Annotated in this window: 59 protein-coding genes and 1 pseudogene (1 of these 60 cut by a window edge); 36 read left to right on the top strand and 24 right to left on the bottom strand. The window is 63.2% G+C overall.

The features are described 5' to 3' along the window. Together BH95_RS00290 and BH95_RS00285 are read left to right on the top strand one after the other, a co-directional pair. Positions 1–954, top strand: partial view of a site-specific integrase gene (locus BH95_RS00290; RefSeq protein ID WP_032364181.1) — the 3' portion only. 213 nt of this gene lie to the left of the window's left edge; 954 of the gene's 1,167 nt are visible here — the last part of the coding sequence; its start codon lies beyond the left edge, outside the window; it ends in the stop codon at positions 952–954. Between the two features lie 368 nt (positions 955–1,322). Then, a complete protein-coding gene (locus BH95_RS00285; protein ID WP_230591063.1) occupies positions 1,323–2,066 on the top strand; it encodes a recombinase in 744 nt (247 codons plus the stop codon). A 137-nt stretch (positions 2,067–2,203) separates the two neighbouring features. Here BH95_RS00285 and BH95_RS00280 read toward each other — a convergent pair whose 3' ends face one another. Continuing rightward, positions 2,204–3,232: a helix-turn-helix domain-containing protein gene (locus tag BH95_RS00280; RefSeq protein ID WP_052047647.1), complete on the bottom strand. Its 1,029-nt coding sequence runs from the start codon at positions 3,230–3,232 to the stop codon at positions 2,204–2,206. Positions 3,233–3,341: 109 nt separating this feature from the next. On the opposite strand from BH95_RS00280, the gene BH95_RS00275 reads away from it, so the two are divergent. The 6 genes from BH95_RS00275 (at position 3,342) to BH95_RS00250 (ending at position 9,434) form a co-directional block, all read left to right on the top strand. After that, the gene (locus BH95_RS00275; protein ID WP_024793405.1) at positions 3,342–3,662 is read left to right on the top strand and encodes a 2Fe-2S iron-sulfur cluster-binding protein; all 321 of its coding nucleotides are present in this window, start codon (positions 3,342–3,344) and stop codon (positions 3,660–3,662) included. A 24-nt stretch (positions 3,663–3,686) separates the two neighbouring features. Beyond that, positions 3,687–5,075, top strand: a complete 1,389-nt coding sequence (locus BH95_RS00270; protein ID WP_032364182.1) for a cytochrome P450 — start codon at positions 3,687–3,689, stop codon at positions 5,073–5,075. Beyond that, positions 5,072–6,280 carry an NAD(P)/FAD-dependent oxidoreductase gene (locus tag BH95_RS00265; protein WP_032370840.1) on the top strand — a complete coding sequence of 403 codons (1,209 nt, stop codon included), beginning with the start codon at positions 5,072–5,074 and terminating at the stop codon, positions 6,278–6,280. Before BH95_RS00270 ends, BH95_RS00265 begins: the two co-directional genes overlap by 4 nt. Before the next feature lie 69 nt (positions 6,281–6,349). Next, positions 6,350–7,090, top strand: a complete 741-nt coding sequence (locus tag BH95_RS00260) for a transglutaminase-like domain-containing protein (RefSeq protein WP_032370982.1) — start codon at positions 6,350–6,352, stop codon at positions 7,088–7,090. A gap of 396 nt (positions 7,091–7,486) precedes the next feature. Beyond that, a complete protein-coding gene (locus BH95_RS00255; protein WP_032364247.1) occupies positions 7,487–8,323 on the top strand; it encodes an SDR family oxidoreductase in 837 nt (278 codons plus the stop codon). 46 nt (positions 8,324–8,369) lie between these two features. Beyond that, entirely contained in the window at positions 8,370–9,434 is a 1,065-nt protein-coding gene (locus BH95_RS00250) for a BtrH N-terminal domain-containing protein (protein WP_032382558.1), read from the top strand. Positions 9,435–9,489: 55 nt separating this feature from the next. On the opposite strand, the pseudogene BH95_RS29325 reads toward BH95_RS00250, so the two are convergent. Next, positions 9,490–9,609, bottom strand: a pseudogene (locus BH95_RS29325) (transposase); the annotation flags it as partial. 242 nt (positions 9,610–9,851) lie between these two features. Between BH95_RS29325 and BH95_RS00245 the strand changes: the two are divergent. Continuing rightward, positions 9,852–10,406, top strand: coding sequence for a PaaI family thioesterase (locus BH95_RS00245; RefSeq protein WP_032364186.1), 555 nt, complete (start codon positions 9,852–9,854; stop codon positions 10,404–10,406). A gap of 16 nt (positions 10,407–10,422) precedes the next feature. On the opposite strand, the gene BH95_RS00240 is transcribed toward BH95_RS00245, so the two are convergent. Continuing rightward, positions 10,423–11,898, bottom strand: coding sequence for an MFS transporter (locus BH95_RS00240; RefSeq protein WP_371128951.1), 1,476 nt, complete (start codon positions 11,896–11,898; stop codon positions 10,423–10,425). Positions 11,899–12,101: 203 nt separating this feature from the next. On the opposite strand from BH95_RS00240, the gene BH95_RS00235 reads away from it, so the two are divergent. Next, complete coding sequence (locus BH95_RS00235; RefSeq protein ID WP_032364248.1) at positions 12,102–12,806, top strand: TetR/AcrR family transcriptional regulator; 705 nt, start codon at positions 12,102–12,104, stop codon at positions 12,804–12,806. A gap of 247 nt (positions 12,807–13,053) precedes the next feature. Then, positions 13,054–13,602: a recombinase family protein gene (locus BH95_RS00230; RefSeq protein ID WP_037180493.1), complete on the top strand. Its 549-nt coding sequence runs from the start codon at positions 13,054–13,056 to the stop codon at positions 13,600–13,602. A 49-nt stretch (positions 13,603–13,651) separates the two neighbouring features. Here the strand turns inward: BH95_RS00230 and BH95_RS00225 are convergent, their stop codons facing one another. From BH95_RS00225 to BH95_RS29760, 8 genes are all read right to left on the bottom strand, one after another. After that, positions 13,652–14,359 carry a hypothetical protein gene (locus BH95_RS00225; protein ID WP_157773010.1) on the bottom strand — a complete coding sequence of 236 codons (708 nt, stop codon included), beginning with the start codon at positions 14,357–14,359 and terminating at the stop codon, positions 13,652–13,654. Positions 14,360–14,534: 175 nt separating this feature from the next. Beyond that, complete coding sequence (locus BH95_RS27685; protein WP_052059914.1) at positions 14,535–15,332, bottom strand: adenylate/guanylate cyclase domain-containing protein; 798 nt, start codon at positions 15,330–15,332, stop codon at positions 14,535–14,537. Continuing rightward, positions 15,313–15,990: a hypothetical protein gene (locus BH95_RS00215; protein ID WP_157773008.1), complete on the bottom strand. Its 678-nt coding sequence runs from the start codon at positions 15,988–15,990 to the stop codon at positions 15,313–15,315. The genes BH95_RS27685 and BH95_RS00215 overlap by 20 nt, the downstream gene beginning before the upstream one ends. 930 nt (positions 15,991–16,920) lie before the next feature. Next, positions 16,921–17,499, bottom strand: a complete 579-nt coding sequence (locus BH95_RS27680) for an RloB family protein (protein WP_157773006.1) — start codon at positions 17,497–17,499, stop codon at positions 16,921–16,923. Between the two features lie 26 nt (positions 17,500–17,525). Continuing rightward, entirely contained in the window at positions 17,526–18,842 is a 1,317-nt protein-coding gene (locus BH95_RS00205; protein ID WP_167336889.1) for an AAA family ATPase, read from the bottom strand. 266 nt (positions 18,843–19,108) lie between these two features. Beyond that, a complete protein-coding gene (locus BH95_RS00200) occupies positions 19,109–20,266 on the bottom strand; it encodes a hypothetical protein (RefSeq protein ID WP_037180484.1) in 1,158 nt (385 codons plus the stop codon). Positions 20,267–20,545: 279 nt separating this feature from the next. Then, positions 20,546–21,226, bottom strand: a complete 681-nt coding sequence (locus BH95_RS00195; protein WP_157773004.1) for a hypothetical protein — start codon at positions 21,224–21,226, stop codon at positions 20,546–20,548. 833 nt (positions 21,227–22,059) lie between these two features. Then, positions 22,060–22,998 carry a glycine-rich protein gene (locus BH95_RS29760; RefSeq protein WP_052059912.1) on the bottom strand — a complete coding sequence of 313 codons (939 nt, stop codon included), beginning with the start codon at positions 22,996–22,998 and terminating at the stop codon, positions 22,060–22,062. 208 nt (positions 22,999–23,206) lie between these two features. Here BH95_RS29760 and BH95_RS28635 point away from each other — a divergent pair, with 208 nt between their 5' ends. From BH95_RS28635 to BH95_RS00170, 4 genes are all read left to right on the top strand, one after another. Further along, positions 23,207–23,359, top strand: coding sequence for a hypothetical protein (locus BH95_RS28635; RefSeq protein ID WP_157773002.1), 153 nt, complete (start codon positions 23,207–23,209; stop codon positions 23,357–23,359). Positions 23,360–23,432: 73 nt separating this feature from the next. Then, positions 23,433–23,966 carry an alpha/beta hydrolase gene (locus BH95_RS00180; RefSeq protein ID WP_037180476.1) on the top strand — a complete coding sequence of 178 codons (534 nt, stop codon included), beginning with the start codon at positions 23,433–23,435 and terminating at the stop codon, positions 23,964–23,966. A gap of 143 nt (positions 23,967–24,109) precedes the next feature. Then, on the top strand, positions 24,110–24,562 hold the full coding sequence (locus BH95_RS27675) for a DUF2306 domain-containing protein (RefSeq protein WP_052059911.1): 453 nt from the start codon (positions 24,110–24,112) through the stop codon (positions 24,560–24,562). Between the two features lie 324 nt (positions 24,563–24,886). Continuing rightward, complete coding sequence (locus BH95_RS00170) at positions 24,887–25,090, top strand: cold-shock protein (RefSeq protein WP_037180554.1); 204 nt, start codon at positions 24,887–24,889, stop codon at positions 25,088–25,090. A 314-nt stretch (positions 25,091–25,404) separates the two neighbouring features. Here the strand turns inward: BH95_RS00170 and BH95_RS27670 are convergent, their stop codons facing one another. The 3 genes from BH95_RS27670 to BH95_RS00155 all read right to left on the bottom strand — a co-directional run bounded on the left by BH95_RS27670 (position 25,405) and on the right by BH95_RS00155 (position 28,512). Then, the gene (locus BH95_RS27670; protein WP_052059910.1) at positions 25,405–25,863 is read right to left on the bottom strand and encodes a helix-turn-helix domain-containing protein; all 459 of its coding nucleotides are present in this window, start codon (positions 25,861–25,863) and stop codon (positions 25,405–25,407) included. 55 nt (positions 25,864–25,918) lie between these two features. Next, on the bottom strand, positions 25,919–26,149 hold the full coding sequence (locus BH95_RS00160; protein ID WP_157773000.1) for a hypothetical protein: 231 nt from the start codon (positions 26,147–26,149) through the stop codon (positions 25,919–25,921). Positions 26,150–26,649: 500 nt separating this feature from the next. Continuing rightward, positions 26,650–28,512, bottom strand: a complete 1,863-nt coding sequence (locus BH95_RS00155) for a BCCT family transporter (RefSeq protein WP_037180473.1) — start codon at positions 28,510–28,512, stop codon at positions 26,650–26,652. Between the two features lie 345 nt (positions 28,513–28,857). Here BH95_RS00155 and nhaA point away from each other — a divergent pair, with 345 nt between their 5' ends. Beyond that, the gene (gene nhaA, locus BH95_RS00150) at positions 28,858–30,189 is read left to right on the top strand and encodes a Na+/H+ antiporter NhaA (RefSeq protein WP_037180471.1); all 1,332 of its coding nucleotides are present in this window, start codon (positions 28,858–28,860) and stop codon (positions 30,187–30,189) included. Positions 30,190–30,353: 164 nt separating this feature from the next. Here the strand turns inward: nhaA and BH95_RS00145 are convergent, their stop codons facing one another. After that, positions 30,354–31,709: a PP2C family protein-serine/threonine phosphatase gene (locus BH95_RS00145; protein WP_244164734.1), complete on the bottom strand. Its 1,356-nt coding sequence runs from the start codon at positions 31,707–31,709 to the stop codon at positions 30,354–30,356. Between the two features lie 472 nt (positions 31,710–32,181). Between BH95_RS00145 and BH95_RS00140 the strand changes: the two genes are divergently transcribed. Next, on the top strand, positions 32,182–32,535 hold the full coding sequence (locus tag BH95_RS00140; protein ID WP_037180469.1) for a hypothetical protein: 354 nt from the start codon (positions 32,182–32,184) through the stop codon (positions 32,533–32,535). A gap of 91 nt (positions 32,536–32,626) precedes the next feature. Here BH95_RS00140 and BH95_RS00135 read toward each other — a convergent pair whose 3' ends face one another. Genes BH95_RS00135 through BH95_RS00125 form a run of 3 tightly spaced genes read right to left on the bottom strand, consistent with a single transcriptional unit; the run spans position 32,627 to position 33,834 of the window. Beyond that, entirely contained in the window at positions 32,627–32,848 is a 222-nt protein-coding gene (locus BH95_RS00135; RefSeq protein ID WP_037180466.1) for a helix-turn-helix domain-containing protein, read from the bottom strand. Further along, the gene (locus BH95_RS00130) at positions 32,849–33,085 is read right to left on the bottom strand and encodes a hypothetical protein (RefSeq protein ID WP_037180464.1); all 237 of its coding nucleotides are present in this window, start codon (positions 33,083–33,085) and stop codon (positions 32,849–32,851) included. It lies immediately after the preceding gene. Beyond that, the gene (locus BH95_RS00125; protein ID WP_037180462.1) at positions 33,082–33,834 is read right to left on the bottom strand and encodes a TetR family transcriptional regulator; all 753 of its coding nucleotides are present in this window, start codon (positions 33,832–33,834) and stop codon (positions 33,082–33,084) included. The genes BH95_RS00130 and BH95_RS00125 overlap by 4 nt, the downstream gene beginning before the upstream one ends. 154 nt (positions 33,835–33,988) lie before the next feature. Here BH95_RS00125 and BH95_RS00120 point away from each other — a divergent pair, with 154 nt between their 5' ends. Continuing rightward, entirely contained in the window at positions 33,989–35,227 is a 1,239-nt protein-coding gene (locus BH95_RS00120) for an alkane 1-monooxygenase (RefSeq protein WP_080737914.1), read from the top strand. Continuing rightward, positions 35,224–35,805 (top strand): hypothetical protein, encoded by a 582-nt coding sequence (locus tag BH95_RS00115; RefSeq protein ID WP_037180460.1) that lies wholly within the window; start codon positions 35,224–35,226, stop codon positions 35,803–35,805. Before BH95_RS00120 ends, BH95_RS00115 begins: the two co-directional genes overlap by 4 nt. Before the next feature lie 490 nt (positions 35,806–36,295). Here the strand turns inward: BH95_RS00115 and BH95_RS00110 are convergent, their stop codons facing one another. From BH95_RS00110 to BH95_RS00095, 4 genes are all read right to left on the bottom strand, one after another. Continuing rightward, the gene (locus BH95_RS00110; protein ID WP_157772998.1) at positions 36,296–36,976 is read right to left on the bottom strand and encodes a helix-turn-helix domain-containing protein; all 681 of its coding nucleotides are present in this window, start codon (positions 36,974–36,976) and stop codon (positions 36,296–36,298) included. 332 nt (positions 36,977–37,308) lie between these two features. Further along, positions 37,309–37,707, bottom strand: a complete 399-nt coding sequence (locus BH95_RS29310; RefSeq protein ID WP_230595578.1) for a hypothetical protein — start codon at positions 37,705–37,707, stop codon at positions 37,309–37,311. Next, on the bottom strand, positions 37,704–38,501 hold the full coding sequence (locus BH95_RS00100; RefSeq protein ID WP_037140522.1) for a ParA family protein: 798 nt from the start codon (positions 38,499–38,501) through the stop codon (positions 37,704–37,706). Before BH95_RS00100 ends, BH95_RS29310 begins: the two co-directional genes overlap by 4 nt. A gap of 682 nt (positions 38,502–39,183) precedes the next feature. Further along, on the bottom strand, positions 39,184–39,534 hold the full coding sequence (locus tag BH95_RS00095; RefSeq protein WP_037180456.1) for a hypothetical protein: 351 nt from the start codon (positions 39,532–39,534) through the stop codon (positions 39,184–39,186). A gap of 167 nt (positions 39,535–39,701) precedes the next feature. Here BH95_RS00095 and BH95_RS00090 point away from each other — a divergent pair, with 167 nt between their 5' ends. Genes BH95_RS00090 through BH95_RS00080 form a run of 3 tightly spaced genes read left to right on the top strand, consistent with a single transcriptional unit; the run spans position 39,702 to position 42,151 of the window. Next, positions 39,702–40,526, top strand: a complete 825-nt coding sequence (locus tag BH95_RS00090; RefSeq protein WP_037180546.1) for an MBL fold metallo-hydrolase — start codon at positions 39,702–39,704, stop codon at positions 40,524–40,526. A 54-nt stretch (positions 40,527–40,580) separates the two neighbouring features. Then, complete coding sequence (locus tag BH95_RS00085; protein ID WP_157772996.1) at positions 40,581–41,633, top strand: GAF domain-containing protein; 1,053 nt, start codon at positions 40,581–40,583, stop codon at positions 41,631–41,633. A gap of 17 nt (positions 41,634–41,650) precedes the next feature. Then, positions 41,651–42,151, top strand: a complete 501-nt coding sequence (locus tag BH95_RS00080; RefSeq protein ID WP_143546993.1) for a hypothetical protein — start codon at positions 41,651–41,653, stop codon at positions 42,149–42,151. A 35-nt stretch (positions 42,152–42,186) separates the two neighbouring features. On the opposite strand, the gene BH95_RS00075 is transcribed toward BH95_RS00080, so the two are convergent. Both BH95_RS00075 and BH95_RS00065 read right to left on the bottom strand, forming a co-directional pair. Next, positions 42,187–43,674 carry a hypothetical protein gene (locus BH95_RS00075; protein WP_157772994.1) on the bottom strand — a complete coding sequence of 496 codons (1,488 nt, stop codon included), beginning with the start codon at positions 43,672–43,674 and terminating at the stop codon, positions 42,187–42,189. Positions 43,675–44,607: 933 nt separating this feature from the next. Beyond that, a complete protein-coding gene (locus BH95_RS00065; RefSeq protein WP_052059907.1) occupies positions 44,608–45,099 on the bottom strand; it encodes a helix-turn-helix domain-containing protein in 492 nt (163 codons plus the stop codon). 660 nt (positions 45,100–45,759) lie between these two features. On the opposite strand from BH95_RS00065, the gene BH95_RS29200 reads away from it, so the two are divergent. The 14 genes from BH95_RS29200 to BH95_RS00005 form a co-directional block, all read left to right on the top strand. Then, positions 45,760–45,921, top strand: a complete 162-nt coding sequence (locus BH95_RS29200; protein ID WP_157772992.1) for a hypothetical protein — start codon at positions 45,760–45,762, stop codon at positions 45,919–45,921. Between the two features lie 441 nt (positions 45,922–46,362). Beyond that, positions 46,363–47,595, top strand: a complete 1,233-nt coding sequence (locus BH95_RS00060; RefSeq protein ID WP_244164731.1) for a hypothetical protein — start codon at positions 46,363–46,365, stop codon at positions 47,593–47,595. A gap of 120 nt (positions 47,596–47,715) precedes the next feature. Then, complete coding sequence (locus tag BH95_RS00055) at positions 47,716–48,591, top strand: hypothetical protein (RefSeq protein WP_037180452.1); 876 nt, start codon at positions 47,716–47,718, stop codon at positions 48,589–48,591. Beyond that, positions 48,588–49,481, top strand: coding sequence for a MinD/ParA family ATP-binding protein (locus tag BH95_RS00050; RefSeq protein ID WP_037180451.1), 894 nt, complete (start codon positions 48,588–48,590; stop codon positions 49,479–49,481). Before BH95_RS00055 ends, BH95_RS00050 begins: the two co-directional genes overlap by 4 nt. Then, entirely contained in the window at positions 49,478–49,639 is a 162-nt protein-coding gene (locus tag BH95_RS28625) for a hypothetical protein (RefSeq protein ID WP_157772990.1), read from the top strand. Before BH95_RS00050 ends, BH95_RS28625 begins: the two co-directional genes overlap by 4 nt. Beyond that, complete coding sequence (locus BH95_RS00045) at positions 49,636–51,333, top strand: cutinase family protein (protein WP_052059906.1); 1,698 nt, start codon at positions 49,636–49,638, stop codon at positions 51,331–51,333. Before BH95_RS28625 ends, BH95_RS00045 begins: the two co-directional genes overlap by 4 nt. A gap of 74 nt (positions 51,334–51,407) precedes the next feature. Next, entirely contained in the window at positions 51,408–52,628 is a 1,221-nt protein-coding gene (locus tag BH95_RS28075; RefSeq protein WP_080737912.1) for a C40 family peptidase, read from the top strand. Next, positions 52,625–53,215 carry a hypothetical protein gene (locus BH95_RS00035; protein ID WP_037180450.1) on the top strand — a complete coding sequence of 197 codons (591 nt, stop codon included), beginning with the start codon at positions 52,625–52,627 and terminating at the stop codon, positions 53,213–53,215. The genes BH95_RS28075 and BH95_RS00035 overlap by 4 nt, the downstream gene beginning before the upstream one ends. A 131-nt stretch (positions 53,216–53,346) precedes the next feature. Then, on the top strand, positions 53,347–53,847 hold the full coding sequence (locus BH95_RS00030; RefSeq protein ID WP_157772988.1) for a hypothetical protein: 501 nt from the start codon (positions 53,347–53,349) through the stop codon (positions 53,845–53,847). Between the two features lie 79 nt (positions 53,848–53,926). Further along, the gene (locus tag BH95_RS27660; RefSeq protein ID WP_052059904.1) at positions 53,927–54,259 is read left to right on the top strand and encodes a hypothetical protein; all 333 of its coding nucleotides are present in this window, start codon (positions 53,927–53,929) and stop codon (positions 54,257–54,259) included. Further along, complete coding sequence (locus tag BH95_RS00020; RefSeq protein WP_052059903.1) at positions 54,259–54,555, top strand: hypothetical protein; 297 nt, start codon at positions 54,259–54,261, stop codon at positions 54,553–54,555. Before BH95_RS27660 ends, BH95_RS00020 begins: the two co-directional genes overlap by 1 nt. Before the next feature lie 49 nt (positions 54,556–54,604). Beyond that, the gene (locus BH95_RS00015) at positions 54,605–55,327 is read left to right on the top strand and encodes a hypothetical protein (RefSeq protein WP_052059902.1); all 723 of its coding nucleotides are present in this window, start codon (positions 54,605–54,607) and stop codon (positions 55,325–55,327) included. Between the two features lie 51 nt (positions 55,328–55,378). Then, positions 55,379–56,248 carry a hypothetical protein gene (locus BH95_RS00010; RefSeq protein WP_037180445.1) on the top strand — a complete coding sequence of 290 codons (870 nt, stop codon included), beginning with the start codon at positions 55,379–55,381 and terminating at the stop codon, positions 56,246–56,248. Next, positions 56,242–57,538 (top strand): hypothetical protein (locus BH95_RS00005; RefSeq protein WP_157772986.1); only part of this gene is annotated, 1,297 nt, incomplete at its 3' end. The genes BH95_RS00010 and BH95_RS00005, both read left to right, overlap by 7 nt.

The following is a 57,538-nucleotide window of genomic DNA, read 5'->3' as shown; positions in this document are numbered from 1 at the left end:
GCGCATCCCGCTACGGTGGCGGCCTATCTCGTTGCGGCTGCCGACACGCTCACCGTCGACGGGACGCGGGCGTATGCGCCGTCGACGTTCGGCAAATGGATCGCGGCGGTCGCGGACCGCCACCGCGCTACCGGCTACGACAACCCGTGCGGGCACGAGATGGTGCGCGCCACTCTCTCGGGTATTCGGCGGGATTACGCGTCTGCGGGGGAGCGGCCCCGTAACCCGCGCGCACCGCTGCTGACCTCCGACATCACTACGATCGTCGATTACGCGCGTCGAGGTGGGGCCGGGTGGGCGTCGGAGGTCCTCGAACGCCGCGACACTGCGCTGCTCCTGATGGGCTACACCGGCGCATTCCGCCGCAGCGAACTCGTAGCGCTCGAATGCCGCGATGTCCACCGCGACCGCCTCGACGGCGCGCACGTACGTATCCGCAAATCGAAGACCGACCAGGACGGCACCGGAACCGTGAAAGCACTCCCGTTCACCGACCGCCACGAGTCATGTCCGGTCTGCGCGTGGGTGCGATGGCTGCAGATCGTCGCAGCGTTCGACACCGGCGGCAGAGTTGCTGTCATCCGAATACTTTCCCGCGCAGTGGAATTCGACTCCCATATCTGCCGCGGCACCCTTCCTGTAGTCGAGAAACGGTCCCCTCTGTTTCGGTCCGTCCGCAAGAACGGCAACCTCTCCGACACAGCCCTGTCCGGAGCCGCGGTGCACGCGGCGATCCGCCGCCGCGCTACTCGAGCTGGATACGGCCCCGACACCGTCGCCCAGCTCGGCGGGCATTCCCTCCGTTCCGGCTTCGTCACGCAGGCCTTCCGCAACGGTGCCGACGCGCATGCGATCATGCGCCAAACCGGGCACACCACACCCGCAATGGTCGAAACATACGCTCACGAGAATGCGCCACTGGTCGGCAACGCCGTCACCGAGCTCGGCCTATGACCAGGCACCCGACCGAACCAGTGAGCGGCGACGGGACGACAGGGGTAGATGCTGACCACGACGACCGCCCTTGTCCGATACGTGCATCGGACATCACGAACACGTCGATACCGAGGCGGGATCGGCACACGTGGTCACTGTTCGAGGACTGGTGCACCGCCCATGGCGAACCCCCATTGGCGGCCTCTCCTGAGTCACTTGCTCGGTTCCTGTATGCGCACCCCGCCGCGCCGACGACCCAACGCCGCCGGATCGCGGTGATCGACTCCGCTCATCATCGGCATCTATTACCTCCTCCAGGGCGCGCTGAGACCGTCCGGGCTGCGCTGGATGGGGCCCGCACGTCGCGCCTGCAGGAGGTGGCAGCCGTGATCGGCGGAATCATCGCCCGACTCCCCGAATACGGTTGGCCGTCAGCGTTGTTCGCGCGCAGAGACGCGCTGATCCTCACGCTCGCTACGACAGGTCTGCCGTACACGCAGATCGCGGCCCTGCGGGCATGCGATGTCACCGCCGATGCGGGTCTCGACGCCCTTCGCATCGAGACAGGCCGCGGCGTTCATACCCTCACCTCCCTCGCGCTGGCGGGGACGGGCATTTCTCCGCGCACGGTGTACCAGCGCTGGTGTGAGGTGCTCGGCCATCAGGCCCGGTATCCGAGCACCCGAATGCTCGCCGACGCTTTCGATGCCGTGGACGGCACCGGGCTCGGCGGATACGACCGGTATTTCGACCCGGCCGGTCAACATCCGCTGTCGACTGCGATCGACCGGTGGGGCCACACCCCGTTGGCTGCGACCCCGCTGACCGCCCGTGCGGTAGCGGGCATCGTGCGAATGCACTGGGACGGAAGGGCACCCACCCACCTGCAGCCCACTGCGCGGTCACAACATCCGGAGCAGATCGCGGCACCGGATCCAGTACCGCGGGTTCTACTCGACCCCGGCTACTACGAACGCGGAACGCTTGCGCGTAGACACGCCCACGGTCTTCTCGACGACGTGGACTCTGTCCTGGCCGATGTCGAAACCCGCGCGGACAGCCTGTTGGAAGCTCTCGTCGACTTTCTCGAATCGGAGACCGCACGCGTGCCGGCCGACACCGTCGAGTGACTAGTGGTTGGTACTCGGGTTTGCACACACTCTTCTTCTCACGGCAGGGAGGCGGTGACGTCTCAGAAATCTCCGAGATGAAGATCGATCAGGCCGCGAACGAACGAGGCATCGATCTCGACCCCGTTCTGCGGGGTCTACGTCGAATCCGGGTCGTCTGAGAGTCGGGGATTTCGGAAATCTTTCGGAGAGCGTCCGGTCCAGCGTTTGAAGGCGTGAGAGAAGTTGGCGAGGTCGCTGTATCCGAGTTCGGTAGCGATCTCGCTGACCGAAACCGATCGGTCGAGGAGCCGTAGCATCGCGCGCTCGTACAGCAGCGAGTGGCGCACCTTGCTATAGGTGGTTCCTTCTTCGGCAAGCCGCCGTTTCAACGTGCTACTCGACATCGACAATGCTTGTGCAACATCATGGTTGGTTCGCTGTCCGAGGTCCTTTTCCAACTGTTGCCTCACCTTCTCGGCGGATGACATGGACCCACTCCGCTGGGCGAGTGTTCGCTGCAGATCAGCGATAGCGAGACGATATGCGAGGGGGTCCGAGAAGCGACAAGCCTTGTTGAGGGTCTCCTCGGGTACGTGGACGAAGGAAATCGGAGCGTCGAAGAACCGGCGATTCGCCCCCGGACCTTCGTCGTGGCTCACCTCGGCCGGCTCCGGCCAGCTCAGATGGAGTGTCACCGGCGATATGTCACCGGCGAGCATGTCCAGCAGTCGTAGTAACGCCGACCCACCGTAGGTGATGACCAAGCAGTCCAGTGCGGAATCGCCTGTGTGCGCAGTGAGCCCGACGATCAGACCGTAGTCGCCGGTGTGGAACTGCGACTTCAACGCCGTGGAGATCAATGGTAGGTATGTCAGGAGATCGACGATCTCGGCGACCGAACCAGCGCTGATCAAAGGTGAACTCAGAGGCCCGAACGATGTCAACTGGGCCTGCTCGGCAAACGCAAATCCGAGTCGAGTGGCCTGGGCGATATCGAGTTCGGGATAGACCTCCCGAAACCACCGTATCGGTGCCTGAACGTCATGCTGAATGAGCGTCGCTTCACTGGTTCCTTCGCGGTGCATGATCACACGAAGCCGCGCGGCGGCGTCAGGGTCGAGTGCGCGGCGTTCGAGCAACTGAACGAACGCAAGCGGTGGCACGCCCTCGTCGCTCAGCTTCACGGTGACCCCTTTGACCCGAATTCACAAGTTTATGACTCCACCGAACATAGCCGTCACCCGCGTTTGCGACGACACTTTCGTCAATCACGCCGGAAAACGAGGAGTTGACATGGCAGCTGTAATTTTCGTCGCCCACGATGGTGAGAAGCACGAGGCGGCTCTGGTCGAAGGTCGCTCGCTGATGCAGATTGCAACCGACAATGCTGTGCCGGGGATCGATGGAGACTGTGGGGGCGAAACGGCCTGTGGCACCTGCCATGTGATCGTCGACCCGCAGTGGTCAGGAGAGGTGGGTCTGTCCGGCGCCGACGAGGAGGAGATGCTGGCGATGAACCCCGAGCGTGAACCCACGTCTCGGTTGTCGTGCCAGATGGTGGCCTCGGAAGCGTGGGATGGCCTGATCGTTCGAACACCTGAATTCCAATTGTGATGTGCGAAAGGCAGGCACGACAGCATGAAAGTTTCTGAGTCGATCGCCGACAAGGTCCAGTCGACCATCCCGATAGGGCTGCAGATCCAGGGCGCTCATTTGTACGACAAGACCCGACGGTGGGTGACTGGCACGAATGGCAAGAAGATCTTCGTCGAAAGTCCCATCCCACCGGTCGAGGATGTCGAGCTCGCCGACATCGACCTCAGTAACCCCTTTCTTTACAGACAAGGGCGGTGGCAGTCGTACTTCGAGCGCGTGCGGAACGAGGCACCGGTGCACTACCAACCCAATAGTCCGTTCGGCCCGTTCTGGTCGGTCACGCGCCATGCCGATATCGTGGCCGTCGACAAGAATCACGCTGTGTTCTCGGCCGAACCGTTCATCGTCATCGGCGTTCCGCCCCGGTTTCTCGATATCGAGATGTTCATCGCGATGGACCCACCACACCACGACAAGCAGCGCGCTGCCGTCCAGGGGGTTGTCGCACCGAAGAACCTCCGGGAGATGGAGGGACTGATCCGATCGCGCGTACGGGAGGTATTGGACGACCTCCCCTTGAACGAGCCGTTCGACTGGGTGCAGAATGTCTCGATCGAGTTGACAGCTCGGATGCTCGCAACTCTTCTGGATTTCCCCTACGAACAACGCCGCAAACTCGTCTACTGGTCCGATTTGGCAACCTCGATGGAGCAAGCCAACGGTGGGCCCTCGGACAACGACGAGGTGTTCGAAGGCATGCGTGACATGGCCCGTGGCCTCAGCGCTCTCTGGCATGACAAAGCAGCCAGGAGGTCTGCAGGGGAAGAGTCCGGTTTCGATCTGATCACCATGTTGCAGAGCAACGAGGACACCAAGGATCTGATCGATCGTCCGATGGAATTTCTGGGCAACCTCGTCCTGCTGATCGTCGGTGGCAACGACACCACGCGAAACTCGATGAGCGGTGGCGTTCTTGCGTTGAACCAATTCCCCGACCAGTTCGAGAAATTGAAGGCCAATCCCGATTTGATCCCCAACATGAACTCGGAAATCATCCGATGGCAAACACCCTTGGCGTACATGCGCCGAATCGCCAAAGCCGACACCGTTCTGAACGGACAATTCATCCGCAAGGGTGACAAATTGGTGATGTGGTATGCCTCGGGTAACCGCGACGAACGCGTTTTCGAGAATCCTGATGATTTCATCATCGATCGTGCCAATGCGCGCAATCACATCGCGTTCGGATTCGGTGTGCACCGGTGTATGGGCAATCGGCTGGCCGAAATGCAGCTGCGGATTCTGTGGGAGGAGTTGCTTCCCCGCTTCGAGAACATCGAGGTCGTCGGCGACCCCGAGTATGTTCAGTCGAATTTCGTGCGGGGCATCAGCAAGATGATGGTGCGCCTGACGCCTACTTCCAGCGTATGACATCGCAACGGGCGATCATCGTCGGCGCAAGCCATGCTGGGGCACAACTGGCAGCTAGTTTGCGCCAAGAAGGTTGGACAGGCGACATCGTCCTCATCGGTAACGAGTCTGCCGCTCCCTATCAACGCCCCCCGCTGTCGAAGGCATACCTGGCGGGCAAATGCGTACTCGACGATATCGCCATTCGCAGCACGGACTTCTACTCCAAGCAAGGTATTCAGCTCCTGAACGCGCAGGTGGAGACCATCGTTCGGTCGGAAGGCAACGTCGTTCTCGACACCGGGGAGAAGCTGGCCTACGACAAGCTCGCGCTGTGCACGGGAGCCCGCCCTCGTCGGCTCACCGTTCCCGGGGCCGATCTCCACGGGGTCTACTACCTGCGCACCGCAGCGGACGTCGAGAGGATACGTATGGCCACCGGCCCTGGCCAGCGGGTGGTGATCGTCGGAGGCGGCTACATCGGACTCGAGACAGCGGCATCGCTGCGCGCACTGGGCGTACAGGTCACAGTCCTCGAGGCAACTGGGCGTGTGCTCGAGCGGGTCACTGCTCCCGAGGTATCGACGTTCTTCGAGCGGATACATCGCGAACAGGGAGTCGACATCAGAACGAACGCGATGGTTCAGGGCCTGTCCGGTGACCGTGAGGTTCGTGAAATCACCTTGGCCAGCGGAGAATCGATCCCCGCAGATCTGGTCATCGTCGGTGTCGGCGTCGAGCCGAACACCGACCTCGCCGCCGATGCGGGTCTTGTCATCGACAACGGCATCGTGATCGACGATCACACTCGGACCAACGACCCCGACATCATGGCGGCGGGGGACTGCGCGAGCCACGACATGGCCCGTTACGGCCGTCGACTACGGTTGGAGTCCGTCTCGAGCGCAGGAGAGCAGGCCAAAGTCGCTGCGTCGACCGCCTGCGGGAAGTCCAGAAAAATCGAAGCGTTGCCGTGGTTCTGGTCGGATCAGTATCACTTCAAGCTGCAGATCGCCGGCCTCAACACTGGATACGACGAAGTGGTTCTCAGCGGTGACCCCACCCGCGACAGTGATTTCAGTTGCTTCTATCTCCAGGCCGGTGAGCTCATTGCCGCCGACTGCATAGGTCGCCCGCGCGAGTTCATGTACAGCAAACGGGTGATCGCCCAGCGACTCCCCGTCCAACGCGAAGACCTGATGCTCGGCGGACTCGCGCGCAACTGACCGATCCTTCGGTCGTTGTGCACACAACAGCAACCGGTTTGCTCAGAGAAGGGAACATCAGCGATGACCATGACAGACCGCCCGCCCGGAGCACATACTACGCAGCCACCACACGCATACCTGGGAGCAACGGACTTCCTCGACATCGAGCACGAATCCGTGCGGGCGTTCACCGCCGCGGCAATCGGAGATGCGAGCAGCGACCGTGACAAGGCCAGACGCCTCTTCGCCGCCGTCCGCGACCGAATCTGGTACGACCCATACACCGTGTCGGACGATCCGGCCCACTATCGAGCGAGCTTCGTCCTCGAGGCCGGGCGCGCTTACTGCGTCCCGAAGGCGGTGCTGTTGACCGCAGTGTGCCGGGCGGCGGGTATCCCAGCACTGCTCGGCTTCGCCGACGTCCGAAATCACCTGCAGACCGAGACGTTGCGCACGCTGATGGGCGGCACCGACCTGTTCGTCTACCACGGCTACAGTCGCCTCTACATCGAGGGCCGGTGGTTGAAGGCCACGCCGGCATTCAATGTCGAGTTGTGCGCTCGTTTCGGCGTGCCGCCAGTGGAATTCGACGGCGATCGCGATGCTCTCATGCATGCCTTCACCGCAGACGGAGCCCAGCACATGGAGTATGTCCGCGAGCGAGGAGTCTTCGACGACCTACCCTTGAACGCGATCTTGACGGTGCTTCGGCACGCCTACGGCCCCACGATCTTCACGGGCGCTCACCCACTCGATGATGTTTTCACCGGCCGCACCCGGCCGGACGAAACTCCCGGGGATCGAAACCTTCCGCGGGAGTCTCGATGAACACAAGCGGTGAGAACATACGCGCCGAACCCCGTATCGCGGCCGACTGCCGATCGGTCGGAGCTCTCTCCGCGAACAATCGCGATCGTGAACACTCGGACCGCCTCGGACACCTTCGAATCGGGTGAGCCGATACCTGCTGGCAGAGCTGTGCCACATGACTGTCTCGTCGCCGCGGCCGTGGTAAGGCCGACACCGGAAGTTGCACCGAACAGACGAGACTCGCTCTGCCGCTGGAATTGCGGCTGCGGGCGATGAACGACCGATCCGAACGCCTCCCCGGGCACGAGACGACGCGCGATACCCATATCCCTCTCCCGTGTGCGCAGCCGCTACCGCGAGAGCGGGCCGACAGGCGTCTACCGATGTCTCTCATCTATGCAAGGAGCGCAGCAGATGACAAACAACGCACCTCACACCCCCGCCAGGACCGTGGCGATCACAGGTGGAGCTCGCGGCATCGGCTATCAGACAGCGAAGGAGTTGATTCGACGAGGCCACCGGGTCGCCATCGGCGACATCGACGAGGCACGTGCGAAGGAGGCCGCCGCCGAACTCGGGGTGAAGGTCGTCACCCGACTCGACGTCACCGAACCTGACTCGTTCACAACGTTTCTGGACCTGGTCGAACGTGAACTCGGACCCCTCGACATCCTGATCAACAACGCGGGCATCATGCCTACCGGCCACGCCCACGAAGAGGACGATGCAGTAACCCGGCGTCAAGTCGAGATCAACGTCCTGGGTGTCATCTTCGGGACCAAACTGGCTCTTCAGCGCATGCTGCCGCGCCGCACCGGACACATCATCAACACTGCGTCATTGGCCGGCGAGCTCGCGGTACCTGGTTTGGCGACCTACTGCGCTACCAAGTTCGCAGTCATCGGATTCACAGAGGCCGCACGACTGGAGTACCGCAAGTCAGGGGTTCGACTGTCCACAGTCCGCCCGACGTTCACCAACACCGAACTCGTCGCCGGAACCGCCGGCGCAAAGGGATTACGCAACGCCGAGCCGGAGGAAATCGCCCGCGCGACAGCAGATCTGATCGAGAATCCACGCCCCTTCGTCCGCGTCACCCGTCTCGCAGGCGCAATGGTCGCGGCGGTGAAATTCGTCCCCCGGCGGCTGGCGACCGGACTGGGTGCGGCCCTGAACACAGATTCGGTGTTCCTCGCGGACGTCGACATGACTGCTCGCCGAACGTATCTCGACAGAATCCAGAACAGCTGAGCATGCCGACACGCGCGCTCGACCAACCACCCGAAAGGCAGCCACAGTGACCCCCACGACTCTGATCGAGAACTATCCCCACCGGATGGGAGGGCACTGCGGGTCAGGTGCAATGCGAGACCTTCTCCAGTGGCACGGTCTGGGATGGGACGGACCACCCGACGAGGGGTTGGTGTTCGCACTGGGTGGTGATCTCGGTTTGTCCTACCTGCGATCGGACGACCTGGTCCCACCGATGTACCTGGTCGGCCGCGGTGCCGACTTCGAGATCGACTTACCGCGCAGGCTCGGCGGACAAGTCGAGGTTCTCACGACCGACGATCCCGGTGAGGGATGGTCATGGGTTCGCGACGACATCGATGCGGGAAGACCCAGTCTGGTCTGGGCCGATATCGCTGAGCTGCCCTACTTACGGGTGAAACTGCAGATGAGTCGCCACGACATCGTGGTGATCGGCTACGACGAGATCGGGGGGACTGCCTCGGTCGTCGACAACGATCGGGCCGACGTGCAGAAGATCCCGCTCGACGCGCTGGCTCGGGCGCGATCTTCCACCTCGTTCCCGCAACCGACACGTCACTGCACGTACCGAATCACGTGGCCGCAGACACTGCCGCCCGTGTCGACTGCCGCGGCCGCGGCCTTCGCCCGATCCGCCGCCAGCATGCACGCCCCATCGACACCGGGAATAGCCGACCACATACCAGCAGCCGGTGCCGACGGTTTGGCCGCGGTCGACCAGCTGGCAACCGACGTCAAGAGCTGGGTCGACCTTCCGCCCGATGACCTCGAGACGCTGCTGTTCAGTCTCGGTATCTTCATCGAAAAGGCCGGAACCGGAGGCGGGCTCTTTCGTCGGCTTCTCGCCGACGGCTGTACCGAGATTGCACGTCTGACCGGTGATCCCGCTACCGCAGACCTCGCGGTGGCCGCCGATCACTGCGCCCAGGCCTGGACCGAAACTGCCCGCGCCGGAACACAACGCGGTCTCGATGTACGAACACGCGCAGCTGCGGTGGCCGTGTCGGCTGCCAGACTGTCGGAACTCGAGCTGATCCTGGTGGAGTCCCTGGAGTCTGCTTCACGCTCGCTGTCCGCCATCACGAGATGATGCCCACCGTCGTTCGATGGCGCGCGGTACACGGGGCGCATCGCACTGTGCTGCAGCTGTCGTCGCCGACACCGTACGCCCTGGCGACCTCACTGATCGGCTTGGAAGAGTCGATGACCTCTCGGCACAGTTCGTCTTTGAACTCGGTGCTGAAAGATCGACGCGATCTGCTCATGCTTGTAGATCCCTATTCCAAGCGGGTCTAGTGTCCGAATCCCTGGGCCGATCAGATCACGACGCCAGCCACTGGGCTGCGGGGTGGATGACCCTCATCTGCAACCTCGCCGACGTTTTCAACGCGCGGTTCACTTCTGACATAGTGCAGTTTATCTATCGAAACTAACAGCGGTGCAGGCCGAGCGCACGATGACGCGACAGACTCGGCACAATTTTTTTTCACGACAGAGAGGTCCGACCATGAAAAGAGTTCCGGACGAGGTCAGCGGGTCGGCCGGCCCGGCTGTCGAGAACTGGGCGCGCTCGTTCTGGAGCACGAGTTTCGACTCGCCTGATCTACCGCCCCACCACCCCGACTGTCTTGGTTGTGGGCCGCAGAACCCGCACGGCCACGCCCTGTCGGTCCAGCGTGACGAGAACGGCGTGGTGGCTCACCATGTGTTCGATCAACGTCATGTCGGGGCACCCGGGATAGCACACGGAGGCGCGGTGGCGACCGTTCTCGACGATCTGTTCGGCTTCCTGCTCTACACAGTGGGTGAGCTCGCCGTGACGCGGCGTCTCGAGCTCGACTACCTGGCGCCGGTTCTGCTCGGCACTCCATACGTATTGCGTGCTGCCGTTCGGTCTCGTGATGGGCGCAAACTGGATCTCACGGCCACGATGGACGATGCGCAGGGCCGCTCGGTAGCCACCGCTACTGCCCTGTTCGTGGTGGTCGAGGTCGAACACTTCATGCAGTCCCAAGCCCGAGCCCAACTCCGGGCCACGGACACGAATCACACCGAAGAATAGACACCCTGGCCGACCTTCACCGACGTCCATCACCCGCGGTGGCTGTCGTACGGCTGCGTCTACCTGGCGCAAAGACGGCGAGGACGAGTGCCCCAGCGGCGGTCAGCGCCGCCAACGACAGTGTCGCCTGACCACTTCCGTGTACGAATGCGGCTCTGGCGAACTCGGCCAGCGGCTGACCAGCTGGTCCTGCGCGGTCGGCGACCTGTAACGCGGCGGCCAGAGAATCGGCCACCGGACCACGGGCAGGCTCGGGTAGCTGGGGCAGAGCCGGCTGAATGTGCTGAACGTAACCGGCCGCGAGCACGCTACCGGCTACCGCAATCCCAATCGCGGCACCGATTTCGCGAGCTGCGTCGTTGACCGCGGCAGCCACCCCGTGCTTGGCCTCAGGAGTGTCCGAGACGATGGCGAAAGTCGCAGGGGCGGTACACAACCCCAAACCCGCACTCATGATGAGCAAGGGCCACAGCAGGTCAGGGTAAGTCGCCGCGACGGTCAGTCTGCTCACCATCACCAGTCCCGCCGCGATGGTGAGCAGACCTACAGTGGTCATCACCCGCAGCCCAACAATGTTCGACAGCCAGGGTGCAATCACCGAGATCACGATGAGCGGCACGACCATAGGGGTCAACGCCAACGCGGCGGTGAGCGGTCCATAACCGAGAATCAACTGCAGATACTGCACCAACAGCAAGAACACCCCGAAGGTCACCAGAAATTGGATACAGACAGACAGCGCGCCGGCACCGAAACCACGGCGGGCGAACAACCGGACATCGAGTAGGGGTGCCGAGGAACGTAGTTCTACGACGACGAACACCGCAACCGCAAACAAGCCCACCGCAGTGCTGATGGCGACGAGCGAATCCGACCAGCCACGGGCCGGAACCTCGATCACAGCGAAGACGATCGCCCCGACCGCGACAACTACGGTCACCGCGCCCACCCAATCGACCGGTGGATGCTCCTGCTGGCGGGACTCCGCGATACTGCATGCCAACCCGGCCAGAACCGCTCCGGCGACGGTCAACCCGACGAACACCGAGGTCCACGACCACTGCTCGAGCAGCACACCAGCCCCGAGGATGCCCAGGACCGCCCCGGATCCAGCAACCCCGGCCCACACACCTACAGCGCGGCCGCGATGCGCCGGTGGAAATCCCGCGGTCAGTATCGACAGCGTCGAGGGCATGACCAGCGCCGCACCCGCCCCAGCCAACGCGCGAGCAGCGATCAGCCACGCCGGGTCGGCGAGAAACAAGGGCAATGCCGACGCGAAAGCGAACAACGCCAACCCCGCCACGAGCACCCCCCGGCGACCGTACCGGTCACCGATCGCACCGGCAGGCAGAACGAAGCACGCCAAAACCAACGTATAACCGTCGACTATCCAGGTCAGTTGGGCTTGCGTCGCCCCTGTCGCGACCGCGATCTGGGGCAACGCTGAATACAATGCTGCCATTGCGGCCACCACCAACGCGACTGCCATGCACGACACAATCAACATCCACCACTGGGCACCGCTCCATCGAGCGACGCTGGCAGAGTCGGATCTACGTTCGTTCAACGGCCAGCCTCCCAGTTCGAGACTGATCGTCTCGGTTCGAGACTATTAGTATCACAACTCTGCGGGTGTGACAGAATGATCAATCGAGGACATGTCTTGTCAGTCAAATGGAGCGGAGCCCGTTCATGGTCGACCCTCTCGTTGCAACCGAGGGCTCGGCCGACCCCCGGCTGGCGCGCTCACGTAACCGGTTACTCGAAGCGGCCGGTCAGCTGCTGTCCACCGGCGGTGTGGAGGCGGTCACCGTGGAGGCGGTCACCCGCATGTCGAAGGTTGCACGTGCCACTCTGTACCGACATTTCGGAAGTACCACTGACCTGCTCGCTGCAACCTTCGAGCGACTATTACCCCCAGTCGACACCGATATCGATACCGGTCCGCTACGTGAACGTCTGATTTCGTTGCTCACCACCCAAGCCGACCTCATCGACCAAGCTCCGGTGCAGATGACCACGCTGGCCTGGCTGGCAATGGGGCCCGTCAACAGCGGCGACGCCAGCCGGCGCGATCTCGATCCTGGCGCGGTGGTCTCGCTTCGGGCCCGTGTCATAGAGCAATACCGCAGGTCCCTGGATCAGATCCTGACGGCGCCTGACGCTCGCGCTGTGCTCGGCGAGATCGACACCACCTTCGCCCTCATTCAGCTCCTCGGACCGATAGTGTTCGCTCGCCTCACAGGACTGCGCCACATCCACGCCGACGACTGCATCCAAATCGTCGACAACTTTCTCGCCGCCCATGCCGCAAGTGTCCGATCGAGCACTTCGCGCGACAACAGCCGTCCATGGCCGGCCGCGGCGCTAGACCCGCAGCTCACCGACGGCCAGTAAAACTTGATGGGAAATTTCACCATCAATGCGCTATCCAGTCAGGGATCGCAGCGCTCACTGGATAAGGCCGGACGTGTGCTCGAGAACTCGGAGTTGCACTGCAGTGCACTTCTGACATCGTGCAGCCGTCTTCTGAAACTGACAGATCTGACACGCCGTCGATGGCAGGGGTATGTGTCAGAACTCATGTCCAAAACCTGCCGGGCGAAATGTGTCTATACGACGAGTTCTGACACACTGGATTCTTGTGGGAGAACTTTTGGGCTATGCGAGGGTGTCGACGACCGATCAGAGCGCCGACGCGCAGAGCGAGGCGCTGAGCGCTGCCGGATGTTCGCGAGTCTGGATGGAGACCGCGTCGGGTGCGACAACGTCGCGACCGGAGCTGTCGGATCTGTTTTCGCATCTTCGGCGCGGGGACACGTTGGTGGTGTGGCGGCTCGATCGTCTCGGGCGGTCGCTCCCCCACCTGTTGCAGACGGTGGAGCAACTCGAGGAAGATGGTGTCGGGTTCCGTTCGTTGACCGAAGCGATCGACACGACCACCTCCGGTGGCAAGTTGATCTATTCGATCTTCGGGGCATTGGCGGAGTTCGAACGCAACCTGATCCGCGAACGCACCAACCTTGGACTCGCCGTCGCACGCGCACAAGGTCGGCTCGGTGGTAGACCGCCGGCGATGTCGGGCACGCAGATCAAGCAAGCGAAGCGGATGCGGTCTGGCGGCATGTCACTATCGGACATTCGAGAAGTGTTGGGGGTGTCGCGGTCGACGTTGTACCGATACCTGAAGTAGCGTCGGATTTGGTGCGAGGGATCGTCTGAGCAAGACCGGCATTGGTGAATTACTCGAAGATCCCGAAGAACGCTGACCACTTTCCCATATCGGGTCCCGGCACATCGACATGGAGATATGGACATCCGTTCTGATTGCATACGCCTCCACCCCATGGTAGCGAGACGTTCCCGTCCATCAGTCTCGTTTCCAGACCCGTTGGACTCAAAACCTTAAGCTCGGAGGTGTCCGTTCGCACGTTTTTGCGCAGCCGTACATCGCGTGTCAAGAACATATGCGCTCTAACGCTTTCGGCTTCGAGTACCAGATCGCGGTCAGCACTGTCGCCCAGACCAATCTCTCGGTCCGCATCTACCCTCACCTCGGTCTCCGATGGGGCTGCGAGGTTCCAGTCTGCGTACTGGAACGCGAGGCTGTCAGCGAGAGCTTCGATTGTCGGAACGCGACGACTGAGAAACCGAAAAGTTGGCCGTTTCGCGTCGGTATAGGAGCGGGGTGTGACGATGAAGCGGATGTCGCGCATCAGCCAGATGTTGACTAGGTAACTGAGCGCGAACAGCTCGGCTCGATACTCTGGATCCTGCACACCGAGATCTTCGTCGTCTTCGAAGAGCGCGGAACCGTACTGCTGCAGGTCGATCAAGATGTTGGAATCCAACGCAACTATGAGTGGACCGTGATAATTCGTTGGCAGGACATGCGGCACCGCGTCATGGCAAAACCCGAGACCACCTGCAGCGGAGGGACTATGCAGCACGATTAGAGGCTAACTGATTCGGTGTGCTGCCCGGCGGCACGGGTTCTGCTCGTTCTCGCGAGACCGAATACGGACGCGTTGTTCAGCTCTGTGTGCCTTCGGCTGGGCTACGCCGAATAGTTTAGCCGGAGGCCGGGCGATGTCTTCCGGGATCCTGAAGCTCGACACATTTCGACTATGACGTGCGTGGCCAGTAGCGATTGGCTTCTCGGAGGGTTTCCATGCCAAGTCGAGCGCGGGCTTCGGCGGGCATCGTCGGAGCCCAGAACCCGGTGTTGTGGAGCTCTCGCACAGAGACATCTCCAATTCCCTTCATTGGGACCTCCCGGGCTTCTAGGAGCTGAAAACTGTCGTCCCCAGGGATGTCTGGTTGGTACAAGTCGCTCAATGTTCGCCCGGTCCAGTTGGGTTCCGGTGCCACGATTGTGGACGATACGAAGCCTGTTGTCGCTGGATCGGGTTTGACTGCGGCGCATCTCGCCGCCAGTGCTACTGGGGCTCCGAAGACCGATACGTCGTACCGTAACGCTGTCCCTGCGTACCCGACGATGACTGGACCGCTGGCCACACCGATGTGAGGCCGATACGCGTGAACATCGTGGCGGCTCATCGCGATTGCAGCTTGGATGGCGTCGCCGAACGGGTCCACTGAACCGAACTCCTCGGAGAAGACCACCATCACTTCATCCCCGATGTACTTATCGACGATGCCTGGCCTACCGTGTAGCGCCTCGGCCGTGATCCAGGCAAAGAAGTTCTGTACATAGATGAGCGTTTCAGCCGGAGTCATTCCGAGGGTTCGGGTAGAAAATCCGCTTATGTCCGCGAACAGCACCGTCGCGTCCAGCTCTCTACCTTTCACTGGGAACGGAAAGCCTGCGCCGTCGTTGAGGACGCCGTCGACGTCGGCGACCGTCGAGGCGAGGAAGTCCTGCAATGAGTGAAACCGCTGCTCAAACGACATTCTGGCCATCGCTCTCTGTCATTCCCGCTTGCACGGTCGGTCGATTGGTGCGCATAGCGTTCGGGTCGGCCAGTTCGTAGAACACACGCCGGCGGTTCTGTACGAAAACGTCCTGCTGCAGCTGGGCTGACGCCGAGACGAGCTTGAGATCCTGCAGTTGCTTCAGACCCACCTTGCGCGTGTCGACAGACAACCCATAGCGCTGTTGAAAGTTGCTGGGACTGATCCAGATACCTGTCTCGCGCCTGAGTGGTGTGTCCTCCGAAAGCAAAATAAGGAGCATCGCGAGACCGGGTCCTTTGAGCTGCTGAATCTGACCGGACTTCCACCAGTTGGCATCGACCTTGAAGTAGTTGTGGCGCAGCAGTCCCGCCGGCTTCACCTTCCGGCGGCGGGCGGTGTTGTACGCCTTGTTCGGCGACTCGTACGAGCCACCTGTCCCCGCGTCATCCAGCAGCGTGATCGTCGATTGCTTCCCCGGGTGCCGCTCGACCGAGATGAGACGACGATCGGCCAGGGCGACCAGCGCTTCTTGAACCCGACGGGCACCGTTGGTGTCGGGTGACGGCAAATTCCACAGTCGAGCAATCGCCGAAGCCTTGATGTCCGTGTTGTAGGGCTCGGCCGAGCAACGCCAGATCAACGCCAGCATCGTCGCGATTCGCACGAACCCGCCGCGTCCGCCTCGAAGAAGAGTCGCCATCGGAGGGTCACCTTGTACTGCATCCGGCACCATGCCGGACCGGACGAATGCGGTCCGAACCGGTATTGAGTTCCGCTTGCTGCGTTCCTCGAAGTCACGTGCGATTCCCACCGCCTGCTCAAGCGACATCTTTCGCACCTCCAATGGTAGTATACGAGTAGTAGAAGTATTTCCTTAGCGGGTGGCTCAAGTGTAACACAAGAGGTGGCACAAGCTCGACGTGTCGAATGTTTCAGATTTGCTAGAATATTAATTGCGGTTATAACCTGGGTTTCTTATCTAATTATTTCCAAATGATCCTTTGAGTGGTACGGGGTGACCGATTGGACAAGCACGCTCCAGTCTGGTAATGTCCTAGGAGTCAGCGGTTGTTCGGTTTTGCGAGACCGACTCGTTCAAAGCAGACTGCAGTGCCCTTCTTTGGGGCAGGCGTCGCGGCGAGCACGACAAGGCCGGGCGTGGAGACCTTCTTTGGGAGAAACGCGCGGTGAACCGACTGGCGCTTGCATCGCCTGGGGTCGCGCAAAGATCTACGCGACCTCAGGTAGGTGCAATGCCGACGAGGCATGAGGGGATGAAGAGCGAAAGGGCTCTGATGGGTTTCGCCGCCCACACCTCCGCTACTCGAGAGAGGCGGGTTCGATCCCCGCAGGCTCCACCACAGGGGGCCTTAGCTCAGTTGGTCAGAGCGCTCGATTGACGTCAGAAGCGAGGGTCTGCGCCGCATCATGGCGCAGACCCTTGCTTCGTGGTAGGGCCAGGCATCTCGACCCGAGCTGGCACGGATGTCGGACGCTTCCTCGCGGCCGACTCATAACTGAGGTGCTCGCTGCCCGTGATGCACTTTGGATCTGAATTGACTTCTGCCGCAACCACAGCACTCGCTGCAGCACCTCAGCTCGCGCCGCGCATGAGGTCAACGAGGATAGGCAATGCCGACGATGGATCCGGACCGGTGCGGCCGGCCCGCATTGAGGGATCCGCGGCTCGGGCGGTCCTGCAGGCGTCGTCGACGCCGTCGATGGGGAAGCGCAGCGCCAGCGTCTTGTCCGTAGTCAGATTCAGCGTCGCCATCCGCTGGTCCAACTGTGACGAGCTCAAGGCGGATCTCTTGTCCTCGACGTGCCAGCGTAGCCAGGCCTCGAACTTGAGGTTCGAGACCAATAGCAGGATCGACTCGCGCTCGGCCAGACGGCTCGCGTGCTCTAGGGTGCTGTGCTCGTCCACATCGACCAGGCACACACAGATGTCATAACGTTTCTCGGTGTCCGCGGCAGCGTCGCGCAACTCGATGGATTTTTCCACGACCCGAAGAGGATCCTTTCCCACCCCGACCGTTCTCACGATCGCCGTGGTCGACTTGCTGCGCAGATAGCTGTTGAGCCGCTCGACGTACTGGGGTTCGGTTTTGGTGCCCTCGGCGACGACGAGGATGCGCCGGGCAGGATTGCGCTGCGGCCGACTCGTGCGCACTCGTCCTCGCTGGCCGCCGGTCATATTCAAGCCGGCTCGGACTGGACGAGCGCGGCCAACGAGCTCGGCGACAAACGCGGGGTTCCGCCGTAGCGGCCGGTGAGGTACCGCCGGGAGATGTTGGCGTCCGGGTGCTTCGGGAAGTCCGCCAGGCTGGTCAGCTCGGTGACACCTTCGTAAGACTTGTCCGTAAACCAGACCTGCTCAGGAACAAGCTTTACCTCGCTTAAGGGCGACAACACATAGGACTCGTGGCTTGTGAAGATCAGCTGCGCATGCTTGGTATTGACCGTCGGATCCGCAAAAGCGCCTAGCAGAACCTCGAGCAGGTGTGGGTGCAAGCTCGAATCGATCTCATCAACCAGAAGGAGTCCGCCTCGTCGGAGCGTCTCGAGCGCCGGTACCGCCGTGGCAAGCCAAGCGACCGTCCCGTCGCTCTCCTCCTGGATCGAGAAGGCGGGGCAGTCCTCGGCACCGCCTCGGTGGGTGAACACAAGATGCCGGATGACCTGCTCGAGCTGCTCGAGGTCGAGCTCGGATTCGACGTCGTCGGCAGAGTCGGGCTCCTTCGTTGACTCCTCGCGAAGTTCGCGCTGAAACTTGAGAACGGCCTTCCGGACCTGCTCAGGAATGTCCCTTTCCTCGATGGCGACCTTGACGACGCCGATGTCGGCAACCTGCAGAAGTGCCTCGAGGTCGGCGAAGGTGATCGTCTTCTCTGCCAGTGAGTCGGCAATGTCTCGGAGACGAGCCTCGCGATGAGAGTCCTTCACAAGCACCGCATCGAAGTGCGTCACCAGATCGTGGGCGACCGCGTGCAGTGTCGTGTCTTCCAGCAGGAGCGCACGGCTGAGGACAAGTTCCCGCGGGGTGACCTCGATCTTACCGCGCAATGCCGCGTGGAACGTGAGCGTGCCATCCTCGCGGTCACGCTCAAGCAGGGTGCGCCAGCGCAAGCTGGGCACATCGCGCATCCACTCACGCCTGATCCCCTCCGCGTCGACCTCAAAGCCGTACAGGTGCCGGCGTCCGTCGTGGACGAATTCGAGCTCGTATGTGCTCGAGGACGAGCGCGCCGTCCCATCGAGCCGGAAAGGCGCCCGGTGCACGGACTTGGATGCCTGCCAGCTGGTCGCGGACATTTGGATGGCCGTGAAGACGTAGCGGAGGGCATCGAGCACGGCGGACTTCCCTGTTGCGTTACCGCCGAAGATGCCCGCGAGCGGGTAACTCACGCTCGACCAGTCGAAGTTCCTCGGCTGCAGGGTCCGAAGGGAGGAATGCGTGAGGTCGAGCGTGATTTCATCCCTGACGCTGGCGTGGTTACGCACCGTGAAGCTCAACAGGATCATGGACCGACTATAGCATTCCGAGAGAGCTCAAATTTACTATTTTCGAGCGGATTGCATACTTCGGATGTCTATATCGTACTAAGCGGACCAGTTTGCCAACTTGCCGTGATCCTTCAAGAGAACGTCACACAGGTGGGTGACGTTCCGAGAGTGGCGCGAGTCTTGACGCTGTATTCGACCGCGCTCGGCGTGGCGCTGCCGGAGCTCTTCTAGCCGGTGCGCGCGAAATACAGGGCCCTCGAACCAGACATCAATTCCTATGTCCCATCCACCGGTAGCCGCGAGAACCGTCGAGCATCGTCACGCATCCGCTCAAGCGCGGCGAAGTTGCTCAGCACGATCTCCGGTTCGTACGTTGCTGTAGCTCTCAGCTCCCGCACCCGAGCGAGAAGCTCCCGATCCGACAGGCTCTTCAGCCATGCTGAGATCTGCGCAGCACTCGGAGCGTCATCCATCTGAACGATGGTCTCTACCATGTCAAGCCGAGCAGACGCGGCCTCCAGGCGATCGCTATGCAACTGTGCTGCAGATGTCGCCGACCCGCTTGGTAACGCGCTGCGCTCGTCTTCACGGCCAACCGAGATCTCGTACCGAGCAGGCAAGGTCGGTGCCGGTGGTTCGATCCCGGTGATCAGCCGTGGCACTGCCTGAGTTCGCACCCACGTAGCGAGTTCGTCGAGTTCCTTCACCAGCACCGGCCAGCGCTCGGTACCGGGCCGGTTGATACCGATGGTCGGGAAGAGCGCGACAGGGATGCGCTTGCCTCTGGGGGTCTCCGCGATCACCTCTCCGACCTGCAATGGCACCTCTGGACGACGCTCGACATCTGCCAGTGTCGGCGGCGTGAGGTCCTCGCGATGGATTGCAGCGAGTCGGACGGCCGTGACCGCTGGTGTGCGATGCTTCGAATGGTTCGTGTGCAGGGCTAGCAGCGCCATCGGGTGCTCGTGCGAGCTTATGGTCCGGTGGAAGGGTTGGAGCCTTCCGATGCGCTTGATCAGCTCACCACCCCGTTGCAGGGAGGGAGGTCCGTTCTTCGCACGGCCCTTCACCCATGCCTCGAATGCATCGTAGGTCTGCGCCGCCGGCTTCTCGACGACCTTGGCCACCTTCTCGTCGAGGGTGCCATCGCGGTACTCGACTTCGGCAAATACGGTGTGCTCGATCGCGTTTCGCAGGACGACCAGGGCGTCGGCGGCGAGGAGGACGACTTTGCGCGGCATCGGCGAGATGCTCACCACGACAGTCCGACTGTGCGTGATCATCGGCACCTCTCGCAGCTGGATGATTCCTTCCGGCTGTGTCTGATAGTCGAAGAGGAGGCTGGCGACTTCTCCGATGAGCTCGTCGGCGTGCGCGAGCGTCGCCGCCACGGCCAGATGGTGGTCGGGCAGCCACCCGTAGCTCGAACTCATCCTCAGTCCTTCTGAATTAGCGTTATATCTGGAGTCCATGCTCCGACCTTCACGGAAAGCGCGGCGAATCGGGAGTGATCTACCCGATCTCGTGATGACGATTCCGAGAAGATTGACGGCCGACGTCGAGGACCGCATGCCGTACAGCCGTCACCGGCGTAGATGATGGCGGCTCTAAACGCGGTAACCGCATGCTCACGAGCCTTGACGACAACCGGCGTCTCCGCGCATAGACGTGCACCAGAACGATCTGTTACCTGCTCTGCTCAGTCGGCCGTCTTAGTTGGCCGCGTAGTTCACATTCGACCGTTTCCCTTCTGTGGGAACGTATCGATGGTGGAATGTCCGGGCGACATCGCGTAAGTGGGCAGGGCACAGCTCGCTGATACTGTCCGACGAGGCTGCCGACTGTGTCTCATGCAAGATCACCGCAGCGTTCAGCATCGTTGTCGCGACGTATAGAAAGTCCGCTGTGATGTTGAAGAGGTCGGCTGTTTCCTGCATGTGTCTTGTCGTCCAGGTATAACCGTGTGCGAAACCCGATGCGATTGAGTACATCGATTTCGCCATACCTGCCATCGGGGTGTGCTGTGGGTTCACGGCTGTCTCATCCACCCACGCAGAAGCAATTTCGATCTGTTGCTCGATTGTCGGCGCACCCGCAACCGCGTCTAAGTCGCTGAGTACGCTAACCGCCTTGTCGAGGTCGGAACGCAGATCGGCGAGATGGGACTCATGTTGCGCCCCTAGGGATTCGTACCCAGCGACTTGCTTTGTCAAGAACTTCTTTTGTCCGAGTACTTCTGCTTTGACCATGCGCAAAGCGCGATCGCGGCGTTCCGACCGTTCTGTAGGGGACAAGAGCCATACCGCGCGAGCGGACGACTCGAGCGCAGACCGACACAAAGTTACTACTGACATCGAGCGCATCTGACCGTTACGGTCCCAGTCGTCGATCAACCGAACAACCGTAGTCAAGTTCTCCGCAGCAACCATCGTCGGGAAAAGCGCGTGGTCGCGAGTTGGAGACGCCGATACGTTCTCAGTAACGACCGCAGAGAAAAATTCGGAATCGTCGAGGTCGAGAGGACTTCCAGGTCGCGGTTGGCTCGGGTTGACACGCCACCTTTCGAAGAGCCTGGCCTCCTCGATTCGTGAGTCGATACGAGCGCGTGACGGAATCAGCGCACGTGATAGGAGTGCACGTGCGATCGCAGCTTCTGGCGACTCCAAGTTGCGAGGAGGACTGGCGCGTGGGCGCCTACTGGCATCCTTAGGCGACTTCTTGCGACGTTTGGACTTCGACTTGCCCATCACTCCCCCATTGGCGGAACCAGACCTCGTCTAACAGTAGGTCAGAGCACCGACAGAAGGGGCTGGCGATACTCGAACAAGACGCACCATTGCGATGCGCCTGGATGACCTATCAAAGGCCAATGTCAGTGACAGCGTTTCCGACCAGAGGCGCGTGTTCGCGCCGGTACACCTCGACGGAGTCGAGGCTGGCGTGGCCGGTCTGGTGGCGATGGCGGTTCCATCGGCGGAGGTAAAACTGTGCTGAACTGGCAATTTGATGTCGACGGTGCGGAAAATGCAATTTTCATAGCCGACATCTACAAATCTTGGAGCGACTAGTCATGACATGTTGGTGCGATGGCGATCGTCGAGATCATCTCGCCCCATTCGCATGGGGCGACGCCGTATTCTCCGTTTCGGGTGTCGACGAATAAACCAGCGCGGCGTCGTCCCTCGTCCTGAGGTTCGTGTTGGTGCTACCCGTGCAACAGCCGGTTCTAGCTGCTTCCAAACAAGTTTGGAAGGCAAGACGATCCAGTGCACGACGGCAGCTGCGGGGTCGAGGGGATCTGGTAGCTGATCGTGATGGAGGGCGCATCGTTCGTCAGCGAGAACGTCCCGCCGGCCGGTACCAGTGACGATCCTCCGCCGCCGCTTCCGAAAGTATCTGCAGCCCCGCCGCCACCGCCGTACCAGCCTCCGCCGCCTCCCCCACCGGTCACATATCCCATCATGCCCATCGGATCGTAGCCGCCGTCGCCGCCCACCCCGACACTTCCCGGCTTTCCATTCCACTGCTCAAGCTGCCCGGCACCGCCCGCCCCTCCCACAGTCGCAGTTCCGGAGCCACCTCTCGGGCCGTCGGCAGCAGCAGAGGATGCTGCCTCCACGGCGTCTGCACCCGGCAACGTCACCGCCCCACCTCCGCCGCCTGCAACCAGAATGCGCGACAAACGGTCGAACTGATCGAAACGCACATCCGATGCCCCACCCCCTCCAGCACCGATGAACTGCGCCTCGTTGGTCGGAGTTCCACCGAATCCACCGCCGTTGGCTCCACCGAAACCGACCTGCTCGACGCCGACCGCGGTGTCGGTACCGTTCCCGCCGACTGCTGCGTACAGCACCCGCACCCCATCGGGCATCGGCACGGTCGCGGTCACCGACGCACCACGACCGAACAGCGTCTCGGTCGGCAGCCCGCGCATGATGCCGCCGCGGCCCCCGACCGCGGCGATCTGCACCGAGTCCACACCGTCGGGCAGCGTCAACGCCGTGACACCCTGGGTGTACGTACACGTGACAGACCCCGCCGCGTTCTCCTGCACGCATTCCGGCGAGAGCGGATCTGCACTCGCAACGATCGGCGCGAGTAGTGCCGCTGCAGCGGTGACAGCTGCGATCAGTGCGTAACGCCGATGCGTGAAAGTGTTCATACTTTGGGTCTTTGCTTCCGTGTCGTCCAATCGAGTCCGATCCCGCAAACGATGCAACCTCATCGGCAGCATCCTCGACCAGTCCCTGTTCTGGGACCTTCGACGGATGGTCACATCACTCGGTTGGAGCCTGACGTTGACACACCACCCCCGCCGGAACAAGCACCATCGCGACTGTGACCGACACCAGTCGGAACGGGGCACGTCGGTGTTCACGAATCCAAGGACTCGGACCGCGCAGACCGCCCTCGCCGAAATCTACGCGTCACCGGGTGTGGGACGCCGTGCACTCGTCGCGGTCTCGGTGGTGACCGGCAGCATCCGAGAGTGGACGGGTGCGAGCAGGTATCGCATCGAGTAGCGCCCTTTCACCGGGTCGTAGGGACGGTAGACGGCGAAAACGAGGATGTGCCACCACCAGTGCCGCCGGCGCGGTGCCCGCTCGGTCGCTGACCATCTCGGGTGGTCACCGTCGACGATGGCAGTGGAATCGCCCGCAACGATGGCCACGAATTGCATCGGCTGTCGACGGCGCCTACCCGAATTTCGCCGAGGCGCTGTACGCGATCAACTGCAACGACGAGCAGCGCAACACTGCCGAACAGGAGGTCGAGCTCAAGGAGCGAATTCAGGGCATCGCGCCGTTCACCGACTCAGGTCTGGGGCCGGAAGGTGCACGCGACCCGTGTGAATCCTGGCCCGTCGAACCCACTCTGGGATTCCCGTACGCAACCGATATCGACGGTCTGCCCGACACGTTGACCATCTCCATCACCGGCGACCCGTCCACGCCCTACGCGGGTGGTGTCAGCCTTGCCGAGACGCTGGGTGGGTCACTGCTCTCCGTCGACGGAGACCAGCACACCGTCGCGTTCTCCGGAGCGAACGACTGCGTCGACACGGTCGTAGCCGAGTACCTCGTGGACCTGAAATCCCCACCGGAAGGCACCCTCTGCACACTGACCTAGACCGTGCCGACGGCACGTGTCGGGTAGCACGATCACCGGGATCTCCGGTGATCGACCGAATCTTCCTGACCGCAGTTTCCATCTCCGGATGACGCATCACGGATGCGGTTACCGCCCGCCCGGTACATGGTTAGCTTGGGGAGATGATGGTGATCGACGTCCATACGTTCGCCGCGGTCAGTGCTGCGGCATGCGGCGCGGTAGTGCTTGTGGCCACGAAGGGAACGCTCTTCCACCGGTGGGCTGGTCGGATGTACGTCGGTGCGCTGTCGGTCATGGTGCTCTGCTCATTGTGGATCTACGAGATACGAGACGGGCCCAGCGTTTTCCACGGGATCTCCCTCGTGGTTGTTGCCCTGATGGGGTACGGGACGATGCAGGCGAAGCTTCGACGGCGACGGGACTGGCCGCGCCGCCATGGCGCCGCAATGCAAACGACGCTGTTGTTGCTGATCGTTACCGGGACGGCGCAGTTCTTCGACGAACTCCCCCTGCCGCATGATGCGTTGAACGCCATCATCTTTCTGCAGCTGCCTCTGATCGTCGGCTTCGTTGCGATCGTTCGGGGTTGGCGTAGAGCACCCCGGGTGCAGTGACTTGCACCAGGACCTCTCACTCCAAGCGCCGGTGTCCTTGTGGAAGACATGGCCGGCCACGTGCCGCAACTGCCGAGCTCGCAACGCAGCCGCCACCGTCCACGCCGCCGACCCCACCTCCGGCCGCATGAACGCCCGCGCTCGACAACCCCATCGGCCACCACGTGCACCACTCGACCTCACTCCTCGTCAAGAGTGGAAGTCGAGGGTGGAAGTCGGCTACCTGGGCGATGCTCGTCTACATTCGGTTCGGATGTCATGATCGGTGCCGAGATCGAGTGGTCGACGTGACTGCTGGGCTCACGAGAAGAAAGTTCGATGGTCATGGCGCAGGGAACAGTGAAATGGTTCAACGGCGAGAAGGGCTTCGGGTTCATCGAACAAGACGGCGGCGGAGCCGACGTGTTCGTGCACTACTCCGAAATCATGGGCTCGGGATACAAGTCACTCGATGAGGGCCAGCGTGTTGAATTCGAGATCGGACAAGGCACCAAAGGCCCTCAGGCCACCAGCGTCCGCGCTCTCTGAGTTTTTATTGGCAGCCTGAACCGGGGACTCGTATGGGCGGGCGCGTCATCCTTCTCCGTGTCGAGAAGGGGCCGCCCGGTCCTGGTCGCGGAGGGGTTCGAAAGTAAACCTGCCGCGCGCGCCTCGCACCACCAGCTGCCGAGGGCGGTGCCCCCGAAATATGAGAGGACATCGCCCGCTGAGACGCCTGCCCCGGCGTTCGATTCTTCGGCGAGCAATCAAACGCCGGGGTGGCTGATCGGTGTGACCACAGACAACTGTGACGATCAACCAACGCCCATCGTAAACACACTCGTCTGCTGCGGTCCCAGATTTCAGTCGACACCATCACTGCTGGCCTGGTGCGCGAGCAACTCGGCGGTGTCGATGAGCCTATAGAGCCGTGCCGCGACAGCATCGAAACCGAGCTGCCGGTTGCTGTAGCGAACGAGGGCGCGTCTGGCTTGATCTGCATCGTAAAGCAATGCCGCGATCACAGGTTCGGCCAGAACCACCGGCCTCGGCGCACCCGCTGTATCCGCAGCGCCGTCGCAGCCGGTTACCTCCAACGGCGGGTGTTCGTGCGCGCCCGCATCGCCAAGGGAATCGCCGTGCAGGAGTTCGTATGCCCGTCCGGGCGGCCATCCCAGGGCGAAATCGAGCTTTCGGAGCATTTTGGGGTGAACGGGCATATCGCGACCGGACTCGATGTTGGTCAACGTGCTGTTCGACGGTCCTCCTGCCTTCCACAGCTCGACCTGACTGATACTCAACTGCGCGCGCCGGTCCCGCACAGCTGTTCCCAGACGTTTAATGTCGGTGTTATCGGCGTGGGGCACAACCTCAGGTCTACTCTCCTCCCGAGATACCGCTGCGACGGCGTCGACGTTTCAGTCGAACTACTTTTCCGGTCACTCCCACACCCACGATCACCCACCCGGCCGCAACCACGGCTCCACCCCACACCAAAGCCCCGGAGACGATGTTTCCCGTGTAGACGTATCCGATCGCCGCCCACAAGATCCCTATCACCAGGAACATCACCATCACCGCGGCCGCCGCCCGCACCGTCCTGTTCACCCAACAGGTCTACCGCACCAGACACCTCGCTCAGAACCCTAGCGACCGGAATGTACCGGCACGTTCGAGCACCCGGCGTGCACTGTGGAACCCCACAGCTGGCGTGCAGACTCGATGACGCAGCGGTCACGACCAGGTCGATCTCGAGTTCGGGCTCACGCATCGCCGCCGCTGCTGTCGCCGCGTACCGTGCGAGGCGCGAAATCGAGGACTCCACGTCGATGTAAGCGGCCCACAGCCCGTTCCACCGGACGGGCGAAACAGCGATGTCGACTGCGCCTGCCCTGTGCGACCGCTACCTGACACCCGTGAACAAGGACGTGCCCGGGCATACCCGGGCACTGGGACCGGGCTCGCTCTCCCGCCCACGGCAGGCGCCCTCAAGACAGCGATGGACGGGGTGCCGGCACCACAGACCGGCACCGCCCGGCCTCGGCGCGCACCCAATGCACAGTGGGCGAATCGGTGTTGCCGAGACTTGCGAACGCAGTCCCGCGCAGTCAGTCCACCGCTTTCGTCTTTTGGGCGTGTCCTTCGGCGGAGTCCGCGAACTCGGGGGTGTCGAACACTTCACCGCCGAGGGGATCACGTGGGGCGTCCTCGGGGGAGTAGGCCACGGCTCCGGTGTCGGGATCGACACCGATCTGGTCGGAGGTGAGTTGATGCACGGCAACGACGAGGTGATTCGATGCCGGTGTGGCCAGGTTCTCCCGTGACGGCGACAGTCCGGAGAAGGTGGAGGAAATTCCGGAGCCGCGGCGCCTGGGTGTCGCTACGGGCGTGTCACCGCCGGGCGGCGTGGTCGCGTCGGCGGCGGGAGTCACACGCACATAACTCGGGGTGGTGGCGACGTCGTAGCGGAAGGCTTTGAGCATCGACACGCAGGCCAAGACCAGCACGATCGAAAACGGGACGGCGGTGGCGATCGAGGCGGTCTGCAGTGCCGTCAGCGATCCGGAACCGCCGATCAGCAGCAGCACGGCCGCGGCGATTCCTTCCAGGACGGCCCAGTAGACGCGGGTGATCTTGGGGGTGTCCAGGTCACCTCCGGTGGAGAGGATGTCGATCACCAACGACCCGGAGTCGGAGGAGGTGACGAAGAAGAACACCACCACCAAGATCGCCAGCACGCTGGTGACGGTGGCGAGAGGAAACCCGTCGAGCAATGCGAACAGGGTGGTGTTGGTATCGACTTCACCGGCTGCGGTGAGCATGTCACCGTCGTTGCGTTGCCGCAGAATGCCTGCGTCGCCGAAGATGGTGAACCACAGTGAGCCGATGATCGTCGGAGCGAGCAGCACACCGAACACGAATTCTCGGATGGTGCGTCCGCGGGAGATGCGTGCGATGAACATGCCCACGAACGGTGCCCAGCTCATCCACCAGCCCCAGTAGAAGATCGTCCACGCACCTGCCCAGCCGTCGTCGGCGAACGGGGAGGTCCGCAACATCAACTCCGGTAGTGCTTGGACGTAGCCGCCGAGATTCTGCACCCAGGACTGCATCAGAAACAGTGTCGGACCCAGCAGTAGCACGAACACCGCCAGTCCCGCGGCGAGGACCATATTGATGTTGGAGAGCCACTTGAGTCCCTTGGTGACGCCGGAGACCACCGAGAACGTCGCCAATCCGGTGACGAAGACGATCAGGATGATGGTGAGCCAATTGTTGGTCTCGACCCACCCGAGATAGTCCAGGCCGGCGGAAATCTGTTGCACACCGAAACCGAGGGATGTCGCGACACCGAAGAGAGTGCCGACGATGGCGATGACGTCGATGGCGTGCCCGATCCCGCCTTCGATCCGCCTGCGTCCCAGCAGCGGTTCGAGGAGCCAACGCACCGACAGGGGCCGACCTTTGCGGTAGGTCATGTACGCCAAGCCGAGACCGACGACGACGTAGATCGCCCACGCGTGCAGACCCCAGTGATATAGCGTCAATTCCATGGCTTGATTCGCTGCGGCGTCGGTCGAACCGGCGACGCCGCCGGCTTCGGGTGGGGTGACGTAGTGGGAGAGGGGTTCGGCGACACCGTAGAACACCAGCCCGATGCCCATCCCTGCGCTGAAGAGCATCGCGAACCAGGAGAACACCCCGAACTCGGGTTTCTCGTCGTCGCGGCCGAGTCGAATGTTCCCGACGCGGCTGATGCCGCAGTACAGGGCGAACAGAACGAAACCGGTAGCGGTGAGGATGTACCACCAGCCGACACCGTCGGTGATCGCAGTGTTGAGGGCATCGAAAGCATCCGATGCGGTACTGGCGAACACCACCGAGAACACGATCATTGTGGCGATGATGGCCGAAGCGGGCAGGAAGACCGGTTTGCGTAGACCCCGCCACGCTGTCTTCACGGAATTCATAAGCGTTGCAGTCCTTGCGTTGTGTTCGATCATCGACGTTTTTTCACTATCGACACTGACCCCGACCTTCACAGCACGGTAATGCCATCACCACAAGGCACCAAAATTCCTTCCCAGTGAATGCCCGCAGAGCCACTACACAGTCGAGCCAGCCTCACGACTGATCACACCGTTCACCCCCACTCTCCGCACCCGGTGCCTGCCCCTGATGATGCGACTGCGCAGCCCGGCGGCTCGATTTCGTCGCAGCGTCCCGCTGCCGATAGAGTCGATCCTCGGTGCGCCGGGAAGTCTGGTCGGCATGAGACGACCGTGCCCGAAAACTATCGAAAGGCCACCACTGCTGTGACGTCTTCCCCACCTGCCCGCAGGCCGCTGTTCTCCCGCGGCTCCTACTCCGAAGCCAACCGCATCGCAGCAATTCTCCGCAAGGAAACCGTCGGCGGCATCCTGCTGCTCATCGCCGCCGTCGCAGCCTTGATCTGGGCGAACTCACCCTGGTCCGCCGCCTACCACGCAGCGATGAACGTCACCGTCGGACCGTCGGCACTGCACCTGGACCTGACCCTGTCGACCTGGGCGGCCGATGGGCTGCTGGCCATCTTCTTCTTCGTCGTCGGGCTCGAACTCAAACGCGAATTCGTCGCCGGCGACCTCCGCGACCCCGCGCGGGCAGCACTACCCATTGCCGCGGCCATAGGCGGAATGGCATTACCGGCAATCATTTTCGTACTCGTCAACCGCACCACAGGCGACGGCGCCCTACAAGGATGGGCGATACCCACCGCCACCGACATCGCATTCGCTGTCGCCATCCTCGCGGTGATCGGCACGCATCTTCCGACCGCTCTGCGCACTTTCTTGTTGACCCTCGCTGTCGTCGACGACCTTCTGGCGATCACCGTCATCGCTGTCTTCTACACCGACGAAGTCGATTTCCGAGCACTCGGATTGGCACTGATTCCGTTGGCCCTGTTCACGGTCGCCGTCCAGAAACGAATCCGATCCTGGTGGATACTGCTCCCACTGGCGTTCGTGACCTGGGTGCTGGTGCACGAGTCGGGCATCCACGCCACCGTCGCGGGAGTGCTGTTGGGCTTCGCTGTTCCGGTGATGCGTAGCCGAGCAGCGGGCGGACCCGAGGCAGGCCCCGGTCTGGCCGAGCATTTCGAGCACCGTATCCGGCCGCTATCGGCCGGGGTGGCGATCCCAGTCTTCGCGTTCTGCGCCGCCGGAGTAACCGTCGGCGGGTTCAGCGGCCTCACCAGCGCACTGACCGATCCAATTGCCCTGGGCATCATCGCCGGCTTGGTGGTGGGCAAGACCGTCGGCATCTTCGGGACCACGTTCGTGCTCTCGAAATTCACCAAAGCAGCACTGGACAAATCGGTGCAGTGGATCGACGTCATCGGCATTTCGCTGCTCGCTGGCATCGGATTCACCGTGTCCCTACTGATCGGAGATCTCGCCTTCGGCCCCGGCACCGAACGCGACGATCACGTCAAGATCGGCGTCCTGACCGGATCGATCCTCGCCGCCGTCCTCGCATCGATCCTCCTGCGATCGCGTAATCGCCTCTACAAGCGCATCCACGACGAAGAAACTCGCGACGACGACCACGACGGGATCCCCGACATCTACCAACAGTCCCATCCAGCCCCGCACGCACCGAAATAGGCGGTATCGGGCCCCGGCACCACCCAGGCGTCCGGCGACACACAACAGTGAGTATCAAGTGCCCCATCAACACAGGGGGCCAGCACCACTTGTTTCGCGCCCACTCACGCAGGCGAACGCGCGGTTTACCGTACCTGGCACCGGCCACCGACGAGGACTGGCTGTTACGACAGCGCCAGGAGCGCGACGTCGTCTTCGAGGCCGCTTCCGAAGCTGTTCAGCAAGTCCACGAGGTCGTCGATGATTCCGGGTGCGGTGGTCGGGGCTGCTTTCTGCGCGAACCGTTCGAGTGCGCCGTAGTCGTCGTAGCGGCCGCGACCGGGTCCGGTCCGGGCCTCGGTGAGACCGTCGGTGTAGAGCACGAACACATCACCGGCCGCAAGCTGTATGTGCGCCGCGGTGAACCTCGGTGCAGCCAAAGCGCCGACCAACTGCCCACCGGGAGTGTGCACATACTGTGCAGTCCCATCGGCGCGCAGCACAAGAGCCGGCGGATGACCACCGCTGGCCAGCTCGATCACGGCACCACCTTCCCCACTCGGAGTCACCGTGCCGTAGACGACCGTGCAGAACCGGGGATCATTGCCTCGAAACTCGTGATGAAGCACGGTATTCAAGTTGTGCAGAACCGTGACCGGATCACGATCGAACACCGCAGCCGCGCGTAGTGAGTACCGCGTCAGCGACGTCACCACCGCGGCGCCGGGGCCCTTACCGCTGACATCGCCGAGGAAGAACCCCCACGTACGCCCGTCGAGGGGAAACAGATCGTAGAAATCACCGCCGACGTCCTCGGTGACGGCGTGATGGTAGTAAGCGGCGACCTCCATACCCGGCGGCGCCGTGAGAATCGGCGGCAGCAACGTGCGCTGCAGCGTGGTCGCCAACATGTGACTTCGGTTCCGTTCGGCCTGAGCGGCTTCCAGCGCCGCCTGCGATGTCTCAAGCGCATCCTGCAACCTACCCAGCGCCTCTTCTGCGGTCTCGCAAGCAGTTTCAGCCAGAGATCGAGCCTGCTGGGACACGTCGCGGGCGTCGGTGAGCAGTTGCTGCCGAGCACCATCGGCGAGGGCACTGTGCACGGTGATCCGCACACTCACTCCTCGCCGGTCGTCGCCGCGTGCGTCGCCGCCGTCTACCTCGACGTCAGGAGAGCGTTCGGCGTTGGCCATCAACAACACCGGCAACCGGTCTCCGCCTGCACCGACGAGGTCCGCGGCCGCACCCACCGATGCGCTGCTCGACGCGTCCGGAGCAGTGGCAAGCAGATCCGTGAGGACATCGACATCGGATGATGCGAACATCGCACCGACGTCGGTGCCGATGATGTGTTCTGCTGATCGGTCGAGAACACGGCACAACGTTCGATTGACGTACCACACAGTCCCGGAGACGGCGTCGGCGACGATGTACCCGGCCGGGGCGGTATCGAGCAGATCGAACACCCGTTGCGCACCGACAACCCCATGCGGTGCGCCCCCGACTGGATCGTCGTCGGCGCCGTCATCGGCGCCCGTCACCAGGAACCCCTCGACGCGGGGCGCTCAGCGGCGTAACCACTCCCGTCTGGGAACGCGGCAACGTACCGCAGAAAACCCCGACTGGGGCTGCAAGGCGGTGTTCGAACGCAGTCACCATTAGTTCCTATCAAACACCGACCCTGAAGTACCCGAGACGGGCGAACCCGGTCGTTTCACAACTCGTCCCAGACACTGGCGTGAAGTCGACCGCTCGCGGGGCCGGGCTGATCGTTGACCGGGTCAGAGGCGGTCTGCATTGGCGTTGTCCCGCAGCAGTGCACGTGAGCTGGTCTCCGCGCGACGCCGTCGCCGTGAACCCACCTCATGGCACGCACGCACCAACGTCCCGGACACCCGCCCCGCGGAAGCATTCGACACCTGAGCACGTCATACCGACCACAAACCAGCAGACTCGCGAGAGCGTGTAGCAGTACACCCGTAGGGAATGGGCGTGTGCTCTACCGTCGACGATATGGGTGCACCGCGGCAGGTGATGACTACGGTATGGGTCGACCGTGTCGTCTCTGCTCGCGACAGCGCAGGCCTCACCGAGGCCGCGTTGTGGTGCTGGGCGATTGCGGATCCTGCCGCCGCGGCCGACTTCGAACAAGTATTGCAGGTGTTCGGTTCAACGGTGGTCGATATCGCCGACCCCGGGCAGGTGCACCAGGCGACTCTGGGATTGCTCGACGCCTCGGCCTTACAAGCTCGTGATGGCCGCCATGGTGGTGATATTGCCGATCTCGCGGTCGATGCCCCAGCGGTGGTGTTCGACGTGATCGGACAGTGGTGTCGCAGCACCATCGCCTCGACCGAACAGTCGTGATCCCACTTCACAAGTAAAGGAAGTGCAGCACGGCCCGGACACACCGCCGGTATGCACGGCCATCACACTGCAATTTCGGTGTGTCTCGCGGTCAGTGGTCGGCGTCGTAGAGCAGGATCAGCGGGTCCACGCCGAGTCCGTTGGCTATTTTCTCCACCGTCCCGACGGTGACGTTGCGTTCACCGCGCTCGACCGCCGCGACGTAGGTGCGGTGCATTCCGATATGAACTGCGAACGTGTTCTGACTCCACCCTTGTTCGCGTCGGTACCGGCGTACGTTACGCCCCACCACTGATTGCAGATCCCCGATCACCTACGTCCCCGCCCCCTTCGTCCTCGCCCGCAGCGGGTCGACTGCAGGCGCGGCAGCGCTCGCGCGGACACCTTTGTCCCGTCGGGTGATCACGAACGCGATGACCGCGCACAACGAATACACGAACGCCCCGATCCAGGTTCGAGAGATCAGACACCCCGCGACACCGAACAGCAAGAACACGAGCAGAATTCGGCCCGACACCACGATGACCCGAGATCGGGTCGGTGCCCTCACCTGTACGGCCGACCCATGAGGTGAAGATCGGTGCCGGTGTCGGTGCCGATACTGGTGTGGGTGTGAGTGTCGGTTGAGGGGTCGACGGCGTCGTGGACTCGGGTCAGGTAGTGCCGCATGTGCTCGGCACGAGCGGTATCGCTGTACAACGTCGGAATCACAGCCACCAGCACCACATGCAATCGGTCCATCCGCTCACGCAGAGTGCTCACGTAGAAACGACGGGGATCGCAGAATCCCGCCACCGCCGCCACCAGCAGTTCGACGACCTCCACGACCCGCCCATCATCGGTCTCGTCGACGCTGCAGTCGTCGTCTCTGCGGAGCAATGCGTAGAAATGCTCGTGCCACAGCCGGTACACACCGATTATCGAGACGTCGGTGTCGGTGTGTGTTTCGAAGGCAGATCGGGTTGCTTCCAGACAATGCACCACCCGGGCGAGGGGGTCGAGGGAAGCCTGCTCGAGGAGGTCGTAGGTCAAGGCCACCACCGCATCGACCCCCGAGCCCGTTCGGCGGGACCGGCGATCGCACACGGCGGCGATGCGGGCATGGCCGTGCAGGTAGATCCCCGACACCAGCTCCGCTCGACTCGTGTACCGGCGCAATACTCGGGCTTTGGTGACCCCGGCGGCGTCGGCGACCAGCGCCCCGGACAGTGCATCGATGCCGCCATCGAGCATCATCACCGCTGCCGCCTCGCAGATCCGGACCTGTATCTGCTCGCTCGAAACACCCGTCGTCGCCATGGAAGCCACCTCGTCCTGATCCAGTCACCTATTCCGCAGTGGTCTGCTTCACAGCACGAAAAGTGATACATCATTCAATGTTTTTCCGATGTTACACAGACGAGTGTGCACGCCCTTGACGTGGACCCTGTTGCCCACGAGAGGATTTCACTCAATGAACAATCGCATCGAACCGTCGGCGCGCCCTGCGAACCAACCAGAAACAGCGGGTTCATTCGGCAACAACAAGATCAGCAGTGCAGCTGAGTCGTGGAGGGACCGTAAACGGTATCTGTGGCCGTTGGGATTGCTGGTGCCGCTGTCGCCGTTCCTGGCGTGGGGCGCGGTGACCGTGTTCGGGCTTGGACTGTTCTGGGCGCTCGGACTCATCGTAATGGGCGTGCTCATCCCGCTGGTGGATCTGTGCTGCGGTACCGACACCTCCAACCCACCCGAGAATGCAGTAGCTGGGTTGGAGGCAGACCGCTACTACCGGTGGTGCATCTACTTGTTCCTCCCCCTGCAATACGCTGGATTGGTCGCAGCGTGCTGGCTGTGGGTGCACGGCCCGCTCGGGGTGCCCGAGCGGATAGCATTGGCCCTGACGATCGGCGTCGTCGCCGGCGTCGGAATCAACGCAGCCCACGAACTCGGCCACAAAACCGAGTCGGTCGAGCAGTGGATGAGCAAGATCAGTCTCGCGCAGGCCGGGTACGGGCATTTCTACGTCGAACACAACCGCGGACACCACATCCGAGTCGCCACCCCCGCCGATCCAGCTACCGCTCGGTTCGGAGAATCGTTCTGGCGATTCCTGCCTCGCAGCGTCTACGGCGGCCTCGTCTCGGCGTGGGCGCTGGAATCGAAACGCCTCCGCCGACAGAGACGGTCTAGGTGGACCCCACGCAATCACCTGTTCAACGCTGCAGCACTGTCCGTCCTGCTCTTCGGGGTGTTGATTGTGGCGTTCGGATGGTCGATCACCGGGTACCTGATCCTGCAAGCCGTCGTCGCGATCATCGTGTTCGAGGCCGCCAACTACCTCGAGCACTACGGTCTGCTGCGCCGCAGGCGCCCGGACGGGCGGTACGAACGGTGCTCCCACGAACACAGTTGGAACAGTGACCATCTCGTGTCGAACCTGTTTCTCTACCACCTTCAACGCCACAGTGACCATCACACGCATCCGCTACGGCGCTACCAAGCACTGCGCACCGTCGACACCGCGCCGCAGCTACCTGCCGGATACGCCGTCATGATCATCTGCGCCCTCGTCCCCCCGTTGTGGCGGCACGTGATGGACCGGCGACTGCTCACCTTCTACGACTTCGACCCCGCACGGGTCAATATCGATCCACGTAGCCACCGCGCCCACACCAGACTCACCGCATTGACCGACAGCCCAGCATCGTGACCGAACACGATGACCGCACCGGCCACGACAGCAACCGCAGCGACAGTAACCGCAGCGGCAGCGACGCCGACCATGGCGGGCTCGCCGGGTCGAACGAGATTCGGGAACGCGTGTGTCGACGATACGGCCCCGTGCTGCACCGGCTACGTACCCTCGCTGCCAGCGATTCCGGGACCACCGAAGGCCGCGAGCATTCCGGTGGCCGGCCTGCCAGCGCCGTCTTCCCCTCCGATGGCCAGTTATCGGTGCAGGTGCAGGTGGTGGCCACCAACATCCCCATCGAACGCCTCACCCAGTTCACCGGCCACTACCCCGAGCTGTCGCGGCTGATGATCGTCACCGTCGCCGCCCGCGACACCCACAGCGGAAAGACAGTCGATCTACCCGGCGCAGAAGCCGACGGGTGGGCCACAGCACTGGCACCACAGGGATTCGGAGAGTTCGTGATCAGGCTCGGTGTCATGACCGGATCCACCGGCCGGGCAGTGCACTACCGCTACGTCCTCGGACCCGACCACCACATCTGCGCCCTCGACGAACACGACACCGCCCGCATGCGCGGAAACTACCGCCGATAACCCCTTACTCGCACCCCCAAAGAACACACACTCCGATACGGTGTCGACGAATTCATTGCTACCCGGGCAGCTGCCCCGGGTCCCGGAGGAACGCAATACCGGACGGCCACGTCAAAATGGGAGTCGAGTGGGGCTGGAGCGCCTGTGCGGATGGATGAAGACTCTTCGCCCAAATTCGATGCTGGTCGAAGTACCGTTAGTTGGCCCACCGGATCGTCATGGGTGTACCTGACCTGAGCCCGATCATATCTCGACCCGGTAGCGGCATCGGGACCGCGATACGGCAAGGAAAGGATCATCGCGAGTTACTGGCATTACCCTCGATCAGCAGCGTCGCAGTCCACACCTTCCTCACACCCGCCATCATGACCGAGCACCATGCGAAAGCGACCACCAGGTCCCCTCGCGCAGCGCTCGTTCTCAGTACTGTTCGCGCGATGTTTCGGCGTACTTCAACCGGCGGCGCCCCGTGTCACAGCACGACCACCATTTACGTATCTGCGTCTGTGTTGGCCAGTGTGCGGCGCACGTCGAGGCGTTCCCGGAACCGCGCCACCGTGGCCGCTGTCAGGCCCGCGGTGTCTCCGACGAGCCAACGCCGGTAACGAACCTCTTCCGCCAAGGATGGATCGTCGGTGATCGACGGCGAGGGCAGAAGCGCGTCGACGACCGCCAGGTGCGTGGGCAGTTCGAGCTCGCGTACTCGGTGGTCTTCGATCACGTACGTCAGGTAGCGGTGATAGATCGGTGTGAGCGTGGCATCCAGATCGGTGAGCTGTGTCCGTGCTTCGGCGAGAGCGTCGACATCGATGCCGTCGTTCACGAGCCGGCCGAGCGCGTGCACAGTGCTCAGAAGGGACGCTACCGCTGTTGCCGGCACAGCGACGAAACCGTCCGGCACGAGACTGCGATCGGCGTCCACAGGTACGTCCTCGACGAGGGGAACCTCGCCGGTCAAAGCGCGCTCCGAACTACCCGCCGCCCAGCCGAGACCGATATCTAGTTTGTCGAGTGTGCTCGCCGAAATCGTCGATGAGACAGCGCGCTCGACATTGCTGATCACAGGGCCTGCAGGGCCGCCGCGTGCGGTGACCTGTCGCTGAGTCAGGCCGAGCTCGGTGCGGCGTTGCCGCACCATAATTCCCAATCGCACCGCGTATGGATCCGACACCGACTCGATGCTAGTGCAGCATTCAAGTTTCCGAGACCGAGGCAGCCGCCGGTGCATCGAGGGCGGCGGCGAACTGGATGAAGGCGTTCGTAGCCCTCCCAGTCAGGTTGCCGTCCACTGAGGCCCTTCGTCTCGAACTCCGCAATCAAACAGGATTTAAATGCAGCACTATCTACCAGCACACCGCCAGCCAGGTTAGGCGTCGACCTGAAATTATGCACTGGGTGTCTCGATAGACGATCGTCTAACAGGACTGGTCATAGCTTGGGATGCAACACCCGTTGTCTTGTATTGAGTCGCTAACCACTAGCGCCCATATGGGCAGTAGGTGGTTATAGGTGTGGATCGACCGGAGGCATTGCATAACGGTCGCCTCGGTTATATTGCTGTTCAAGCTGTTCACACAACCGCTCCACAGCGGTGCGGATGAACACCTGCTGGTGCTTCACGCCGGTGAAAGCCTGCGTGTGGGCAATGGTTGCTTCCATCCGCTCCTTCTGTGAGATCGGCATCGACAGGAGAATGTCGCGTGTGCCCTCCATCCTCTTCGACCGCTGCTCTTTACGCTCCCGTGGCTCGTCGGGCTGGCGCCTGACCGGCGCCGACCTTGCCTGCGAGTTGCCCTCTGTCGAGACGTCGCGGGGAGATTCCTCCGGCGCGGGATTACCTTGAGCGAACGCACTACGAGCCCTTCGCGGCGCTGGGAGCTGCGGTTCGGGGATCTTGCTCATTTTTCATCTCTTCTCGTCGCGTCCAGAATCTTGACGAAGTTCTCGTGGAGGTTGCGAATCCTCCCCGAAGGCCGCGGATGCTGGTCAAGCCCCATGCCCACGTTGGTGAGCTTGCTGATGTCGGTCAGCATCGGTATCGGCTCCCCGACTATTGGTATGTCCGCCTCGCGTACGTAATCCTTCAGGTAGGCCAATGTTTTGGCGTGGTCTTGCCGACGCCCGTCAATCTTGTTCACAACCACCCCGGCTATCGGCAGCACCTTGCTCATGTACTGCTCGAGGTCGTCGATCGACTGCCGAATCGCATCGAAGCCGTCAATAGCGTCGAGCTCCGGATTGACAACAATCAGGACGTTGTCTGCGGCGAAGAGGGCCCCTCGTGACACTAGGTCAATCGCCGGACGGCAGTCGATCAGGATGTGCTGGTACTTGCCGGAGACCTCCTTCAGCGCCCTGTTGACGGCCATCTCGCCTCCGGTCTTCCCGACCAACGTGTCCATGACCGCCTGCAGATCGCTGAACCCGCTGGGCAACACATCAATACCTTCACGAGTGGCATGCGTAATCGCGTTTTCGATCGGGCAAGCAACATCGCGGTCTAGGACATCCGCAAAGCTCGCTTCGGGTGGTGATTCGACCGTGTAGCCAGTCAGATGCCGCGTCGAGTTACCCTGCGAGTCAGCGTCCACCACCAGTGTTGTTCTCTGGAGACTGGCGGCGGCATGCGCCAATCCGTTGACGACGGTGGTCTTTCCAACCCCGCCCTTCAGATTCGCGATCGCGGTAATAGTCATATTGGAACCCGTTCTTCCTTTCATGCGAGGGGCGCGGACGGATGTAGGGGCTGTACGCCACCGCTATGGGAAGCAGGCACTGGATAAGCACTGGCCCCATGGACCTATCTAATCACATATTAGCTAACGTAGCCTAGCTTAGTGCAGCATACACTAGATTTACTTATACAGTATAAGATAATATAATTGCCCCTATGGGAATAGGGCTACTCGCAACTACTCGCAACAACCTGCAAGTTGGCCTACGAAAGTGCACGTCAAACCATTTTGTGCCTGGCAGGCGGGGAGTGACGCCGCGTCGACTCAAGCTCATACGCAGTCACAATGAGTGACGCAGCGACCATCAACTCTTGCCGCATACCTTCTGTCCACAGGCCGCCCCTATGGCCCATAGCTCCAACTTGCAGCTCTGGGACGCCAACTTCCTCCCGGCAAACCCTCGCATCAGACCGCACTATCGACTTGCGAAACCACCCATCCTCGGGGCGGCTGAACGCGAGTTCCGCAACTTAGTGCACACGAGACGGCAAACACGGCCAGCCGGGGGAGGAGTGGGAGCACGCGACACCTTTGTACGCACGCACCCTTGGGGGAGCCAACGACTACCCCATAGGGGCAGTAATACGCCCTAGTTCAACGCCCATAGGGGCAGTAATACGCCCTAGTTCAACGTCGTCATTCATCAGCGATGACGGTCTGCTACTTCCGTGGATGCCACCTCGTCGATCCGGTCAACCGCGGGCGACGGAGGATCCGCGACAGCTCGCTCTTGTTCCTCGTCTGCGATGGACGGAGAGAACGGGTGGAAGTTCGCAGCGCGATCCGCGCTCACTCCGGTGGTCTCCTGTCCATTACCGCCGAGGTCGGCTTCGATCTGCGCCAAGCTGACGTCTGGGCGGCCGGAATGGACAGTCAGCCGGATCATTAGGCAGTAAGCACCAACAAACCAGGCAGAGAAGAAGACGACAGCGGCCAGGACCATAAGCACTTCACCCAAAGAAATCTCCCCCGCGGGATTCATGTCGGACATCATTGTCTGAGCACCCGATCCGAGCTGCCACCACCGGACCAGCCGCACCTGATATAATTGTAATGCGCGTACACAGATAGGTGCGTTCCCGGGACTTGTTGACGTCGGTCTCGGTGTTGCGGCAGGACCAAATGGACCCCTGTCTCTGGGCTACCCAAACGAGATCCTTCATGCCCGTAGGCGCCGTGAAGACAGTTCATCACCTGAACTGCGGCTCGTTCACGCCTTGGCGAGGTCTGTCCCTCGTGACGCACGTCCTACTGTGCGAGATGGAGCACGGGCTGCTCCTCGTCGATATCGGTACGGGTATCGACGATGCATTCAGCCCCACCTTTCGACTCGGGCACAGCCCACGCTTCGCAGGCGCACATCTAGCCCCCGGTGAGTCCGCCCTGCAACAGCTTGAAAAGTTGGGGTTTGCCTCCTCTGACGTCACCGACATCGTTACGACACACCTCGATTACGACCACGTCGGAGGTCTTGCAGACTTCCCGTCAGCACGACTGCATACCACCGCGACAGAACTGATGGAAGCCCGGAAACCCGTCCTTACACGTGGAGGACGAATCCGATACAGGCCGGCGCACACCGAGACGATCCGGAATGCAGTTACCTACTCAATTTTCAACGACACCGTGCTCGGCCTGAATACGGCCGAGGTGTCCGGAACGTCCGGAGTTTTCCTGGCCCCCACGCCCGGCCATACGATCGGACACGCTGCTGTCGCAGTCCTCGATCCGGTCCGAGGTTGGCTCGTCCACGCCGGAGACGCCTTCCTGAATCAGGCGTCTATACACCCGCACGCCCCTAAGCGCCTGTCTAACTACGCAATTCAGGCAGTGGAAATGCTTTTGGCGACCGACCGCGCCCAAGTTCGCAAGAACCATTCTCAGTTCCGCGACCTTGCAGCGTCCGGCGTCCGCGTGTTTTGCTCCCACGACGCTGCACAATTGGAGGCCCTGCAGAAGGAGACGCACCTCGTCGCCTCCGTTTAGATACTGGGCCGTCGATCCGAGCTACACGGATCCGAATTGGAAGAAGGAGACACCATGAGTCGGGACACTCGTAGGTCATCTGGGTGGATGCTGTTGGAACTGCTCCAAGACGGCGCAGTGAGCGTGCTGTTCGAGGCCGGCAACTCACGCACCTTCAGTCAGCTCCGTCGACGGAGCAGCTTCAACAGCGCAGGCGTCACCGACGCGGTTCTCAAAGCGGCGACAGCCACCAAGCGGTCCGGCCTTCCCTGCGACGGCCGGACGGCTCTGCCCGATGGCTCGGAGGTCCGCTATGCCGTGCGACCGGTATTCGGTCCGCTCGACGAAGTTTACGGATGCCAGGTGTGGCTCGGTGCCGTCGATGAAGAGATTCTTCCGGCTCGCAACGTAGAAGCGTTTTCCTTCGACATGGCCACGAACCTGACTCATCACGGTCCGGGTGTCGACCTGAATATTCTGTCGGTCGACTCTCTCGCCTCGTCGCGACCCAGCCACGACAACATCTTCTCCTTCTACGACAATTTCCCACGTCAACCTGACCTGGGGCTGTACATCGAGTCAATTCGAGAAGGCGCACCCCGTACAGAGTTTCAGGCCGACATCAGCTTGACTGACGGCCGGGGGATCGGGCGCAACATCCACGCCAGCATGATCAACGTTCACCACCACGACGATGGCCGGACAGAACTCAGGGGCATCCTGCACGAAATAACCGACATTCGGCCTCACACCACCAACTACGCGCTCAGTGTCGCCAAACGCTTCGCTGTGCAGAGCGACCCGGGAGTCGGACGTGCACTGATCGATCTGACCACAGGCATCGCACTGGACTGGATCAATCCGCCCACTGGCTCACTTCTGCCTTGGAACCGAGAGATACCGCAGTTCACCGTCCGCGGCCAACAGGCGTCCATGAACCTGCGTAACCGAGTGTTGCAGGACAGCTCGCTGTACGTCGAGTTTCAGACCCAGGTCAAGTTCGACAGCACCGGTGATCGATGGATCGACATCATCATCGGATACGAACACCACGGGGACAATCAAGGGCTGATGACCGTGCGAGACGCCACAACTGTTCTAGCGCAAAGCTTTTCGACCACATCATGACCACAAGGGGGAGTACGATGTCTGTTGCAACGCTCGCGGAACTGGACGAGGTCACGATCGGTCCCCACCAGTTGAGATCATTCATCGAAGCACTCGACCGATTTCGCGACTTGTTGACAGAGTCGCAGTCGAGCCAAATCGCGCGCGTGACAACCGATTTGCGGGTCGCTCTCGGAAAGTGGCATAAATCGATCTGCGCAAATACCGGGGGAGAGTCGATAGACCGGCTGCCATACAGGAACGATGACGACCTGCCCGAGATCGTCGATTGCGAGACTTACAGCCGGATCGAGCTGCACCTCTCGCGCTTGATTACCAGGCACAGCAACTTCGGTTTTGCGGCTGCGAACGATCCCAGCGAATTGGACAGGTTTTTTCCCGACGCGGCACTAGCGGATATTCGCACTGCTCGGGCGCATCTCAGGCGAGTACTGTCCGAGCTCAAGACCGAGATGCCACGACAGCACCCACGTTCCGTCACTGTGACGGACCGATACATGTCTATTGTCCTGTGGTAGCTCATCCCGCCGAAGCCATCGTCAGGCTCTACGAATCAAACCCACTCCGTAGGGCCTGACGCAACTACTTGTTCAAGGTATTCGGTAGCAGGGGGGAACAAGGCGTTCTCGAACAAGCCTTCTTCAAACGCCGGCGGGGGAGTAGGCAGGTGCGCCTCTTCCCTCCCTACTAGCCACTGCTTCCACACGATGCGTTCCGCTCGGTGCCGGACGATTCGCTCTCGAACGGCCGATCTCAGGCCGTGCCGCTGCGCCAACTCGTCCAAGCCAACCCGTCCTAAACTCACCTCATGATACCGATTCGTCTCGACGAGACCGGCGACCCGGAGGTCCATCAGGGCTTCGTAGCCGCTGGATCGACCGATTCTGACTTCCGCGAGCACGGAGTCTATAGACGCCCCTGATCGACGTTGCACGGCCTCATAGAGTGCCTTTTGTCTATAGCCCAGTACGCTCCAGGCCGGATGCACCGACTCGACTTCCGCGAGCTCTCCAGGAGACCCTCCCTTGGGGTCCTGGACGCCTTCGGCGCCAGCCGTGACCAACGCGTATCTATCGGCTAGTTGGCCCACACCACGCTCAATGAGAAGCAGCGGTGACCCCTGAGCCTCTCTTAGTCGTTCTAGCACCGACCACACTGTCGACTCAGGCAGCATTCCCGCTGCAATCGACAGTGATCTTCCACCAACAGCGACTACGGGTACGCCCTCAACAATCTCGCCGGCCACGGAGGCCGACCAAGCCAGTGCCTGAACGACAACGAGGGTGGTCCATCTGTCGCGCCTACCCTGGTATTCGGATGTCACCCAGGAGAGTGCCTGCTGCTGCCAACGCATAAAGAGGAGATCGCCCGCCCCCCCTGTGTACTTGAACTTGTGCCCGGTATCCCGGACTGGCTCGGGGAGTGTCGACGCGGCCCACTTCAAGGCATTCGCTGCATCCCGCTGCAACGCCAAACGAGGGTCTCGATAGTGGTCGTAAGCGGCTCGCAGGCCCGACCACGCTGGTGTTTGGGCGCGGGCAACGACGTCAGCAACCGTTGCGCCGGCCATGACGAATTGCGTTACGACTGACTGACGTGCCTCCGAACGCGACTTCCACCTGGTTTTGTCAAGGACGCCTCTGGCAGCAAACGCCTGCACAGCCTCTGTGGGAGTGCTCGTCTTGCAGAAGCGCGGGTGGAGGTGCGCGTCGGTGCCCCCACCGACGATCCGTTCCGCATACGTGGCCGCTTGCATGTTGTCGGCGAGAGCTTGCACCGTTCTTTTCGGCCGGTTGGCGACTCGACTGCTGCCGCCGAGAAGTGCGAGTAGGCGCGGTACAGCAGCGGAATCTGATCCCACCACCAGTGCGTCGATGGCGACGTCGAGTTCGCCCTCAAGCCTGCGATACCCGCCGTCCCGGCACAGCGACCCTGGAACCGTGATGCAGCCGGTTGCTGCGTTGCACATCGGCACGATGTCGAGAGTCGGGAGGCGAGCTGCGAGCTGGTCCAGGAGCGGCCTGATCTCTTCGACACTCACAGTGACTCCAGGAGCGAGAGGAACAAGCACGTGCCGCCCGCCTCGGGTGGATCTATCGACAACCGCCCGGCCGCCACATTCGCTCAGCCATTCCAGAACCCTGCACACGTCCTGATCGACGGCCGCCGCGTCGAGATGCTTCGGATCGAAATCCAGCGCGATGACGCGGGCGCGCCCGCGGTAAAAGAGTGGGACTGCGGCCGGCTGAACGGGCCGCTTCGACGTAAGCGGGCGCGTCTGATCGAAGCTGCGCGCAACCGGATCGTAGACACGCATCGACCGACGAGCAGCCAACAATGGCGAAAGCCGCCGCCAAATGAGCTCCGTGGCCGAAGTGCGCACCTCGACACGAGCGTCCAATCTTGAATCTTTGTCAGAGCACGATGTACCCTGAGACTTGTCAAGCACGACAAAGTCCCTTCATAGGGGCAACGCAGTTCGTCGAACTCCCATTCGACTCAGATGAACTCGAGAACCCTCGATCTTGCCCGGATCGGGGGTTTTCTCATTCTCTTCTCTGCGGCGCCAGATATGCAGTTGCGGACTTCCTGGCCTGTACCTTGTTCAGGTATCAGGTAGCAGTGGAAGCGCCTTTTCCGCTCTATGCAGTCTGCTGCAGCACCTCCTGGTTTAAATCACGAACAAGATCGGGTCGCCCGACCGCCATAGCAAGCAGGTCCGCAACGTACTGACTCTCGTCGATACCCCTTGCAGCGCTTTGCATTCGGATCGCAGTCTTTACCTCGACTGGAACACGAGAGGTAACAGGAGCCCTAGTGCCTTTACTTGGCCGTCCCACTTGACTCTCCTACTCTCCGATTGATGCGATCGAGCTGACGGGGCTGAGTCTGCCTCGAGGATGACTCCGAGCGTTGGACGACACGCCGTTTCTGCATCTAAAACTCGAGCCCCGAGCGAAACTTACGCACAGGTCTACATCGAGTCAAGGCGCGCCTTGCGTGCCGCGTTCGTTCGCTCCCACGCCATGCGCACCGCATCGACATCGGTCCTGTAGACACTCGCCATAGATCTCGCGACCTCGTCAGAGAAGGACCGCCGACCCTTCTCGATCTCCGCTACTGCGGTCGGATTCAGCCCCAGGTCGGTCGCGGCCATACGTTGGGTCAAACCCACCCGGATTCGGAGATCGGAGATCCGAAGCCTTTCGTCGTCGATTGGAACAAGGTCGGCTACCGCGACCGTGAGCCACGAGGCGGCCTTCCGGAGAAGAACAGCGGTTGGGATAGAGCGCCCAGACCGCCACGCCGCGACAGACTGGCGGCTGACGCCGATCGCATCCGCCAAATCGTCGTTGCTTGCCCGTTTTCTGGACATTGCCGCATCCAGCGCCGAGGGGCTAAACCCTCGCACACCACTCTGCGGCATCTGCAATCCTTCCGACTGATTTCTGTCTTCCTCAGTCATCTTTCACCCCTCCATGAGCTCGCAGATACCGTTGACAGAGCATAGATTACGTGCAATGCTTTACAGCAGAAGTTGAGTTGATTGCTTTACTGAGGGCATGAAAGGGGGCGACAAGATGGGACGGAGTCTGCTATCTTCCGAATGCACCCGCATTCATGCGGGCCTCCTGGGCGCTGACGACTCGCTCCCAGACGCCGCGCGCAGCCTGATCACAGGCCACGCAGTTGCCTCACCAAACAGCGGACTTGTTTGCATGCGCCCCGCAGCCCTCGCTCCCACGAGTGGTCATCACGCGGAGCACAGCCATGCCCAGATCCGCCGGAACGTCCTGTTGCCCCGGGACGTCGGCACAAAGGGCACATCACCGCTACAAGACCGCAGACAACGGGCCGGTCCCTGACCCGAGCAGCAGAAGACCCCGGATGCCTACGACGCCAATCACAGAGCACCCAGGGCCTTTTCATTGCAACCCCACCATCAGCACAAGCCGTAGCTCCTGTTGTGATGCGGGCTCTTCCAGCCTAGCCGCCTCCTTCAGAAGGTGCGTCCTAGATCTGGAGGACATTCATGCAATCTTCAATCGACAAGATTGCGTTACACCTCGACCGGCCCACAGCGTCCGCTGATCTCTGTCCGGCACTCAACGACAGGGTGCCTGGTATGGCAGCCTGCTCGCTTCCTACGTCCCACCCGCATGTGACACACCAGTTGCGATGCGAGGACACCGGCGAACTTCTCGGCGAGTGGACCGATGCCGACATGACCTTCCGCACGCCTACCGCCGAGCCCCGCAGCGACGGCGGCTTCAGCCAAGCTGCCTGACCCCTCAGAACCCAACTACGGACCATCCCCGGCCGTAGTTGCGAGCTACGCGAGTCGGTGCGCCTTCCCCCAGGCGCACCGGGCAGCGCAGCTCAACCGATGGACCGGCGCGAGGGTCACACGGCGACGCTTCTTCATCGTGTGCCGAACTGCGTGACCCCGCCGGGACATCCCAGAAACGTCCGAATCGACTCCAACAGAAAGGAATACGAGTGCCGTTCTTCTTGCAGTGGATCATCTTCCTGAGTCAATTCATCCGCTAGACAACGGAGCCCGGTCATGGCGCTCGGATCGGGCCCTGCATGTCCCGATCCGAGCGCCACCCGAAATCGATAAGTCCAACCGCGAACGATTCTCAGCGTTACGCGCCGCCGAATAGCGAAATGTACCCGGATCCAGCCAGCGGACGGGTCCACCACCAAGTATTGAAAGGACAGTTTGTTGAACAGCAACAACTCTCAGGGAAGACACCGCGCTGTGGTGGTCGCCGCGCGGTCGACAGTGGTGGCTACCGCTGCCATGTCGGTCGCAGTGGCATTCGCGGGCACTGCGTTCGCCGATGATGTTCAGCCGGGCCTGTCCACCACGACACCGCAGCAACCGGGTCTGTCGACTACCTCTCCGACACCCGCTCCGGCCGCCGAACCCGACTACCTGCCCGGCTACACCCCGCTGTACGACTACTCCGGCGAAACACGCACCGTCGAGGACTACAACGCCGGCCGTCAGACGCCCTCGTACGAAAGCGCCCCTGCGGGCTACGCCACCCCTGCGGCACCGATCCAGGGACCGGCTATCACAGCAGATCCCGAGATTGCGCCTCCGGCACCGCAGCCCGCACCGGTCCCGACGGTGAAGAAGCCGAAGATCGTTCCCGTCGACACTCCGGAGAACACGGTCCTCGTCGGCGCCAACCCTGTCCCGTACGATCCCGCGATCGTCGACCCGACACTTGCTCGACAGATCTCCAACACCTTCCAAGCCATCCAGGCGGACGGAGGCAACCTACTCGTAGACAACGGATTCGCGGACGCACCCCGCGCGGACCGTATCGCCGCAGGCACCGCAGGCGGTGCCGTCACGGGCGCACTGGTCGGCCTCGGGGCCGGTCTCGTTCCCGGAACCGCGATCACACTCGGGGGCGCCGCGATCGGCGCAGGACTCGGCGTCGCGGCGACACCGGTCCTGACTCCGGCGATCATCTGGGGCGGCCCCCTGGGATACGTCTTCGTGCCCGGTGCCGCGGGGTTGGCCGGTGCCGGTGTGGGTGCAGCGATCTCGGCTCCGATCGTCGCGACCACCACGGTCATCGGCGCGGTCACCGGAGGTGTGCTCGGCGGCGCCGCCGCAGGCGGCGAAGCGATCACCATCGAAGAGCCAGCCCCCGCGCCGGTGCCGGAGATCGAGACACCACCTGCGGGCCCGTCGGCCGATCAACTGCCGATCGTTCCGGCCCCGCTGACCACGAATCAGACACCGGACCTTCTGACACAGACTGTCGTCGATACCCCCACCTGGGTGGAACCTGTCCGTACTGCGGTGGAGGGCTTCACCTCCACCGCGCTCGAGCAGCCCGCGATCGCGGACGCAGCCGCCGCCGCTGGACCTGCACTCACGCAGGCCGGGGACGCCATCAACGGTGCCCTGGCCGGTCTCGGCGTAGCGCGAGTCTGATCGCCGGGTGCGGCCGCACACCGTTTCCGGGTGCGGCCGTATCCGAAGGTTCGACTCCCTCACCGCCCGACCGGCAACCACAGCAAGATCCGCTCTCTCGACGTGAAAGGAGAACCACCAGTGGCATTCTCAACCACAGACGACGAACAGTGGTTCACCGCACTGCCCGTAGACCCCGACGCCGCGTCCGCGATGAACCGGCAGGACGCCACACGGCGGCTCGATGACACGAACGAGGCGATCGAGTCGGCGGGCAGCGATACCCACGAGAAGGTGGTGACGCTGCCCGCACCGTCGTCTGGACCGCAATGGGCTGCAGCTCTCGATCACTACACACCCGGCAGCACCACGCCCCCCGGCGACAGTGACGGTGCAGCTGCGGTCACACCAGCGGCGCGTCTGTCGTGGATTCGTCGTCACCGCTCGTCGATGGCAGTCACAGGGTCGGTGGCCGCGCTAATTGCACTCGTTGGCGGTGCGGCCATGATCGTCACCGGCACCGGCGAGGATCAACAGGCCACTGCGGCAGTCGAACTCAGCGTGCATCCGGTCGCTGCGGAGGACTCGTCCAGCAGTGCCGCGGCCACCAGCACAGCAGAAGTCAGCTCGGATGTCCCGCAGTCAGCGGAGCAGTGGTGCGCAGGCCAAAACGGCGGCACCCGCGCAGTCGCCTCGTCGACCGATCCGGATCTGGCCGCGATCGCACGGATCGAAGATGCCTACTACCTCACCCGCGACATCAACGCCGTCAACACCCAACTCGGCGGCGGAGTGGTAGTCGAGCCAGCGGACTTCGCCGCGGCGATGGCTGCGATCCCCGCCGGAACCGATCACTGCGTACTGACCTCACCGCTCGCAGCCGGACAGTATCGGGTGACGGTCATCGAACGCCGACCGAGCGGTGAGGAAAAGCGCTTCACCTCCGCCATGACCGTTCGACGCGCACCCGACGACAAAACCTCCTCCATCGTCGGCATCGGGCAGGTACCCCAGTGACCGGCTCGAATACCGCTGCCGGCGGCCCGGCACCGTCCTACCTGGACTGGCTCACAGCCGAGAACACGACCACCAGCGACCCGGCGGCCGGTGCCGACACTGCGGCGAGCGACCTCGCCGTCCCGGCCGAGCCCAGCGAGCACCACATCGCGAGCCCTGGCGGTCAGGTGACCGTCGTGGCCGGTGCCCACGGCGGGTCCGGTGCCACGATCACCACTCTGTTGTTGGCGATGGTTGCAGCGTCGGAATCCTCGGCGTCGGTGATCGCCCTCGATGGAACCCCGGTCGGCGGCGATCTGACCACCAGAGCGCCCGCGGAGCACTGTCACCCCTCGTGGTGGCAGCACTGGCTCGCCGGCGGCGACGACCCCGCCGCCGACCCCTCTGCCCTCCCTGCCACCGGGTGGACGGCCCTCGGCCGCGACCGCTCCCTCGGCGAAACCGCATCACCGCTTACCGGCGTCGTGTCCGCTCTCGCGTCACCAACCCGTTCGGTGATCGTCGATGCCGGCGCGAGCGTCGGATCACCGTGGTTCGACTCCGCCGCCGACCTGGCCGATCACATCATCGTCACCATCGACGACCGCCCCGGCGCAGCGAATGCCTCCCGCCCGGTCCTGTCGATGCTGCGCCGCCGCCTCGGCACCGAGGAAATGGGTCGCACGGTGCATCTGGTGGTCACCTCCCAACGTCCCGGGGTCGATCACGTCACCGGACCCCTCGCCGACGCCCTGTCCGGCCGCGTCGCGGGAGTGCACCACCTGCCGTACGACTCCGAGATCGCCGCCGGTGTCGGCATCGACCCCTCCCTGTTGTCGCCGCGGTCGTTCACCATCGCCCACCACATCCACACCAGCACCAGCACCAGCAGGGAGGCCACCACACCATGACCGCACCCACCGACGCTGGCCGGCAACGTCAACGCCACCCCGACGCCCCGATCGCCGCGTCACCGATCAGTGAAACCGAACGCATTCACCGAATCGTGTTCAGCCACTACAGCGCACCGCATTCAAGCCCACTACGCAACCACGGGAGCAACCTATGACCACTACCTCCACCGCACCGCCTCTCCGCCGAGCGCTGGTGCTGCGCTCTCTCACTGCGACCGCCCTCACGACGGCGCTCGTGGCAGGCGGCGGCGTGGCGACAGCGACACCGATCGCCCCCGCCGAGCAACCCGCTTCCGGGTGCGATGTGCTGCATGTCTTCGGCTGGCAGGGCACCGGTGAATCCGGCGACTTGGAGGCCACCGACGTCGATACCGGATTCTTGGGCACCGCGATCACCATTCCGCTGCGCTTGGCCGCCGACGACATCGGCCGCACGCTCGTGCCGTACGCGGCGAGCTTCGGCGGAAAAGCCGGGGACAGCAGCGATCTGCCCTACGCGCAGTCCATCGCCGACGGCGTCAGCGCAGGTCTGGATTTTCTCTCCGACTACGCCGCCCGCTGCCCCGGCTCCCCGGTCGCGTTGACCGGATACTCTCAAGGCGCGCAGGTCGCCTCGGAAATCGCCCGCGCCATCGGCGCCGGAGACGGCCCGATTCCGGCGAAAGACGTTGCCGCAGTCGCGTTGTTCTCCGATCCCACCCGGCCCGCGTCGTCGCCGGTGTTCCCCGGATCGTCGAACCCCGATTCCCCTGCCGCCCCTCCCGGCGTGCCCTCGTCCGATCTCGACGGGTTGACGGTCACCGCGCCGGCTGCGGACGGCGGCGGTATCGCACCCTCCGACACCACCGCCTCGGCGTCGGTGCGCATCGGCAGCAGCTCCACCACATCCGGAACGTCGTCGACATCGAGTCCCACACCATCGAGCTCATCGGCGTTCGGACAACTCTCGGGCCGGGTCGCGCAGTTCTGCACCCCCGGCGATCTAGCCTGCTCTCTGCCCGCGCAGTCGACCCTCGCGCAGGTGGTGACCAATATCTCCGGTCAACTGCACCTACAAGAACAGGACCCCCAGCGGACGTTGATCGACCTTGCCGGTGCGGTCGGCGGCGCATCGCTGCGCACCGCCGCCGATGTGGTGAACGAGGACGTCGACTTCAAAAACGGACGCTTCCAGGTCACCTCGGGAGGCGAGACGGTGCTCGGGCGCCTGGCGGAGAACTCCGCGCCGTCCTCCGACACCCCGGAAGCGGACGCGAAGATCGTCCGCGCCGTCGTCAAAGCCGGGGTCATGGGCCTCGGCGCCGCGGTGACCGTAGCGAAGAAAGTCCTCACCCCCGCCACCATCACCGAACTCGCCACCGTCGGGCTGGCGAACCCGCCCGCCGCGCTGGCCTCGCTCGGTGCGAAGGTCGGCGCCGCGGTGGTCTCGCTGTTCCCACCGGCCACGATCTCCTCGGTTCAACGCAAGATCTACCACGAGATCACCCAAGGCATCGAAGACAACAAGGGCCTTCTCACCTTGGCGACCGATGTCCGCTACTGGGACACCGTGCGCCTGCACGGCACCTACGACCAGGTCCCGGTCACCGATACCGGCCAGACCCCAGCGAAGTTCACCGTCGAATGGTTCACCCGCCTCGCGAACGCCCTGACCAATGAGAACACGACAGCCACCAGCTCCACGGTGCCGCCGACGACGCGTACCACCACATCGTCGCCTACAGGCTCGTCGACGACGAGTGGAACCGCAGCGCCTGGTGCACCGACCTCGCAGACGTTGCCGACGATGGCGCCCGTGACCATAGCGCCGACGGCACCGGACGCCGCCGAGTCCGGCGTGCAGGAGTGAGGACCTTCCCCGCCCTGTACTGACCCCGCACCTACACCACCGATTCATCAACGAGACCGAGAGGAGGACCGCAGATGCCCGGCAACAGCGGCAGCACCGGCGCGGCGACGAAGATCGTCGCCGCGGCCGCCGCGCTACTGCTCGGGCTGGTGGTGTCGGTGGTGGTGCTGTTCGTCTCCTCCGGCCCCGACTGCACCGTCCCCGGCACTGCGGAGGCCTCCGGGGAGGTCGGCAGCGCGGGCGGTGGCACAGCAGGGCTTGGCGATCGCCAGCTCGCGATCGCCAAGCAGTCGGTGGCGATCGGTGAAGCTATGGGTGTCTCCGAGCAAGGCATCATCGTCGCCCTGGCGACACAGTCGCAGGAATCGTCGTTCCGTCTGCTCGCGAACTCCAATGTCCCCGACTCGCTGAACTACCCGCACGACGGTGTCGGCTCGGATCACCTATCGGTCAACAGCTATCAGCAGCAGGTCACGATCTGGGGCGACACCCCGACCCTGATGAATCAGACGACCGCGAACCGGTTGTTCTACGAGGCATTGCTCGCGGTTCCGGGGTGGGAGTCGATGCCGGTCACCGTTGCCGCCCAAACTGTCCAGGGCTCGGCGTATCCCGACGCTTACGCCGACGACGAAACGCTCGCCCGCACCCTCTACGACGAGCTCAAAGGCGCTGGCGGGGAACTCTCCGCCGCCGACAAGCAGATCCTCGCCGACGCCGGCACAGCTGCGACGGCCGAGGCGACCACGGTCGTCGACGGCGGATCAGCGGCCGGCTGCGCGGAAGGGGTGTCCAATCCGAACGGCCCGACCTTCACTCCCGGTGGCCCGTTCGGTGCGAACGTCATCGCCGCTGCGATGCGCTGGCTCGGCACCCCCTACGCGTGGGGCGGCGGCAACTCGGGCGGTCCCACCAACGGAATCAGTGACGGCGGCGGCGCAGCCGATGCCCACGGAGACACCGGCAAAACCGGGTTCGACTGCTCCGGCCTGACCCTGTACGCCGTCTTCCAAGCCTCCGGTGGGGCGATCAGTCTCGATCACTACACCGGCGACACTAGCGCCCCCGGACAGCTCTACGACCCACGCGGGCAGGACATTCCGCTGGATCAGAAACAGCCCGGCGATCTGATCTATTTCGGATCCGGCGGCAACACCCATCACGTCGGCATCTACTACGGCACCCCGAACGGCACCGAGATGTTGCTCAACGCCCCGCAGTCCGGGGACGTCGTGAAAGTACAACCTCTGTCCGACTTTTCAGGAGAAACGATGTATGTCAGGAGATTCGGATGAACACCAGAACACACCGACCGAACCACCGAGTTCGGACGGCCGCCGCGGCTGCCGCCCTCGCCGCGCTCACAGCCACCATCGTCGGTTGTGGAACATCCACCGACCCCGCACTGCCGACCACCACCGCTGCTCCCGCCCCGGCGTGCAGCGCCGGGATCGACCAGTTCAGCCGAGCGGACCTGTGCGATCCGGAAGCCGTGATGACCGCCGCCCTGTCGACCCTGTACTCCTACCACCCCGCCACACAAAACCAGAAGGGCGTCGATATCGACTCGGCGGCCACGTTGCTCGACCCCGGCTATCTGGACCGCCTCGGTGTCTCCTACTCCGCGCTCGCCCCCGTCACCGGCAACACCTGGGAGCAGTGGAAAGCCGACGAAGCCACGATCACCGCGACCGCAGTCGTCGCGAGTGATGATCACCCTGCCGACACCGAGAGCACTGTTGCCCGGGTCGTTGCGGTGCACCAAGCCGTCGTCGATGCCTCCGGTACCGAGACCGAGCAGCTTGCCCCGCTCGCGATCTACACCACCGCTACCCGCACCGCCTCGGGTGGTTGGGCTGTGAGCGGGGTGAACGTGCGATGAGCATCCCCCACCTGCGCTCGCACGGCGATGAACCGGACCCGCCGCACGCGCCGGCCGAGATCCCGGCGGGCGGCGCCCGGGTATGGCCCGGTCCTGTCCCCCGCACCCCGGAGTGCGCGGACCATCCGCTCGTGTGGTTATTGGGCGCGCACGGCGGCTCCGCGGTCTCCACCCTGACCGCCTCGTTGGAGTGGGCCGGGGATGCACAGCGCCGGTGGCCGTCCGGCGGACACGGGGATTCGCCGCTGGTGGCGATCGTCGCCCGCGCCGACGCCGCCGGCCTCGCCGCCGCGCACCGGGTGTTGATGGCGCACCACAACAAGGAGATCCCCGAGCAGATCCGGCTGTTGGGTTTGATCACTGTCCCCTACACCGACCGTCCCCGCAGCCGCGACATCACCCGCGAACTGGACCGTGTCGAATCCCTCGCCCCGGCCGCGTGGCGTCTGGGCTGGATCGAACCCTGGCGGCACCTGCTGCCCTCCGATCTGCCCTCGTGGGGGCCGCACTCGGTCCTGCCAGCCGACAAACGCGCCCGAGGTGATCTCCGCGCCGTGCCGGTCGCCCCGATCCGCGAGCACTTGCACCCCGGCCTGCTCGCCGCCGCCGCGGCTGCGCTGAAACCGCCGTGATCGCCGGTCGACCGCCGTCTGATCCAGATTCACACCGAACCGAACCCACACGAGTAAACCCGCCCTTACACGAAAGGCCATGAACACCATGCTCGTTCACACCCTCTACACACTCACCGACACCGCATTCGCAGCCCAGGCTGCCTCGGCCCCGGATGTGCTCGCGCAGGTCGGCCCGTCCGGCGTGCAGGCCCCGCCCGGGGAAGCGAAGTACCAGATGCTGATGAACATCGCCCTGTGGGTCGGGGTCGCTGTGCTGGCCGTCGTCGGTGTCTTCGCCGGAGTGAAGTTCGCGATCGGTCACCAGGACGGCACCAACACCCGCGGCCAGCAGATGGGGCTGGCGGCCATCGGTATCGGGGCCGTGTTCGCCGGCACCGCAACGGTACTGGTCAACACGCTCGCCTTCTGATGAAAGCGCCCGCCCTCGCAGCCCTATCGGCGACTGTGCTCGCACAAATCCCGTCCGGGGACGACCGCAGAGACCCACCGGCTGAGGTGACCGCGCAGTTCGAGCAGCTCGGTCGTTGGTTCTTCTGGGGAGTGACGGGCGCGCTCGCAGTCGCCGGGGTCATGGCCGGGGTGTACCTGGCCGTCGCCTACCACCAGCACGGACAACTCGGCGAAGGCGAAAAACGTATAGCGATCGTCGCGGTCTGCGCCGTCGTCGTCGGCACCAGCGGTGGCTGGGCCCCGATCCTCCTCTGACCGGCAACACCGACAAACCCGGCCCGCGAACTACCGACAGGAACAACACATGACGAAGCAGCGCAACAGATTCCGAACACACAGGCGACGCGGCGCCGCCGTTGTGGTCGCTGCCGCGGCCATCGCGGCTATCGCCGGATGCGGCAATAGCGGCGACGATGGCGATACCGTCGCCGACAACGCTCGGCCCGTCGACACGGCCGCCGCCCCGGCGCAAGTGACCTGGCAGCCTTATCAGGGCGTGCAAGTGCCCTACTCCGGCGTCGACGGACCCACCGACAACATCACCTCTGCGGCCCCGACCGGGTATTCCCACACCCCGCAGGGTGCTGTCCTGGCCGCGATTCAAGGGCAAACCCGCCTGGCGCTGGCCCCGGATTCTGCGTGGGCACAGACCACCTCGACCCTCGTTGCGGCCGGTGCCGGCCGCGATTCTTACGCGGTCGCCCGTGCAGGCGCGTCGATCACCGCACCGGCCGATCCGGCGTCGACGGCGACGTTCAGCGGGTTTCGGGTCGCCGAGTATCGCGACGAACAAGCCGACATCGACCTGGTCACAACCATGCCCGGCGGGCAACTCACTTCCGTCCCGGTGACCGTGCTCTGGCGCGGGGACGACTGGAAGATCGCCCTCCCCGCCCCCGACACCGGTGGCGACGGCACCAGCGGTGACGCGGCCGCCGATGCCGAGTGGGACGCCCCCGCCGATACCGATCCCGTCGCGCTGGCCTCGCTCGACGGGTTCACCGCCTTCTCCGCCGACACCGACTGACCACTGACGCCCGCCGCCGCTCTCGTACCCGGAAAGGTCGCCGAACCCGCGATGAAAGAATCACCCACCACCCCTGACACCGATTCCTCCGGCTGGCTCGACACGCATCCGAAAACCAAGTGGCTGGCGACCTCTCGCACCACCGGCTACTTCTCCGCTGCGGTCGTGGTCCTCGTGGTGGTGTTGGTGTTGATCGTCGTCGTCCGTGGCCGCGGCGACGATGCTCCCACTGCCGCGCCGCCGGCGTCCCCGGTGACCGTCTCGACAACCACTGCCCCACAACCCGATCCGAGTGGCGTCGATGGTTTCGGACCGTCCATCGCAGACCCGTTCGGCCGCGAGATCTCCGTACCGATCAACGAACAAGGCCAGGTGCTGACCCAGAACGATCCCGGAGAGCGACCTCCTTTCATCACTGGAACACCCGTTCCGGCGCCGGAGGGCATCAGATGGGAACGCATCGGCGCAACAGTAGCGCCGTTCTCCACCTCCGACGGGCCCACCCGCATCGAAGGACGCCTCGCGTACGGCTTCGCCCGCACACCGCAAGGCGCAGCACTGGCCGGTTTTCATATCGGAGCGCGCGGTCTGCGCAGCGGTGAAGATCTCTGGGCCACATACGACAAGCAGTATGTTGCCGATCCCGGGGTGATCGAACGTCAACGCGCCCGTCTCGAAGCCAGCGGAGATGAGAACTTCCAAGTCGGTCGAGCTCTGGTGTTCCCGGAAGCCTTCAAGATCACCTCCTACAGCGGCGATTTCGCGGTCGTGCAGTACGCCTTGCCCATCACCGGCGGTGGACGGTGGAACGTCGGACAGAACTCGCTCGTGTGGACTGCCGACGGATGGAAGATTCGTCTCACAGATGTGCAAACCCCGTTACCGCAGATTTCCACGCTGAACGGGTGGACACGATGGTGACCACGACTACGCGGCTACTACGCGCGCTGATACTCGCTCTGCTCGTGGGACTGAGCGCTCTGCTCATCGCTCCCACCGCGTCCGCGCAACCAGCCGACTCCGACACCAGCGAACAAGCGCCCGCTGCCGAAGATTCCGGTGATGACGGCCTGTTCGGGCTGTGCGACGCACTTCCCGACGCGGTCGCTGATGTCCCATTGATCGGGGGCATCGGCGCAGGCACCGTGTGCACCGGAGTGGCTGCTGTCGCTGATCCTGGCGCTGCGGTCGGCAAGGTGACCGAATGGGCCGCCTCCGGGGCTGTCGGGGAGGCAGCGCAGGCGTTCCTCGAGGGTTTCGGTGAGGCGATCAATCTGATGTTCACCTGGTGGCTGAACATTCCGCTGCCCGATCTGGCCGACCCGGCCTCGGTGGGGGCCTTTCACGGGTATCTGTACTGGATCACTGCCTCGGTGCTGGCTGTCTCGATCGCGGTGTCGATGGTGCGTCTGGCGTTCGCGCACGCCGCTGCCCGTAGCGAACGCGCCTACGAATCGGCCCGCCTGTTGGTGCGGACCGTCTTTGCAGCCTCGACGTTCGCGCCGGTTCTCGTCGCCGCGCACGCAGGGTCAGTGGCGATGGGCCGCTGGCTCGTCGACGACGCCGCCCGCGGCAACATCGGCGACGTCCTGGGCAACCTCCTCGACGTCACACAGATTTCCGGGGAGCTCTCGGCCGGACTGATGTTCATCTTCGGGATCCTCGGCATCGTCGGCGCACTGGTCCAAGCGGTGTTCGTGGTCATTCAATACGCGCTGATCATCGCCGTCGCCGGGTTCTTGCCGTTCGCGGCCGCCGGCTCGGGCACCGTCGCCGGTGAGCAGGCGTACAAGAAGATGCTCGGCTTCGCTCTCGCCACGGTGTTGTTTCCGCTGCTCTCCGGCGGTGTTTACGCCCTCGCACTGTGGACTGCGGGCGGCGACGATGCGATGTCGCGGCTGTGCGGCATGGCACTACTCGCGCTGTCGTGCCTGTGCCTGCCGGTGTTGCTGCGCCTGATCATGCCCGCCGTTGCGGCCTCGGGCGGTGGATCGGGGGCGGCGGCGCTCGCCGGGATCGGGGTCGGCACGGGGGCTGCGACCGGTGCGGTGATGCAGATGACCTCCTCCCAAGGCGGCGGCAGTTCCTCCTCCACGACGGCCGCGCAGTCCGGTGGCCGCAGCCCTGATTCCCCGACCGGCGCGGCCCCCACTCCGCCGTCCGGTGGCGGTGGGCAGGCCGGTACCAGCGGAGCCGCTGGCGCTGCCGGTG

Origin of the sequence: Rhodococcoides fascians A44A, assembly GCF_000760735.1 — a bacterium.
Taxonomy (GTDB): domain Bacteria; phylum Actinomycetota; class Actinomycetes; order Mycobacteriales; family Mycobacteriaceae; genus Rhodococcoides; species Rhodococcoides fascians_E.
This window is presented reverse-complemented; position numbering and strand designations above follow the sequence as displayed.

Excerpts from the sequence above, each read along its gene's own strand:
- BH95_RS00275 (WP_024793405.1), top strand. The coding sequence starts at position 3,342 with ATGGCAGCTGTAATTTTCGTCGCCCACGATGGTGAGAAGCACGAGGCG.
- BH95_RS00270 (WP_032364182.1), top strand. The coding sequence starts at position 3,687 with ATGAAAGTTTCTGAGTCGATCGCCGACAAGGTCCAGTCGACCATCCCG.
- BH95_RS00265 (WP_032370840.1), top strand. The coding sequence starts at position 5,072 with ATGACATCGCAACGGGCGATCATCGTCGGCGCAAGCCATGCTGGGGCA.
- BH95_RS00260 (WP_032370982.1), top strand. The coding sequence starts at position 6,350 with ATGACAGACCGCCCGCCCGGAGCACATACTACGCAGCCACCACACGCA.
- BH95_RS00255 (WP_032364247.1), top strand. The coding sequence starts at position 7,487 with ATGACAAACAACGCACCTCACACCCCCGCCAGGACCGTGGCGATCACA.
- BH95_RS00245 (WP_032364186.1), top strand. The coding sequence starts at position 9,852 with ATGAAAAGAGTTCCGGACGAGGTCAGCGGGTCGGCCGGCCCGGCTGTC.
- BH95_RS00240 (WP_371128951.1), bottom strand. The coding sequence starts at position 11,898 with ATGGCAGTCGCGTTGGTGGTGGCCGCAATGGCAGCATTGTATTCAGCG.
- BH95_RS00235 (WP_032364248.1), top strand. The coding sequence starts at position 12,102 with ATGGTCGACCCTCTCGTTGCAACCGAGGGCTCGGCCGACCCCCGGCTG.
- BH95_RS27685 (WP_052059914.1), bottom strand. The coding sequence starts at position 15,332 with ATGGCCAGAATGTCGTTTGAGCAGCGGTTTCACTCATTGCAGGACTTC.
- BH95_RS00200 (WP_037180484.1), bottom strand. The coding sequence starts at position 20,266 with ATGAGTTCGAGCTACGGGTGGCTGCCCGACCACCATCTGGCCGTGGCG.
- BH95_RS29760 (WP_052059912.1), bottom strand. The coding sequence starts at position 22,998 with ATGAACACTTTCACGCATCGGCGTTACGCACTGATCGCAGCTGTCACC.
- BH95_RS27675 (WP_052059911.1), top strand. The coding sequence starts at position 24,110 with ATGATGGTGATCGACGTCCATACGTTCGCCGCGGTCAGTGCTGCGGCA.
- BH95_RS00170 (WP_037180554.1), top strand. The coding sequence starts at position 24,887 with ATGGCGCAGGGAACAGTGAAATGGTTCAACGGCGAGAAGGGCTTCGGG.
- BH95_RS00155 (WP_037180473.1), bottom strand. The coding sequence starts at position 28,512 with ATGAATTCCGTGAAGACAGCGTGGCGGGGTCTACGCAAACCGGTCTTC.
- BH95_RS00140 (WP_037180469.1), top strand. The coding sequence starts at position 32,182 with ATGGGTGCACCGCGGCAGGTGATGACTACGGTATGGGTCGACCGTGTC.
- BH95_RS00125 (WP_037180462.1), bottom strand. The coding sequence starts at position 33,834 with ATGGCGACGACGGGTGTTTCGAGCGAGCAGATACAGGTCCGGATCTGC.
- BH95_RS00120 (WP_080737914.1), top strand. The coding sequence starts at position 33,989 with ATGAACAATCGCATCGAACCGTCGGCGCGCCCTGCGAACCAACCAGAA.
- BH95_RS29310 (WP_230595578.1), bottom strand. The coding sequence starts at position 37,707 with ATGAGCAAGATCCCCGAACCGCAGCTCCCAGCGCCGCGAAGGGCTCGT.
- BH95_RS00100 (WP_037140522.1), bottom strand. The coding sequence starts at position 38,501 with ATGACTATTACCGCGATCGCGAATCTGAAGGGCGGGGTTGGAAAGACC.
- BH95_RS00095 (WP_037180456.1), bottom strand. The coding sequence starts at position 39,534 with ATGATGTCCGACATGAATCCCGCGGGGGAGATTTCTTTGGGTGAAGTG.
- BH95_RS00090 (WP_037180546.1), top strand. The coding sequence starts at position 39,702 with ATGCCCGTAGGCGCCGTGAAGACAGTTCATCACCTGAACTGCGGCTCG.
- BH95_RS00085 (WP_157772996.1), top strand. The coding sequence starts at position 40,581 with ATGAGTCGGGACACTCGTAGGTCATCTGGGTGGATGCTGTTGGAACTG.
- BH95_RS00080 (WP_143546993.1), top strand. The coding sequence starts at position 41,651 with ATGTCTGTTGCAACGCTCGCGGAACTGGACGAGGTCACGATCGGTCCC.
- BH95_RS00065 (WP_052059907.1), bottom strand. The coding sequence starts at position 45,099 with ATGACTGAGGAAGACAGAAATCAGTCGGAAGGATTGCAGATGCCGCAG.
- BH95_RS29200 (WP_157772992.1), top strand. The coding sequence starts at position 45,760 with ATGGCAGCCTGCTCGCTTCCTACGTCCCACCCGCATGTGACACACCAG.
- BH95_RS28625 (WP_157772990.1), top strand. The coding sequence starts at position 49,478 with ATGACCGCACCCACCGACGCTGGCCGGCAACGTCAACGCCACCCCGAC.
- BH95_RS00045 (WP_052059906.1), top strand. The coding sequence starts at position 49,636 with ATGACCACTACCTCCACCGCACCGCCTCTCCGCCGAGCGCTGGTGCTG.
- BH95_RS28075 (WP_080737912.1), top strand. The coding sequence starts at position 51,408 with ATGCCCGGCAACAGCGGCAGCACCGGCGCGGCGACGAAGATCGTCGCC.
- BH95_RS00035 (WP_037180450.1), top strand. The coding sequence starts at position 52,625 with ATGAACACCAGAACACACCGACCGAACCACCGAGTTCGGACGGCCGCC.
- BH95_RS27660 (WP_052059904.1), top strand. The coding sequence starts at position 53,927 with ATGAACACCATGCTCGTTCACACCCTCTACACACTCACCGACACCGCA.
- BH95_RS00020 (WP_052059903.1), top strand. The coding sequence starts at position 54,259 with ATGAAAGCGCCCGCCCTCGCAGCCCTATCGGCGACTGTGCTCGCACAA.
- BH95_RS00015 (WP_052059902.1), top strand. The coding sequence starts at position 54,605 with ATGACGAAGCAGCGCAACAGATTCCGAACACACAGGCGACGCGGCGCC.
- BH95_RS00010 (WP_037180445.1), top strand. The coding sequence starts at position 55,379 with ATGAAAGAATCACCCACCACCCCTGACACCGATTCCTCCGGCTGGCTC.